This window comes from Maricaulis sp. B-26 (assembly GCF_056857855.1).
The window spans coordinates 111,807-158,904 of sequence record NZ_JBSXNX010000018.1 but is presented as its reverse complement, the minus strand read 5'-3'; the positions used below and the strand labels follow the sequence as shown (position 1 = coordinate 158,904).

The 47,098-nt window shown below is 64.7% G+C and carries 44 protein-coding genes and 1 tRNA gene; 19 read left to right on the top strand and 26 right to left on the bottom strand.

Annotated elements, in window-relative coordinates; translation table 11 throughout:
* Positions 1 to 315 precede the first annotated feature (315 nt).
* Positions 316 to 403 (bottom strand) — tRNA-Ser (locus AC13HB_RS05775).
* Positions 404 to 535: 132 nt separating this feature from the next.
* Here AC13HB_RS05775 and AC13HB_RS05770 point away from each other — a divergent pair.
* From AC13HB_RS05770 to mazG, 7 genes are all read left to right on the top strand, one after another.
* A complete protein-coding gene (locus tag AC13HB_RS05770; RefSeq protein ID WP_482948784.1) occupies positions 536 to 1,561 on the top strand; it encodes a septal ring lytic transglycosylase RlpA family protein in 1,026 nt (341 codons plus the stop codon).
* A gap of 119 nt (positions 1,562 to 1,680) precedes the next feature.
* On the top strand, positions 1,681 to 2,826 hold the full coding sequence (locus AC13HB_RS05765) for a D-alanyl-D-alanine carboxypeptidase family protein (RefSeq protein ID WP_482948783.1): 1,146 nt from the start codon (positions 1,681 to 1,683) through the stop codon (positions 2,824 to 2,826).
* Positions 2,827 to 2,830: 4 nt separating this feature from the next.
* Positions 2,831 to 3,463: a dTMP kinase gene (gene tmk, locus AC13HB_RS05760; RefSeq protein WP_482948782.1), complete on the top strand. Its 633-nt coding sequence runs from the start codon at positions 2,831 to 2,833 to the stop codon at positions 3,461 to 3,463.
* Positions 3,460 to 4,509 (top strand): DNA polymerase III subunit delta', encoded by a 1,050-nt coding sequence (locus AC13HB_RS05755; RefSeq protein WP_482948781.1) that lies wholly within the window; start codon positions 3,460 to 3,462, stop codon positions 4,507 to 4,509. Before tmk ends, AC13HB_RS05755 begins: the two co-directional genes overlap by 4 nt.
* A gap of 14 nt (positions 4,510 to 4,523) precedes the next feature.
* Positions 4,524 to 5,306, top strand: coding sequence for a TatD family hydrolase (locus tag AC13HB_RS05750; protein ID WP_482948780.1), 783 nt, complete (start codon positions 4,524 to 4,526; stop codon positions 5,304 to 5,306).
* Positions 5,303 to 6,154, top strand: a complete 852-nt coding sequence (locus AC13HB_RS05745) for an MBL fold metallo-hydrolase (protein ID WP_482948779.1) — start codon at positions 5,303 to 5,305, stop codon at positions 6,152 to 6,154. The genes AC13HB_RS05750 and AC13HB_RS05745 overlap by 4 nt, the downstream gene beginning before the upstream one ends.
* 501 nt (positions 6,155 to 6,655) lie before the next feature.
* Complete coding sequence (mazG, locus tag AC13HB_RS05740; protein WP_482948778.1) at positions 6,656 to 7,480, top strand: nucleoside triphosphate pyrophosphohydrolase; 825 nt, start codon at positions 6,656 to 6,658, stop codon at positions 7,478 to 7,480.
* Here mazG and hflX read toward each other — a convergent pair.
* From hflX to dusB, 10 genes are all read right to left on the bottom strand, one after another.
* Positions 7,477 to 8,829, bottom strand: coding sequence for a GTPase HflX (gene hflX / locus AC13HB_RS05735; RefSeq protein ID WP_482948777.1), 1,353 nt, complete (start codon positions 8,827 to 8,829; stop codon positions 7,477 to 7,479). The genes mazG and hflX overlap by 4 nt on opposite strands.
* A complete protein-coding gene (gene hfq / locus AC13HB_RS05730; protein ID WP_482948776.1) occupies positions 8,826 to 9,098 on the bottom strand; it encodes an RNA chaperone Hfq in 273 nt (90 codons plus the stop codon). The genes hflX and hfq overlap by 4 nt, the downstream gene beginning before the upstream one ends.
* Positions 9,099 to 9,204: 106 nt before the next feature.
* Positions 9,205 to 10,053: a D-amino-acid transaminase gene (locus AC13HB_RS05725; RefSeq protein ID WP_482948775.1), complete on the bottom strand. Its 849-nt coding sequence runs from the start codon at positions 10,051 to 10,053 to the stop codon at positions 9,205 to 9,207.
* Positions 10,054 to 10,055: 2 nt separating this feature from the next.
* Positions 10,056 to 11,453, bottom strand: coding sequence for a TrkH family potassium uptake protein (locus AC13HB_RS05720; protein ID WP_482948774.1), 1,398 nt, complete (start codon positions 11,451 to 11,453; stop codon positions 10,056 to 10,058).
* A gap of 2 nt (positions 11,454 to 11,455) precedes the next feature.
* Entirely contained in the window at positions 11,456 to 12,829 is a 1,374-nt protein-coding gene (gene trkA / locus AC13HB_RS05715; RefSeq protein ID WP_482948773.1) for a Trk system potassium transporter TrkA, read from the bottom strand.
* 21 nt (positions 12,830 to 12,850) lie between these two features.
* Positions 12,851 to 14,239, bottom strand: coding sequence for a nitrogen assimilation response regulator NtrX (ntrX, locus tag AC13HB_RS05710; RefSeq protein WP_482948772.1), 1,389 nt, complete (start codon positions 14,237 to 14,239; stop codon positions 12,851 to 12,853).
* Between the two features lie 3 nt (positions 14,240 to 14,242).
* Entirely contained in the window at positions 14,243 to 16,456 is a 2,214-nt protein-coding gene (locus AC13HB_RS05705) for a sensor histidine kinase NtrY-like (RefSeq protein ID WP_482948771.1), read from the bottom strand.
* A gap of 79 nt (positions 16,457 to 16,535) precedes the next feature.
* On the bottom strand, positions 16,536 to 17,795 hold the full coding sequence (locus AC13HB_RS05700; protein ID WP_482948770.1) for a sigma-54-dependent transcriptional regulator: 1,260 nt from the start codon (positions 17,793 to 17,795) through the stop codon (positions 16,536 to 16,538).
* A 2-nt stretch (positions 17,796 to 17,797) separates the two neighbouring features.
* Entirely contained in the window at positions 17,798 to 18,844 is a 1,047-nt protein-coding gene (locus AC13HB_RS05695; protein WP_482948769.1) for a two-component system sensor histidine kinase NtrB, read from the bottom strand.
* The gene (gene dusB / locus AC13HB_RS05690; protein ID WP_482948768.1) at positions 18,841 to 19,836 is read right to left on the bottom strand and encodes a tRNA dihydrouridine synthase DusB; all 996 of its coding nucleotides are present in this window, start codon (positions 19,834 to 19,836) and stop codon (positions 18,841 to 18,843) included. The genes AC13HB_RS05695 and dusB overlap by 4 nt, the downstream gene beginning before the upstream one ends.
* Before the next feature lie 84 nt (positions 19,837 to 19,920).
* Between dusB and AC13HB_RS05685 the strand changes: the two genes are divergently transcribed.
* Complete coding sequence (locus AC13HB_RS05685) at positions 19,921 to 21,072, top strand: bifunctional 2-C-methyl-D-erythritol 4-phosphate cytidylyltransferase/2-C-methyl-D-erythritol 2,4-cyclodiphosphate synthase (RefSeq protein WP_482948767.1); 1,152 nt, start codon at positions 19,921 to 19,923, stop codon at positions 21,070 to 21,072.
* A complete protein-coding gene (locus tag AC13HB_RS05680) occupies positions 21,069 to 21,569 on the top strand; it encodes a CinA family protein (RefSeq protein WP_482948766.1) in 501 nt (166 codons plus the stop codon). Before AC13HB_RS05685 ends, AC13HB_RS05680 begins: the two co-directional genes overlap by 4 nt.
* On the opposite strand, the gene AC13HB_RS05675 is transcribed toward AC13HB_RS05680, so the two are convergent.
* Together AC13HB_RS05675 and lipA are read right to left on the bottom strand one after the other, a co-directional pair.
* Positions 21,543 to 22,040, bottom strand: a complete 498-nt coding sequence (locus tag AC13HB_RS05675; protein ID WP_482948765.1) for a type II toxin-antitoxin system RatA family toxin — start codon at positions 22,038 to 22,040, stop codon at positions 21,543 to 21,545. The genes AC13HB_RS05680 and AC13HB_RS05675 overlap by 27 nt on opposite strands.
* Positions 22,041 to 22,065: 25 nt before the next feature.
* On the bottom strand, positions 22,066 to 23,064 hold the full coding sequence (lipA, locus tag AC13HB_RS05670; RefSeq protein WP_482948764.1) for a lipoyl synthase: 999 nt from the start codon (positions 23,062 to 23,064) through the stop codon (positions 22,066 to 22,068).
* A gap of 246 nt (positions 23,065 to 23,310) precedes the next feature.
* Between lipA and AC13HB_RS05665 the strand changes: the two genes are divergently transcribed.
* Positions 23,311 to 24,087: an SET domain-containing protein-lysine N-methyltransferase gene (locus AC13HB_RS05665; protein ID WP_482948763.1), complete on the top strand. Its 777-nt coding sequence runs from the start codon at positions 23,311 to 23,313 to the stop codon at positions 24,085 to 24,087.
* Between the two features lie 870 nt (positions 24,088 to 24,957).
* On the opposite strand, the gene AC13HB_RS05660 is transcribed toward AC13HB_RS05665, so the two are convergent.
* Genes AC13HB_RS05660 through xseA form a run of 3 tightly spaced genes read right to left on the bottom strand, consistent with a single transcriptional unit; the run spans position 24,958 to position 27,665 of the window.
* Positions 24,958 to 25,902 (bottom strand): M23 family metallopeptidase, encoded by a 945-nt coding sequence (locus AC13HB_RS05660; RefSeq protein WP_482948762.1) that lies wholly within the window; start codon positions 25,900 to 25,902, stop codon positions 24,958 to 24,960.
* Positions 25,899 to 26,129, bottom strand: coding sequence for a DUF2093 domain-containing protein (locus tag AC13HB_RS05655; RefSeq protein WP_482948761.1), 231 nt, complete (start codon positions 26,127 to 26,129; stop codon positions 25,899 to 25,901). Before AC13HB_RS05655 ends, AC13HB_RS05660 begins: the two co-directional genes overlap by 4 nt.
* A 60-nt stretch (positions 26,130 to 26,189) precedes the next feature.
* Entirely contained in the window at positions 26,190 to 27,665 is a 1,476-nt protein-coding gene (gene xseA / locus AC13HB_RS05650) for an exodeoxyribonuclease VII large subunit (protein WP_482948760.1), read from the bottom strand.
* 144 nt (positions 27,666 to 27,809) lie between these two features.
* Here xseA and purD point away from each other — a divergent pair, with 144 nt between their 5' ends.
* The 5 genes from purD (at position 27,810) to AC13HB_RS05625 (ending at position 32,915) form a co-directional block, all read left to right on the top strand.
* Positions 27,810 to 29,087, top strand: coding sequence for a phosphoribosylamine--glycine ligase (purD, locus tag AC13HB_RS05645; protein WP_482948759.1), 1,278 nt, complete (start codon positions 27,810 to 27,812; stop codon positions 29,085 to 29,087).
* Between the two features lie 104 nt (positions 29,088 to 29,191).
* Positions 29,192 to 30,490, top strand: a complete 1,299-nt coding sequence (locus AC13HB_RS05640) for a metal-dependent hydrolase family protein (RefSeq protein WP_482948758.1) — start codon at positions 29,192 to 29,194, stop codon at positions 30,488 to 30,490.
* Positions 30,487 to 31,551 (top strand): phosphotransferase, encoded by a 1,065-nt coding sequence (locus AC13HB_RS05635; protein WP_482948757.1) that lies wholly within the window; start codon positions 30,487 to 30,489, stop codon positions 31,549 to 31,551. Before AC13HB_RS05640 ends, AC13HB_RS05635 begins: the two co-directional genes overlap by 4 nt.
* A gap of 27 nt (positions 31,552 to 31,578) precedes the next feature.
* Positions 31,579 to 32,334, top strand: a complete 756-nt coding sequence (locus tag AC13HB_RS05630) for a TSUP family transporter (RefSeq protein WP_482948756.1) — start codon at positions 31,579 to 31,581, stop codon at positions 32,332 to 32,334.
* Positions 32,331 to 32,915 (top strand): GNAT family N-acetyltransferase, encoded by a 585-nt coding sequence (locus AC13HB_RS05625; RefSeq protein ID WP_482948755.1) that lies wholly within the window; start codon positions 32,331 to 32,333, stop codon positions 32,913 to 32,915. The genes AC13HB_RS05630 and AC13HB_RS05625 overlap by 4 nt, the downstream gene beginning before the upstream one ends.
* Here the strand turns inward: AC13HB_RS05625 and AC13HB_RS05620 are convergent.
* The gene (locus AC13HB_RS05620; RefSeq protein ID WP_482948754.1) at positions 32,912 to 33,355 is read right to left on the bottom strand and encodes a hypothetical protein; all 444 of its coding nucleotides are present in this window, start codon (positions 33,353 to 33,355) and stop codon (positions 32,912 to 32,914) included. The two genes, AC13HB_RS05625 and AC13HB_RS05620, sit on opposite strands and share 4 nt — an antisense overlap.
* Before the next feature lie 128 nt (positions 33,356 to 33,483).
* On the bottom strand, positions 33,484 to 33,984 hold the full coding sequence (tadA, locus tag AC13HB_RS05615) for a tRNA adenosine(34) deaminase TadA (RefSeq protein ID WP_482948753.1): 501 nt from the start codon (positions 33,982 to 33,984) through the stop codon (positions 33,484 to 33,486).
* Between the two features lie 14 nt (positions 33,985 to 33,998).
* On the opposite strand from tadA, the gene AC13HB_RS05610 reads away from it, so the two are divergent.
* Positions 33,999 to 35,042, top strand: a complete 1,044-nt coding sequence (locus AC13HB_RS05610) for a pseudouridine synthase (protein ID WP_482948752.1) — start codon at positions 33,999 to 34,001, stop codon at positions 35,040 to 35,042.
* Positions 35,043 to 35,046: 4 nt separating this feature from the next.
* Positions 35,047 to 35,607 (top strand): 16S rRNA (guanine(966)-N(2))-methyltransferase RsmD, encoded by a 561-nt coding sequence (rsmD, locus tag AC13HB_RS05605; RefSeq protein ID WP_482948751.1) that lies wholly within the window; start codon positions 35,047 to 35,049, stop codon positions 35,605 to 35,607.
* Between the two features lie 104 nt (positions 35,608 to 35,711).
* Here rsmD and mutL read toward each other — a convergent pair whose 3' ends face one another.
* From mutL to AC13HB_RS05575, 6 genes are all read right to left on the bottom strand, one after another.
* The gene (gene mutL / locus AC13HB_RS05600) at positions 35,712 to 37,625 is read right to left on the bottom strand and encodes a DNA mismatch repair endonuclease MutL (RefSeq protein ID WP_482948750.1); all 1,914 of its coding nucleotides are present in this window, start codon (positions 37,623 to 37,625) and stop codon (positions 35,712 to 35,714) included.
* Between the two features lie 56 nt (positions 37,626 to 37,681).
* The gene (locus AC13HB_RS05595; protein WP_482948749.1) at positions 37,682 to 38,224 is read right to left on the bottom strand and encodes a DUF3035 domain-containing protein; all 543 of its coding nucleotides are present in this window, start codon (positions 38,222 to 38,224) and stop codon (positions 37,682 to 37,684) included.
* 76 nt (positions 38,225 to 38,300) lie between these two features.
* Positions 38,301 to 38,912: a signal peptidase II gene (gene lspA, locus AC13HB_RS05590; protein WP_482948748.1), complete on the bottom strand. Its 612-nt coding sequence runs from the start codon at positions 38,910 to 38,912 to the stop codon at positions 38,301 to 38,303.
* Complete coding sequence (gene ileS / locus AC13HB_RS05585; RefSeq protein ID WP_482948747.1) at positions 38,905 to 41,874, bottom strand: isoleucine--tRNA ligase; 2,970 nt, start codon at positions 41,872 to 41,874, stop codon at positions 38,905 to 38,907. The genes lspA and ileS overlap by 8 nt, the downstream gene beginning before the upstream one ends.
* A gap of 181 nt (positions 41,875 to 42,055) precedes the next feature.
* On the bottom strand, positions 42,056 to 43,003 hold the full coding sequence (locus AC13HB_RS05580; RefSeq protein WP_482948746.1) for a bifunctional riboflavin kinase/FAD synthetase: 948 nt from the start codon (positions 43,001 to 43,003) through the stop codon (positions 42,056 to 42,058).
* Between the two features lie 6 nt (positions 43,004 to 43,009).
* Positions 43,010 to 43,456 carry a MaoC family dehydratase gene (locus AC13HB_RS05575; protein WP_482948745.1) on the bottom strand — a complete coding sequence of 149 codons (447 nt, stop codon included), beginning with the start codon at positions 43,454 to 43,456 and terminating at the stop codon, positions 43,010 to 43,012.
* Between the two features lie 121 nt (positions 43,457 to 43,577).
* On the opposite strand from AC13HB_RS05575, the gene AC13HB_RS05570 reads away from it, so the two are divergent.
* Together AC13HB_RS05570 and AC13HB_RS05565 are read left to right on the top strand one after the other, a co-directional pair.
* Entirely contained in the window at positions 43,578 to 43,964 is a 387-nt protein-coding gene (locus tag AC13HB_RS05570) for a response regulator (protein ID WP_482948744.1), read from the top strand.
* A gap of 51 nt (positions 43,965 to 44,015) precedes the next feature.
* Positions 44,016 to 44,714, top strand: coding sequence for a protein phosphatase CheZ (locus AC13HB_RS05565; protein ID WP_482948743.1), 699 nt, complete (start codon positions 44,016 to 44,018; stop codon positions 44,712 to 44,714).
* Here AC13HB_RS05565 and AC13HB_RS05560 read toward each other — a convergent pair.
* Together AC13HB_RS05560 and AC13HB_RS05555 are read right to left on the bottom strand one after the other, a co-directional pair.
* Positions 44,711 to 45,565: a TIGR01459 family HAD-type hydrolase gene (locus tag AC13HB_RS05560; RefSeq protein WP_482948742.1), complete on the bottom strand. Its 855-nt coding sequence runs from the start codon at positions 45,563 to 45,565 to the stop codon at positions 44,711 to 44,713. The genes AC13HB_RS05565 and AC13HB_RS05560 overlap by 4 nt on opposite strands.
* A 45-nt stretch (positions 45,566 to 45,610) precedes the next feature.
* Complete coding sequence (locus AC13HB_RS05555) at positions 45,611 to 46,819, bottom strand: EAL domain-containing protein (RefSeq protein ID WP_482948741.1); 1,209 nt, start codon at positions 46,817 to 46,819, stop codon at positions 45,611 to 45,613.
* Between the last annotated feature and the right edge of the window lie 279 nt (positions 46,820 to 47,098).

Here is a 47,098-nt window from a genome sequence, read left to right as displayed (position 1 = left end):
ACTTACAGCAACACTCCGGCATCAGCCGGCATCCTGCACCCCTCATACCGCCAGGCCGGAAGGTCGTGGCACTATCGGTGTTTCGTCCTCCCCCGCCGGGGGAGGTGTCCCGCAGGGACGGAGGGGGATGGTGCAGGATGAAACGCCGAATACCCCCATCGACCCGCGGCTTTGCCGCGGCCCACTTCCCCCGGCGGGGGAAGACGAAAGAGGCACTGGAAAGCGCGACTGCGCGCCGGCCCTTGTGGGCCGCCCCATCGGAGGCGTCCGCGAAGCGGACTGCCGTGAGATCAACCTGATCTTGGTTCAGGAAACTGGCGGAGGGGGAGGGATTCGAACCCCCGGAACCTCGCGGTTCAACGGTTTTCAAGACCGCCGCAATCGACCACTCTGCCACCCCTCCGGACGGGTTCAATTAGCGGGCAACCGGGCTCCATGGCAACTCCGCTCATGCAGCGGCGCGTTCACGATCATGCTTACCCTCCTTTCACCATTCCGGCATAGTGTCGAACGCTGGATGGATCGGGAGACGCATGTGCGGCTGACTTCGCTTATCGGATTGTGTGCCGGTTTCGCGCTGCTGGCGGGTTGTGCGTCCTCGCCGGACGGGTATCGCAGTTTCGACGCGTCTGCCGGCGGATCCTCACCCTATCAGGACAATTATTCCGGCCGGGGCAGCAGCTCAGGAGCGCCGGTGGATGCCGGCCGGTTCCTGGCGGCGTCGAGCGATCACCAGAAAGTGGGGCGTCCCTACCGGATCAGCGGCCGGACCTATCGGCCTGTCCGGGAAGACAATTACGATCGCACCGGCATCGCATCCTGGTACGGGCCGAACTTTCATGGCCGCTCGACCGCCAATGGCGAAACCTTCGACCAACACGCCATGACGGCGGCGCATACGACGTTGCCCATCCCCTCCATCGTCGAGGTCACCAATCTGGACAATGGCCGCAGCATTCTGGTGCGCGTCAATGATCGCGGCCCATTCGTGGACGACAGGATCATCGATCTGAGCCGGGCAGCGGCTACCGAACTCGATTATATCGGTGCCGGTCTGGCGCCGGTTCGCGTGCGTTATCTCGGCCCCGCCAGACCGAATGGCGCGCCACCGCCGCGGACGCATTACACGGGTTCGGTCCCGTCGCATGCGCGACCCCAGAGCCAGCCTGCGCCGGAGCCGGTACCCGAGCCGATCCCGCAGCCGGTCCTGCAGACAGTCGCGGCGGCCACGGCAGCTCCGGTGCAGATCGCCATGGCCGATCCGTTGCCCGCCCCGCAAGTGGCCCAACCGGCCTTGCCGCAAACGCCCGCCTACACGCCGCCGGCCGGTTCGGGCCTGACGCTCCAGATCGGTGCATTTTCCGACGCGTCGAACGCCCAGCGCTTCGCAGATCGCGTCGCCAGCGCCGGCGAGGTCTGGGTACAGGCCGGCGAGGGGGCTTCGGGCCCTGTCTACCGGGTCTATTTCGGTCAGTGGAGCGACCGAGGCGCGGCCCATGCCGCACGCGAGCAACTCGCCGATTGGGGTATTTACGACAGCCGGATCGTCGCGCTCAACTGAGACCGCGGCCCGCATCGCTGAGATGCAGGCCCGCTCGGCGCTGGACGCCATGCTCTTGCCGCGCTTTCATGGTGACCTCTTCGAACCGATCACCTGATTCTGGCCCGGGAGCCTTCGACGTGCGCGCAATTCTGGCAATTCTTCTCTTCGTGACGACAGCCGTTTCGGCCCCGTCTCTGGCCCAGTCCACCTATGAGACGGACGCCACTCACGCCGTCATCATGGATTACGAGACCGGCGAAATCCTGTTCGAGCGCAATGGCGACGAGCCGATGCCGCCGGCCTCCATGAGCAAGATGATGACCGTGCTCATGCTGGTCGAGGCGATCGAGGCTGGCTCGCTCTCGCTGGACGACGAGCTGCCGGTCTCCGAGCATGCCTGGCGCACCGGCGGTGCCGCCTCCGGCTCCTCGACCATGTTCCTGGAAGTGAACAGCCGCGTGCGAGTCGAGGATTTGCTGCACGGCATCATCGTCCAGTCGGGCAATGATGCCTGCATCGTCGTGGCCGAAGCGATCGCCGGCAGCGAGTCCGCCTTTGCCGACATGATGACCGACCGCGCGCACGAGCTTGGTCTCGAAAGCGCCAGCTTCGCCAATGCGACCGGCTGGCCCGATCCGGACCACGTGATTTCGGCTGCTGATCTCGCCCGGCTGGCGCGCATTCTCATCCAGGACCATCCGGATTTCTACGATGTCTGGGCCGAGCGCGAATTCACCTATAACGGCATCCGACAGTATAATCGCAATCCGCTGCTGGGCGTCTTCTCGGGCGCCGACGGGCTCAAGACCGGCCACACCGAAGCCAGCGGCTACGGTCTCGTCGGCTCGGCCGAGCGCGACGGCGAGCGCCGCATCATTGTCTTCAACGGGATGAACTCGAACACGGCCCGCGCCACGGAAGCCGAGCGCATGATGCGCGCCGCGCTGTCCGATTTCTCCGTCATCGATCTCTTCGAGGCCGGCGATACCGTCGAGCATGAGGCGACCGTCTTCCTCGGCGAGAGCGAGACGGTTTCACTGCGTGTGGAAGAGCCGGTCTCTGTCGGCATGCACCGCCGCGCCCGCCGCGACATGACGGTCAGCGTCAATTACGAAAGCCCGGTCCCGGCGCCGATCGCCGAGGGCGATGCAATCGCCATCCTTGTCGTCGAAGCACCCGGTATCGAGCCGCGCGAATACACACTCGTCGCTGCCGAGGATGTCGAGCAGAAGGGCCTGATGGGCCGCATCGGCGCCGCGCTTGCCCACATGATCCGGGGTTGAGCCGGTGCGCGGACGTTTCATCACGCTCGAGGGCGGAGAGGGGGCCGGCAAGACGACGCTTATCAAGGCGCTCGCAGCCTGGCTCGAATCCCAGGGGCGGGAAGTCGTCCTGACGCGTGAACCCGGCGGCACGCCCGGTGCGGAAAGCCTGCGTGAAATCCTGCTGACCGGGGCGACCGATCGCTGGTCGCCCATGACCGAAGCACTCCTGATGTATGCGGCTCGCGTCGATCACGTCGAACGACTGATCGAACCGGCGCTCGAACGCGGCGCCTGGGTCATCAGCGACCGCTTTGCGGACTCCACCTTGGCCTATCAGGGCGCCGGAGGCGGGATCGACACGGACCGTATCCGGGCCTTGCACAAGGCAGCACTGGGCGATTTCGGTCCGGATCTGACGCTGATCCTCGATCTCGATCCGAAAGTGGGCATCGAGCGCACCATCCAGCGCGGCGAGGACTCAACCCGGTTCGAACGCTTCGATGGCGGTTTCCACGCCAAGCTTCGCCAGTGTTTTCTCGATATCGCCGCCCGCGAGCCCGAGCGCTGCCTCGTCCTCGACGCGGCCGCCAGGCCTGACGAGGTCCGCAGCCGGGCCATCGATGGCATCGAGAGCCGGCTCGGCGTCAGCGCTTGAGTACCGATCCCGACATAGGCTCCGACGTCCAGCCCGGCTGCCTGGCCCCGCGGGAGCGCTATGACCTGTTCGGGCATGAGGCTGCGGAAACCGCCTTTGCCAATGCCTGGTCGAGCGGACGCCTGCATCATGCCTGGATGATCACCGGGCCGCGTGGCGTCGGCAAGGCGAGCTTCGCCTGGCGCGCCGCACGCCGTGTCCTGGGCGCCGAACCGGTCAGCGCTGACGGGGCAGGGGCGCTCGCGACGAGTCCCAATGATCCGGTGTGCAAGCTTCTCGAGGCCCAGGCCTGTCCCGATCTGCTGCTTCTGCGTCGGCCCTGGGACGACAAACGCAAACGCTGGCGGGCCGAGATCACGGTCGAGGAAGCGCGGCGTGCTCCCCACTTCTTCGAAATGAGCTCCGGCGGCGGGGGCTGGCGGGTCTGCATCGTCGATTGCGCGGACGACATGAACACCAATGCCGCCAACGCCTTGCTCAAGACGCTCGAGGAACCGCCCAAGCGCGGCGTGCTCTTCCTCGTGACCCACACACCCGGGCGCCTTCCGGCCACGATCCGCTCGCGTTGCCGGCGCCTCGATCTGAGGCCGCCCTCAGTGGCGGACACGGCGGCCTGGCTTCAGAAAAGCGGCGGGGTGACGACCGAAGCCGAGGCGATGGCGGCATCCGAACTCGCCCATGGCGCACCGGGCCGGGCACTCTCGCTCAGCGTTGCCGGCGGCGTCGGTCTTGCCCGCGATGTCGATACCATCGTGTCGAAAGGCGCGATCGCGAATGAAGCGGAAATGCGCCGCCTCGCAGAGCGCGTCTCGGCCAAGGGCAAGGAGGATCTGCGCAGTCTCTTCTATGAGGCGCTGGCCAATGCGATGCGCAAACAGGCCCGCAGTCTCGCTGGTCATGGCGGCGATAGCGAACCCTGGCTGAATGCCTGGCGAGACCTCAACCGCCTTGTCCGCGACAGCGATGCGCTTTATCTCGACGCCAAGCAAAGCGCCTTGGCTGCGCTCGGGCTCGCCCGGGACGCGGCGCGCAAGGCGAAAGCCTGACACCGGGACCCAGCATGCTGATCGACAGTCACGTCAATTTACATGGCGAGCAGTTCGCCGATGACCTCGATGCCGTGATCGAGCGCGCCCGCGAGGCCGGGATCGGCCGGATGATCACGATTTGCTGCCAACTCTCGGATTTCGAAGCCGTTTCCTCGATCGCTGAGCGATATGAAGATATCTGGTGCACGATCGGCGCGCACCCGCACCATGCCAAGGACCGGCCCGACATCACGGCTGAGGAACTCGTAGAAATCGCTCAGCATCCTAAAGTCGTCGGGATTGGCGAGACGGGCCTGGACTTTCACTACGGCTACAGCCCGCGCGCGGACCAGTTCGCCAGTCTGCTGGCTCATGTCGAGGCCGCCCGGCGGACCGATCTGCCACTCATCCTGCATACCCGCGAGGCCGACGATGCCATGGCCGACCTGCTGGAGGCGGAAATGGGAAAGGGGGCGTTCCGACCTTTGCTTCACTGCTATACCGGCGGCGCCGGTCTCGCCCGGCGTGCCGCCGCACTCGGCGCCTATTTCGCCGCATCCGGGATCGTCACCTTCAGGAAGGCCGAGGATGTCCGCGCGGTCTTCCGCGATACCGTTCCGGACGATCGCGTCATCGTCGAGACGGACTGCCCGTATCTCGCGCCGGTTCCGCATCGAGGCAAGCGCTGTGAGCCGGCCTTCCTGCCTGACGTGGCTCGCGGTCTGGCCGCTGTGAAGGGGTGGAGTGAGGCGGAGTGCGCCGAGAAGACGACGGACGCCTTCTTCCGACTGTTCGACCGCGTGCCGCGCCCATGACCCGTATCGTCCGCCTCACGCTTCTGGGCACCGGCTCCTCCGGAGGCGTTCCGCGCGCCAATGGCGATTGGGGGCTGTGCGATCCTTCCAATCCGAAAAATCGCCGCCGCCGCTGTTCGGCGCTCGTCGAGGGCGCTTCAAGCCTGGCGGAGCTCGAAGCCGGCGAAGCCGTCACGCGTGTCGTGATCGATACATCGCCGGATTTCCGCGAGCAGATGCTGTCCGCCGCCGTCCGGCGGATCGACGGCGTAGTGATGACTCACGACCATGCCGACCAGACGCATGGCATCGACGATCTGCGCGCATTTGCCTATCTGCAGCGCCAGCGTATCCCGGTGTGGATGGACGCGCCGACCGAAGCCAGTCTGACCACCCGTTTCGGCTATACGTTCGAAACGCCGCCCAACTCAGGCTATCCGCCGATCCTCGACAAACGTCCCATGAGCGCGTGCGGAACACCGGTCTCTATCGATGGGCCGGGCGGTGTGATCGAGTTGATTCCGTTCGACCAGGAGCACGGTCGAATCCGCGCGCTCGGTTTCAGGATCGGCAATCTTGCGTACTCGGCCGACATCAACGCGCTGCCTGATGACAGCGCCACGATCCTGGACGGTATCGGGTGCTGGGTGGTCGACGCCTTGCGTCATGAACCGCATCCGACGCATTTCAATCTCTCCGACGCACTGGACGCTCTCGAACGCGTTTCGGCGGGTATGGGCGTGCTGACCAACCTCCACAACACGCTCGACCATACCGAGCTGAGTCGTGATCTCCCGGATCATGTCGTTGCCGGCCATGACGGCTTCCGCATCCTCGATCTCGAAGGGTCGATCGAGCTCGACGCCTGATATCCCAGCGATGCTGCAGCTATCTCAGAGCCCGCCCGAATTTCTCATAATATTCATTATGCGCTCTATTGATGTCCCTCAGACACATCCGAGCGTGCGGGCCCTATTCTGTGAGAACCGACATTTCGGTCGCTATTTCCGCCGCTTGATGAAGGCGGTTTAACATCTGCCCGAATTGAAATCCTGGTTCGCGCGGTATGGGAAGTCGCTTCTCTCTTCCTGCTTGAAGTATCCGTCGGGGACGAAAATGCCTTGAAGCGATTTTACTTGCGACGGCGCGGCTCGCTGGTGACGAACTGTCTCTTGTCTCGTACTCGGGCCTGGTCTTGACCATGGCAAAGAGACATCTCGTTGGAAAAGCCGCAATTGCGCTGGCAGTTGGCGGCCCTAAGTTCGTCAGAGCCATAATCGTCACGACTGCCCTCGCCATAGGCAGGGCGTTTATGATCGGCTATGCCAAGCATTCGCCCGAATCGACCTGTCAGCCCTTACGGATCAACCATGCCCGCACCCGACGCCGCCCTGCCGCCTATGGAACGCCTTATCGCCATCATGGCGAAGCTGAGAGACCCCGATGGCGGCTGCCCCTGGGATCTGGAGCAGGACTTCAAGTCGATCGCGCCCTATACGATCGAGGAAGCCTACGAAGTCGCGGATGCGATCGAGCGGAACCATTTCGCCGAGCTGAAAGACGAGCTCGGTGACTTGCTCCTCCAGGTCGTCTTCCACGCGCGCATGGCCGAGGAAGGCTCGCTCTTTGACTTCAACGATATCGTCGAGGCCATCAACGACAAGATGATCCGCCGGCATCCGCACGTCTTCGGCGACGCGGAGACGCGCGATACCGAGACGCAGACCATCGAATGGGAGGCCATCAAGGCCGAGGAACGCGCCGCGCGCGACAAGGGCGAAAGCGTGCTCGACGACGTACCGATCGCCCTTCCCGCTCTCAAACGGGCCCAGAAGCTCCAGAAGCGGGCCGCAACGGTCGGCTTCGACTGGCCGGAAGCATCGCGTGTGCTGGATAAGGTCGATGAGGAACTCGCAGAAGTACGCGAGGCCATGGTGGGCGGGAATGCAAATGAAATCGCTGAGGAGATCGGGGATTTGATGTTCGTTTGCACGAACTTGGGCAGAAAACTTGATGTGGATGTCGATGCCGCAACACGCAGCGCCAATGCCAAGTTCGAGCGCCGCTTCCGCCATATCGAGACGCGCCTCGCCGATGAGGGCCGCGCGATGAGCATGACCACCCTCGAGGAGATGGAATCGCTCTGGGATGAAGCCAAGGGGATCGAAAAGGACGGAAAGACCGTCAGCGCCTAGAACTCGTCATCGTCCTGCATCTCGCCAATCCCTTGCGGGACTGCGATATCAGGGAATTGCGAGCGGAAACGGCCCGCTTCTGCCGGCGCCAGCCGAACCTGGATCCGGCTTGAGCCGGTTTCCGGATCAATTTCGGAATCAAGTATCTCGCCATTCTCGTGCAACCAGGCGAGCGCCCGCGCCTGGTGCGGCGCAATGGTGACGTGCAGCACTTCCTGATCGGCGGTCAGCGCCGTCTCGACCGCCTCGACCAGAATGTCGATGCCCGTCCCCGTGACGGCGGACATGGGGATCTTGACGCGGCGCCCCGCCTTCAGATTGGCGATGTCGGCCCGAAAGGCGAGGTCTTCTACCGCCTCGACATCGAGGCGGTCGGCCTTGTTCCAGGCCTCGATCATGGTCTGTTCATGCTGCGGCCCGGCCTCGATGGCGTCCAGCACACCCTCGACATCCTTGATCCGCCCCTCGTGGTCGGGATCAGACGCATCGATCACGTGTACGAGAAGATCGGCCTCCCTGACCTCTTCGAGAGTCGCCCGGAAGGCGGCGATGAGTTCGGTGGGCAAATCCGTGATGAACCCCACCGTATCGGAGAGCAGGAGCCGCGTCCCGCTGGGCAGGTCCAGCGCTCGAACGGTCGGGTCCAGCGTGGCGAATGGCATGTCCTGGGCGAACACCCCTGCCCCGGTCAATTTGTTGAAAAGCGTGGATTTTCCGGCGTTCGTATAGCCGACCAGCGCCACGGTCGGAAACGGGACATCCTGGCGCTTTGCGCGATGCAGGCTGCGTGTTCGCCGGACCTCGTCGAGCTGACGGCGAAGTTTCGCCATTTTCTCGTTGAGCAGCCGGCGGTCGGTCTCGATCTGGGTTTCGCCAGGTCCGGCGAGAAAGCCCCGGCCACCACGCTGGCGCTCCAGGTGGGTCCATGTCCGAACAAGGCGCGACCGCTCGTAAGCGAGGCGGGCAAGCTCGACCTGGAGATCGCCTTCCTTGGTACGCGCGCGCTGGCCGAAGATTTCCAGGATCAGCCCGGTCCGGTCGACGACCTTCACTTTCCAGGCATTCTCGAGATTGCGCTGCTGGATGGGCGACAGCGCGGCGTCGATCACCGCGACATCGGCGTCGGCCGTTTCAATACGTTGTTTGAGTTCGTCCAGTTTGCCCCGGCCGAAATAGCGCCCGGCATCAATCTTTCGAACAGGTACGATAAAAGCCTCGGCCACGACGAGGTCGAGCGCTTCTGCGAGGCCGTTCGCTTCTTCAAGGCGCGCATCGGCGCGCGCCATGGCCATGCGATCGGCCGGATGTATGACAATGGCGCGCGATACCGGCGCCTCGCGCTCGATCAATCCGCAGCGCTCTCTTCGGTTTCGTCCTCGTCCGCCTTGTCCGTCTCGAACAACTGCACCGGCGCAGCCGGCATGATCGTCGAGATGGCGTGCTTGTAGACGAGCTGAGACAGCCCGTCCCGGCGAAGCAGGACACAGAAGTTATCGAACCAGGTGACAACGCCCTGAAGCTTGACGCCATTGACGAGGAAAATCGTCAATGGGGTTTTCGTCTTGCGCACAGAGTTCAGGAAGACATCCTGCAGGTTTTGTTTCTTATCGTGCGACATGGTGGCTCCACAAAGGTCGCTTTCGTCAGCGATTCTTGCCCTACCGTATACAGTCCTTGTGCTACGCTGCAACCGTCTCATTTCTCTGGCAAAGACGGAATGCAGCCTAGGCCTTTGCTAGATATGCCTCACGAAGCGCGATCGCCATCGAGCCGGGGGCTCCATTCGCGATTGTCTTGTCGTCGATAGCGACGACCGGCGTGACGAAAGTGGTGGCCGAGGTCATGAAGCATTCGCGAGCCTTCAGCGCCTCCTCGACAGTAAAGGTGCGTTCCTCGACCGGATAGTCGAGCGCCGCCGCACAGGCCAGTACGGTCGCTCGCGTGATGCCGTGGAGAATGTCATGGGTCGCCGGGTGGGTGACGAGAATACCGTCAGCCGTGACGATCCAGGCATTGGTCGAACTGCCTTCCGTCACCCGCCCGTCTGCATCGACCTGCCACGCCTCGAAGGCACCCGCCTCCCTCGCTGCCTGTTTCGCGAGAACGTTGGGAAGCAGGTTCACGGTCTTGATATCGCAGCGCGCCCAGCGCTGGTCGGGCACCGTAATCACCTTCGCGCCGGCGGAGGCCCGCCTCGCCGCAGCATCGAAATCGACCCGCTTGGTCGTCAGGACAAGTGTGGGCTGTATGCCGGTTGGAGGAAAAGCATGGTCGCGCCGGGCCTGCCCGCGAGACACCTGAAGATAGATCAGACCCGATCGAACTCGATTTCGTCTCAGCAATTCCCGCATCACCAGGCGCAGCGCGGCTTCCGATTTCGGTATCGAGATCCGCAGCTCTCCCAACGAACGCTGGAGGCGCGCGAAATGCCCGTCGGCATCGAGCAAGCGGCCATCCCGGACACTCCAGACTTCATACACGGCGTCGCCGAACTGGAAGCCGCGGTCCTCGATATGAACGGCCGCATGGGCATGGGGAACGAAGCGACCATTGACATAAGCAAATCGTGACACGGCTATTTCCTGATGAAGATGGCCCAGATGGCGCCGAGCGCCGCGAGAACCTCCAGCCGCCCCAGAATCATGGCGGCAATAAGGAAGGTCTTGCCTCCAGCGGTTATATCGCGCCAGCCGCCCTCGACCTGATCATAGAGCGGACCGGTATTGGAAAGCGCCGATGCGGTCGCGAGAAAACTGTTTTCGAAAGGCACATCGCTAACCGCCAGCAGTATCCCGCCTATTCCCAGGCAGGCGGCAAAGCCGAGGACGTAGGCCCAGATTCCGATCAGCGATCCGTCCCTCGCCGGCCGGTCGCGAAAACGCACGGGCACGACGCTCGACGGATCCGACAGCACGGCGAGTTCCGATCCCATCCGCTGCCAGAGAAGGAGGATGCGGGAGACTTTGATCCCGCCCGTGGTCGAAGCCGCCGCGCCCCCGATCAGGGCCGCGAATACTGCGCCGAGAATGACCGGAGAGGGATCCCCGGACGCGCTGTAGCCCGCCGTGGTTACGATAAAGAGCGCATCGAGCGCATGCGTGATGATGTGGTTCTGATCGGCAAGGGCATAGAGAAGCGTGAGGCCGGCGATCAGAGCTGCAATCCCGGCGATGTCCGGATCTCGGAAGGCCATGCGATCGCGCAGTGCGTCCCAGAACAGGGAGATATTCATCGCTCCGACGAGACAGCCGATCGCCACCCACATGGTCGAAACCGGGCCGATCGTTGAAACCAGACTGCCTTCATAGGGCGTATATCCGCTCGTCGAGATCGAACCGAGCGCGAGGACGGTGGCATCGAAAAGATCGTTTCCGGAAAACAGAAGCCCGAGCCAGATAAAGGCGGTGAGGACCGCATAGACGATTCCGACGCGACGTGCGGCTTGCGGAAGGTGTGAGAAAACGCTGCGCGGACGGATCGTGAGGATCGACGAACGCCGGATCACGGGAATTTCCCGGTCCAGTGCCGCGAAGACACCGATCGCGAGGAGCAAGGTCGCATACCCGCCGAGCCAGGCCAGAAGTGCCCGCCAGAAGATCAGCGACCGCGGCAGATCGCCTTCCGGCAACAAGGTCGCACCGGTCGTCGTTACCGCCGAATAGGCCTCGAAGAGAGAGTCCAGCGGATCGAAATATCCCGTCAGCCAGAAGGGCAGTGCCGCAACAGCCGGCGTCGTGACCCAGGCGAGAAAGGCAAGGCCCAGCGCATCAAGGGCGCTCGCGCCGGTTTTGAAGCCATTGGTCGCCGCCAAAACAAGGCCACCCGGCACAAGGGCCATCCCGGCCGTCATGGCGAAGAAGGGGGCGAGATGCGGCTCGCCGACCGCCGCAGCCGTGATCGCGGCGATCATGGCCACGAAGGCGACCAGCACCCAGAGTGCGCCGAGCGGACGAAGCAGTGCCGCGAGCGACATGGCTAGAAATACTCGAGGCTGACGCGGAACAGGTGTTCGACCTTCGGGATGAGCGCCGTATTGCAGAACAGCAGTATCCGGTCATTTTCCCGGATTTTCCCCTCATCGCAGGGTAAGATGACCTTGTTGCCACGTACGATAGCGCCCAGAGCGACGCCATCCGGCAATTCGAGCTCGTCCAGCGGTTTGCCGACCAATGGCGACGTGGAAAGTGCGATTCCCTCAAGGGCCTCGGCCTGCCCGCCCCCCAGGCTCTGGAGACCTGTGATGCGACCGCGCCGAATATGCTGGAGGATGGTCGAAACCGTCGTCGCGCGCGGATCGATCAGAACGTCGATACCGAGCGGTTCGCGGAGATCTTCGAAGGCCTTCTCATTGATCAGGCTGAGAGCACGCTCGGCCCCTTCCCGCTTGGCCATCACAGCCGACAGCATGTTCACCTTGTCGTCATTGGTGACGCAAACCACCAGCTCCGCCTTGGAAACGCCGGCTTCGTGCATGATTCTCGAACTCAGCCCGTCGCCATGCAAAACGACGGTCTTCTTGAGGCGTTCGGCCGCGGCTTCGGCCTTGCCCTTGTCGGCTTCTATAAGTCGGACCTTCACGCCGCCGGCGCGCTCGAGGGCCCGCGCGACATAAACACCGATATTGCCCGCACCCACGACCACCACCCGGCGAATGGCTTCGGTGGTCCGGCCGAAAATATCCAGAATACGGCGGACCTGCGCACTCTCCGTAACGACATACACGTCATCGCCCGGAAGAAGCGGGTCGTTGGCCTTGGGGATGAAAAGCGTCTGCTCGCGCTGAACCCCGACGACTGCGAGACGCAGATCGGGGAAGAGCTCCATGACCTGCTCTGTCGTCGAACCGGCCACGGGGGAGCTCTCCTCCAGCCGCAGACCGAGGAGCTGTACGCGGCCGCCCGAGAAGACGGCTGTATTGAACGCGCCCGGCGTCTCCACGCGCTGCAGGATGGCACGACCGACTTCCAGTTCCGGCGAGATGACCACATCCACGGGCAGATTGCCGGTGTTGAACAGGTCCGCCCAGGCCGGATCCAGGTAGTTCTGGGCGCGAACACGAGCGATCCGCATCGGCGTCGCAAAGAGCGAATGTGCCACCTGGCAGGCAATCATGTTGGTTTCGTCGGAATGCGTGACCGCTACGAGGAGGTCTGCCTCCTTCGCCCCCGCACGCTCGAGCACGTCCGGATGCGAGCCGTGGCCCACGACTCCGCGGACGTCCAGATCCGTCACGACACGGTCCACAAGCTCGGTCGACCAGTCGACCACGGTCACCGCATTGCCCTCACGGGCCAAGGCTCGTGCGATGCCCACTCCGACCTGGCCGGCTCCGCAAACGATCGCTTTCATGATGTTTCCACCTGACTGGCGCTAGGCAACGCTGTCGCGCTGCGAATTGCCCACGCCGAGAGATTTGAGCTTCCGGTGCAGGGCCGAGCGCTCCATGCCGATAAAGGCCGCCGTGCGGGAGATGTTTCCCCCGAAACGATCGATCTGTGCCTTGAGATATTCACGCTCGAAATTCTCCCGCGCTTCACGCAGAGACAAGGCGATCATGCGCTCGGCGTCAAACCCGACATCCTGGTTTTCCCGGGTCACGACTTCGGACGGCAGCGATTCCAGTGTGATCGGCTCGCTTTGAGAACCGGTCGAGAGGATGAGCAGACGCTCGATATTGTTCCGGAGCTGGCGAACATTGCCCGGCCAGCCATGTGCCTGCAGCGCGGCCATGACGTCATCTGCAAACTCGCGCGGTGGCAAGCCCGCCGACGCTGTCAGTCGGGTCACGAAATGGGTGACCAGTTCCGGAATATCTTCGCGCCGCTCGGCAAGCGGCGGCACGGTCACCGGTACGACGGCGAGGCGATGGTAGAGGTCCTCGCGGAAACGCCCTTCTGCAATGCGTCCATGCAGGTCCTGGGCGGTGCTGGAAATCACCCTCACATTGACCTGGACATCCTCGGCACCCCCGACGCGTCGGAAGCGTTGCTCGACGAGGAGGCGAAGCAGTTTGCTTTGGGTATCCGAAGGCATGTCGGCGATTTCGTCGAGATAGAGCGTGCCGCCATGGGCGCGCTCGAGAAGACCGACATGCTTGACCGATCCATCCTCATTTTCCCGGCCGAACAATTCCTCGTCCACCATTTCCGGTGCCATACCCGGCGCGCTCACCGCAACGAAGTCACCGACCGCGCGCGGAGATTTTTCATGGATCAGGCGTGCCACCAATTCCTTGCCGGCACCTGACGGTCCGGTGATCAGGACGCGGCTGTTTGTCGGCGCAACGCGCTCGATCAGCTGCCGGACCTGGGCGATCCCGCTCGACTCGCCGATCAGCGTGTTCTGCGCATCCGTGCGAGCCCGCAGCTGCGCATTCTCGCTCCGCAGACGACTGGTCTCCAGCGCGCGGGCAACGGTTAGCAGAAGTTTGTCGCTCTTGAATGGCTTCTCGATGAAATCGTAGGCGCCCTTGCGGATCGCGGCGACCGCAGTCTCGATCGTGCCATGCCCGGAGATCACGATCACAGGGAGATCGGGATCGAGAGCCCGGAACTCGTCGAGTAGCTCGATCCCGTCCAGCCGACTGCCCTGCAGCCAGACGTCGAGAACGACCAGGGAAGGCTTGCGGGCCCGTATCTCCCGCAGCGCGCCATCGGCATCGGCCGCCTCGCGCGTTTCGTACCCGTCATCCTCGAGCAAACCGCCAATCAGCTCGCGGATATCCGCCTCATCATCGACGATCAGGATGTCACGTGCCATGACTTACGCCTCCTCTTGGGTCTGGAGCACGGTTTCGGATTCGTCCGCCAGCGGGAAGACAAGGCGGACAACCGCCCCCTGCCCGCTTGGCGGAACGTCAAGCTCCAGACGCCCCTTGTGGTCTTCCATTACGCGCCTGACGATCGCGAGACCGAGACCGGTCCCCTTCTCGCGGGTCGTCATGTAGGGCTCGGTCAAACGCTCGCGGTTGGCCGTCGGCCAACCCAGCCCGTTATCGCTTACCTCGATCACCGCAAATCCGTTGTCTTCGGACAATGAGACGGTGATCGCGCCCGGCGCACCGTCCTTGTCCATCCGGGCGCTCACACTCTCTGCGGCATTCTTCAGAATGTTCGCCAGGGCCTGGCTCGAAAGCCGCGCATCACACAGCGCATGAACAGCTGCATCGGGCTGGTCGAAACGAACATCGATCTCGGACGACGCCACGCGCTGGGCGAACACGGCCGATTTCACCAGATCGCGCATCTCGACCCGCTCGACCTTCGGCTGCGGCATGCGCGCAAAGGAAGAAAACTCGTCGACCATACGGCCGATATCATTGACCTGTCGGACGATCGTCTCGGTGCAGCGGTCGAAGGTCTCGATATCGCTGGTGATGTCCTTGCGGTACTTTCGCCGGATGCGTTCGGCCGACAGCTGGATCGGAGTGAGCGGGTTCTTGATCTCGTGGGCGATCCGGCGCGCGACTTCCCGCCAGGCGGCGTTGCGTTGGGCGGTCACGAGACGGGTCACATCGTCGAAGGTGATGACCAGACCCGCCTCCTCGTCCATAGAGGCGCGGACGGTCAAATGCCGGATCTGTTCGTCGTCGGTGCGAAGATCCAGCTGGGCTTCCGCCACGGCGCCCGGACGGCGGCGCGCTTCCTTGACGATATCCGAAAGCTCCGGTGTTACCTCGTCGATGTTGACGCCGATCAGGTCCTGCGTACCGGGCGACAGCATGCCGATTGCGGAGCGGTTGATGAGCGTGACATTGTCCTGCCCATCGAGACCGATGACGCCCGCGCGGACACCGGCGAGAATGGCCTCGATAAAAGCCCGGCGCTTCTCGGATTCCGCGTGCGACTCGATCAACTCTCGCCGCTGGCTGCGCAATTGCCGGGTCATCCGGTTGAACGCCCGGCCCAGCGCGGCGATTTCGTCGTCCTCACGGCCCATCTGGACCCGGGCATCCAGATCGCCGCGGCGGACTCGTTCGGCGGCTCCGACGAGACGCGATATCGGCGTTACGACGCGGGTCGCTGCCGTCAATGCCAGCCAGATGGCTCCGATCAGGATCAGCGCGGCCACCTCAAGATAGAGGACGAAGAATGTGGTGCGGATCTCGCCTTCCTGCTGCGTCACGCGCCGCAGCGAAATTCGCGCATCTTCCATGCTCCGGAAGAGATCCATGTCGAATTCCTGCGACACATAGAGGAAGGCGTCTTCATAAGCATCGAGCCGGTAGAGAACCCCCATTACATCGGTCCCCACCGGCGTAAACTCCGGAGTGGTGACGACAGGATTCCCATCCGCGGCCAACTCGTAAAGCCGCGGAGATGGCGGCGTGTAGGATTCGTTTTCCCGGAACTGAGTGCGGGCGAGCAGGGTACCTCGGCCATCGACGATATAGGCCGCGTTGAAGCCCCTCTCTGCCGCCTGCGCGCTAAGATACTGCACGTAGCGGATGCGGCTTGAAGTGAAGGCTTCGACCGCACCCTCGCTAGACAGGTCCGATGCCATCGCAACGATTCTCGCGGAGGCTCGGTTCGCTTCTCGCACGTAAATATCGTAGGCGCCCTCGGAAACGCCATCGACCAGGGTTCCGATACGTTCGCCGAACCAGTAATCGACGCCGCGGTTGAGGACGGCTCCGAGGAAAAGCGCTGAGATGACCGCCGGCGCTGCCGCCGCAATCGAAAATAGCGCCACGAATCTGAGGTGAAGGCGCGGCGTCGGCTCGCCGAAGCGTCGCGCCTTGAGGCGCCGGAAGAAACGAACCCCGACGACGGCCGCCAGGCCCATGATCAGGACAGCATTGCCGACCAATATTCCAAGCGCTGTCCGGTCGCCGGGCTGCAGATAGCCTCCCTCGCCCAGAAAGCCGAGTGCCGTTAAGGTCAACAGAGCGAGGGATACGAAGAAACCGATGCCGAACAGCCCAGCGGACCGCGGCGAAATATTGCGGATCAGCGTCTTCGTCGAACTCTGTGGCAAACCCCACCTCGAACCTTGCAACGCAGCAACATTACCTGTGAGTTGCACAAAATCAACAAGAGTGTTTCTCCAGCAACAGTCAGCTATCGCCCTCACCCAGCTCGTTAAGCCTGCGAGCCAGCGTGTTCCGGTTTAAGCCAAGCAATTCCGCGGCTTTGGACCGATTGCCCCCGCAGCGGTCGAGGGCTTGCCGGAACAGAGCCCGGTCTACGGCATCCATGGCCAGCTGGCGCGCATCCGGTGCGGACAGGGCCGAAGCCGCAATTGCGTTGGCATGCAAGTCCAACTCGTCCCGCAACTCGGTAGACTCCGTCCGGAAGGCGTCGATGACATCGGGCAGATTGGCGACATTGCCTCGCGTGCCCAGCGCCAGGCGAGAAAGCACAGAGCGGAGTTCGACCACATTGCCGGTCCAGGGCGAGTTGGCCAAATAGTCTTCGGCCTCGCTGGACAGACGGACCGCATCCTGTTTGTCGCGGCGCGCAAACTGCGTGAGAAAAGCTGCGCAAAGCACCGGAATATCGCTGCGCCTTTCCCGCAAGGGCGGCACGGAAATGATGCATTCGCTCAATCGGGATACGAGCCGCGCGTCGAGCGGTGCGTCTGGAGCCTGGGACGCCGTCGCGATGACCCGGCCTGATCCGGCGTCCAGGGCATCGCGGGCCGCACGCTGCTGTTGAGCACTCCATTCCTCCAGTCTCAGCCAGACCACCTGACCGGCGGCCTGCGTGGAGCCGAAAATCTCCGCGACCGAGTTGGAGGGCGTTACGACAGAGGCATCGTCCGATGCGATTCCACGCGCTCGCAATAGGGCTTCGGCGGCCTGCCGCTTACCCACACCCGGCTCGCCGGTGATCATGACATGGGCCTGGCTCGTCGCTGCCCTCGCGATCGCCTTGAAGGCTGACTGCATGGCAGCCGATTGACCGATAAACCCGGTCGGTTCCTCGACGGTCCGGCTGCGATGTCCACCCGCGGCCTCGCCCAGCGCCGCGGCGACCGTATCTAGCATGTCATCGAGATCGAACGGTTTGGGCAGATATTCGTAAACCCCGCCCTTCGCAGCCCCGATGGCCGTACTCGCCGTCGCCTGCGCGCTCATCACGATAACCGGCATACTCGGGCGCAGCCGATGAACCAGACCCAGATTTTCAAGGAAATTCCGGCCGTCCAGAAGGACATCCGCGAGCAGGAGGTCGCCCTCGCCATTGCGAATCCAGCCAAGCGCGGTTTCAGTCGAAGCCGTCGCACGCACCTGATATCCTGCCGTACCCAATGCGCGAGACAGGATCAGTTTGAGGCTCTCATCGTCTTCCAGAAGCAGGATACGGGCACTCAAATTCAGTTCTCCCTGGCCACGGGCAGTCGCAAATTGAATCGGGTGTCGCCAGGCACGCTCTCATAGTCCAGCTGGCCGCCATGCAGGGCGGCGATACGGGCCGAAAAGGCGAGACCGAGCCCTTCGCCCGCAGGCTTGGTCGTCACGAACGGCGTGAATATACCGGGTCCGAGCGTGTCGGGGATACCGGGGCCGTTATCGCGTACGACGAGGACGAGCGGTGCCGGATCTGCGCCGGTCCGGCTACGCGGCCCCGCATCGAACCGCGTCTCCACGCGGATGACCGGGTGCTCGACGCCCGAAACCGCATCCACGGCATTCTGAAGCAGATTGAGTACGGCCTGAAGAAGCAGGTCGCGATCACCGGAAAATTCCGGGAGAGACGGGTCGAAATCTTCCGCCACGCGACGCTCGACCGCCGGATTTGCTCGCCCCAGGCTGGCGACCGCATCCACTGCGATCCGGTTCAGACTGAGGCGCGAGGTATCGCCCATACGGATATCGCCGACGCGGCTCCAGTGGTCTGCGAGACGCGTAATCCGGTCGACATCCTCGACGATCATGGCCGCTAGCTGGCGCGCGGCATCAGGATCGCCCTCGCGGCGGATAAGCTGGGCGGCGCCCCTTACGCTGGCCAAGGGATTCTTGAGTTCGTGCGCCAGCATGCGGCCGAAACCGAGCGCCGGCGCCTCCGATGCCCGCGATCCCAGCTCGGTATGAGGCAGGACAGACACGACAAGTTCAGGCACCTCATCGGTCCAACGCACATGCACGTCCTGCAGTCGGGACGTCCCGAGCCCTCTCCCGAGCGCGACAACGGTGCGCTGGCTGGACCGAGCCTGGTCGACGATCTCCATCAACTGGCCGCAACTACGCGAATGCTCCGCGAACCGTCCCCTGCGAAGATGGCGCGCGGAAAGGCCCAGCCACTCCTCCGCCTGCGTGTTTGCCCAGAGAAAGCCGCCATCACGATCGAAGGCCAGCAATGGAAGCGCGGCCTGTTCGGCGGCCCGCTCAGCCGGCGAGCTGGCTGAGGCCTTCTGCGTCATGCGACCGCCCGGTCCTCGGGCACACGCAGACGATCGATCATGCGATGAATGTCCGCAGGCGCTTCGCTCCGGCAGAGCACGCCCTTAGCGGCCCGGCACCAGTCGGGATCGCGCCCGGCGCACTCGAGATCGACGAAGCTGGCGAAATGCTTGCGCATCATACGGATGCCCAATCCCTCGCCGTAAAGGTCCAGGGCGTCGCCGAATTGTTCTCCGAGGGCGTCGATCTTGTCGCTCCAGGCGGTCTCCGGCGCCTGGCCCAGCAATTCAGCCCCGATCTCTCCGACCAGCCAGGGTCGGCCTTGTGCGGCGCGACCGATCATGACGGCGTCGGCGCCCGATTGCGCGAGCGCTTCACGCGCTTCGGCTGCGGATGTGATGTCGCCATTGACCGTGAGCGGCAAACGGCTGGCCTTGCGCACCGCCCTGACCGCGGCCCAGTCAGCCTCGCCCTTGTAGAATTGCTGCCGGGTCCGGCCGTGCACCGTCAGCGCCTGCACGCCGGCACTTTCCGCCCGGCGGGCCAATTCCGGCGCATTGATGCTGTCATGGTCCCAGCCGAGCCGCATTTTCAGCGTGACGGGAACATCGACGCTGGCCACCACTGCATCGATGAGGGTCATGGCATGGTCCAGATCGCGCATCAGGGCGGAGCCTGACAGGCCTTTCGTGACCTGGCGGGCCGGACAGCCCATATTGATATCGACGATCTCGGCACCGGCATCGACCGCGATCCTGGCCCCCTCGCCCATCCAGCGAGCCTCGCGGCCGGCCAGCTGGATCACGCAGGGAGACAGCGAGGCATCGAGCGCAGCCTTGCGCACCATGTCGACGCGGCCCCGGGCCAGGGCGTCGCTGGCGACCATTTCCGAGACGACCATGCCCGCCCCGAAGCGCTGGGCCTGGCGGCGAAAGGGCAGGTCCGTTACCCCGGACATCGGCGCGAGTATGGCCGGAATCGTGATGTCGTGGGAGCCGATGGAAAAGCGCATGCGTCTGGACAAATCCGTGAAGAGCGTCGTAAGCCCAACAAGCTAGCGGGCTTGCTGCGCTGCGGCAATGGATGAGAACCTCATATGAAAATCGGTGCTGTCATCGTGGCCGCGGGCCGGGGCGAGCGGGCGGGCGGCGGTCTTCCCAAACAGTATCGCGCCCTGCTCGGCCGGAGCGTGCTTGCCCGGACGCTGGACCGGTTCGTGGCGCATCCCGCAATCGACAGCCTCGTCGTCGTCACCAATCCGGCTGATGCCGCCCATTTCGGTGAAGTATTGCAGGAAATGGGATGCGATATCCCGGCAGTGGACGGCGGCGCGACCCGTACGGCTTCCGTGCGAGCCGGTCTCGATCACATGCGCGCCCGGGCCGTGGATGCCGTTCTGATCCACGACGCCGCGCGCCCCTTCGTCAGTGCGGAGTTGATCGACCGGATCATTGCCGCGCTGCAGCACGCCCCCGCTGTCATTCCTGCACTCCCGGTGGCTGACGCGCTGATGAAACTGGACGCGGACCAGCGTGTCACCGAGCCTGTCGACCGGACCGGCATGGCCGCCGCGCAGACGCCGCAGGCCTTTCACCTGACGCCGCTCCTGACCGCATACACTCAGTTGGGTGAGCGCGCCCTGCCCGACGACGCCGCGGTGATCATGGCCGCGGGCGGTCAGGTGGAGACGGTTCCGGGCGATGCATCCAACTTCAAACTGACCCGTCCGGAGGATTTCCGGCGCGCCGAGGAGATGCTGATGAGCCAGGCTGTCACGGTTACCGGGCATGGTTTCGACGTGCACCGGCTGGAACCGGCCGAGGCGATGTGGCTGTGCGGCATCGAGATTCGGGCCGGGCTCGGCCTGGTGGGCCATTCGGACGCCGATGCCGCCTTGCATGCCGTGACGGATGCCGTTCTCGGCGCGGCCGGAGCCGGCGATATCGGCGAGCATTTCCCGCCCTCAGACCCGCAATGGCGCGGGGCGGCTTCGGATCGATTCCTGGATCATGCGATCTCGCTGCTTAAGAAAGCGGGCGGAGAGCTCGTCCATGCCGACCTCACCATCATCGCGGAACGCCCCAGGATCGGTCCTCACAAGGCCGCCATGCGGACGCGACTTGCCGAGATCACCGGACTCGATGAAAGCCGCGTCAACATCAAGGCGACCACGACCGAGCGCCTCGGCTTTACCGGCCGGGGTGAAGGCCTGGCCGCGCAGGCGACCGTAACCGCGAGACTGGCATGATCTTCCCCGACTCTCTTCTCGAACAGGCCGAAACCCTTCTCGACCGGGCCCGCACGGCCGGTGTCATGATCGCCACTGCAGAGAGCTGCACGGGCGGTCTGGTGAGTGGTGTCCTGACTGAAATCCCTGGTTCGTCCGATGTCGTGGACCGCGGCTTCGTGACCTATTCCAACGAGGCGAAGACCGAGATGCTCGGCATTCCGGCGCGGGTGATCGAGGCGAATGGCGCGGTGTCCCAGGAAGTCGCCCGGCGCATGGCCGAGGAAGCCCTGCTCCGTTCCAACGCGGATCTTGCCGTGGCAATCACGGGCGTGGCCGGTCCTGGCGGCTCGGAGCACAAGCCGGCCGGGCTCGTCCATTTCGCGCTGGCCCGTCGCAACGGACCCACGCAGACCGATGTTCACCGCTTCGGCGGTCGCGGCCGCGACGCAGTCCGGCTTGCCAGTGTGGCGACCGCGCTCGACTTGCTCTCAGAGGGCGTCGATTTCTTCGGATAGATCCAGAGAAGGATCGCCTGCCGGCTCGTAGCGGCGGTTCGCTTCGGCGGAGAAACGCTCGACCAGCATGTGGGCGGCCCGGCCGCGATTGGTCTCCAGCAGCATTTGCAGGATCGCGTTCTTGAAAGCCGCGCGGATCGAAAATTCGACCAGGGTCGACCCGTCCGAGAGGGCGTGGAACCGCCAGGCGTTTTCCAGAACGCGAAACGGGCCGGCGACGAAGCTGACATCGATCGTTCGTGCTGCGGCATCGGCCAGCACACGCGAGGTGAAGCGTTCGGCGACGAATTTGTAGCGGACCCGTGCTTCCGCCGTCAGATCGGTCAGCGGACCGTCATGGCTCTCGCGAAGAATGCGCATCGCCGTGATCTGACTGATGAAATCCGGATAAGTCCGCACATCCATGACCAGCTCGAACAGATCGTCCGGAGCATGAAAGAGGCGCAGGCGTTCCCTTGTCTCGACGGTCACGGCTCCACTCCCCCTCGGCCGGATGTCAGCCGCGTGCCAGCATGGCGTCTCGGGCCGCTCGCAGCTTGGCGAAATCGTCTCCGGCATGGTGGCTGGACCGGGTCAGCGGCGTGGCGGAGACCATGAGGAAGCCCTTGGCGCGGGCGATGGTCTCATAGGCCTTGAACTCGTCCGGCGTCACGAAACGGTCGATCGCCGCGTGCTTGCGGGTCGGCTGGAGATACTGGCCGATGGTCAGGAAGTCGATGCCCGCGGACCGCATATCGTCCATGACCTGCATGACTTCTTCCTTGGTCTCGCCAAGGCCGACCATGATGCCGGACTTGGTGAATTGCGAGGGATCGCGATCCTTCACGCGCTCGAGCAGACGCAGGGAGTGGTAATAGCGGGCGCCGGGGCGGATGGAGAGATAAAGCCGCGGCACGGTTTCCAGATTGTGGTTGAACACGTCCGCCTTGGCGTCGATGACGCGCTCGGCAGCGCCCGGCTTGCGCAGGAAGTCCGGCGTCAGGATCTCGATCGTCGTGGAGGGCGTCGACGTCCGGATCGCCTCGATCACATCGACGAAATGCTGCGCCCCGCCATCGTCGAGATCGTCCCGGTCGACCGAGGTGATGACGACGTGCTTCAGCCCCATTTCGGCCACGGCATCGGCGACACGGCGCGGCTCGCCGCTATCGACGGCTTGCGGCAGCCCGGTCTTCACATTGCAGAAGGAACAGGCCCGCGTGCAGGTATCGCCGAGGATCATGAAAGTGGCATGCTTCTGATCCCAGCACTCCCCGATATTCGGGCAGCCGGCCTCCTCGCAGACAGTGACGAGGCCGCCTTCCTTCACGATTTTCTGGGTTTCGTTGAAGGTCTTGCCCAGAGGCGCCTTGACCCGGATCCAGTCAGGCTTGCGCAGAACGGGCGAGTCCGGACGCTTCTGCTTTTCCGGGTGGCGCGCGGCACGTGCTTCGGAGGCGGCCTGCGAGCTCGAAGCCGGACGGGGCGAGGACGTATTGTCGATCAGATTGGCCATGGGCGGGACATAAGCCCTGAACGCGCATGCATCAAGCAAGAGGCGCGGTTGGCAGGTTTGCGCCGGACGCAGAGCCCGGACCTGGGTCGGCATATGTATAATCCGCCTTAACCCTGCCTCCGCCCCATGCTCAATCTTCGCTTGCGCAGCATGAACGACTCACTAGCATCAAGGCCATACTTGCATGCGCGGGCACAGAGCCGGGTCCCGCGGATTGTGTGTCGACCGGCAAGGTGAGTGCGTACCGTGAGCGATCAAGGGACAGAGGCGCGTGAACGTGCGCCCAGCGGGGATCAGATAGCGGCAGCTGCGCTGCGCTACGAAACCGGAGAACGCTATCATATCGGCTTCTTCATCGATCCGGACGGAAAGCGCACCTATGACCGGCTCAGGCTCTCTCGCACGCCTGGCGGCTATACCGGCGAACTGATCCGCCTGGCCGGTCGCAGCGCGACCCCGGTTCGTTATCAGGTCCATACCCTCAATGGCGAGACTGGCAACGGCCTCGATCTGGAAATTGCCCCGGTCGATGGCGGACCGTCGGAGCGTTTGCGGGTAAGCCTTCATGACGATCTCGCAGCCGGAGGCGCCGCTTTCGAAGGCACGCTGGAAGGTGTGGGCGACGCTCACCCCCTGCCCCGCCTCGCCTACGTGCTCGAGGACGCCCCCGCGGTCAGGCTCGAACCGAGCCCGACTCATGGCTGGGGCGTGGCCAGCATCGCACCGGTCGAGGAAGGCATGGTGGTCGCCAAAGTGCATGGCCCCTTCAGCGACACGCAGACGCCCTACTCCTTCCGCACTTCGGGCGTGCGGCATATCGAGCCGACCGGCTACGGGCATTTCGTGAACCATGCCTGCGAGCCGAGCTGCAAGATCGTCTACGACGCAGACACCCGCCCCTGCCTCGTCGCCGTCCGCGACCTGGCCGCAGGCGAGGAAATCACCTTCGACTACACGGCCACCGAAGGCGACCTCGCCAACGCCTTCACCTGTCTCTGCGCGGCCAATACCCACAAGGTCTGAAGAGAAGAATTATTCGATCTCACGGCAGTCCGCTTCGCGGACGCCTCCGATGGGGCGGCCCACAAGGGCCGGCGCGCAGTCGCGCTTGCGGGACCGGGGGTCCCGGTTCGGCGCCTCTTTCGTCTTCCCCCTCTCGCGGGGGTAGTGGGCCGGCGCGAAGCGGCGGGTCGAAGGGGGCACTCGGCGCCTCATCCTGCACCATCCCCCTCCGTCCCTGCGGGACACCTCCCCCGGTGGGGGAGGACGAAGCACCGATAGCGCCACGGCGTTGCCGCCTGGCGGTATGAGGGGTGCAGGATGCCGGCTGATGCCGGTGCGTATGTGTAAGTGTGAGTGACATCAGGGACATCCTGCACACGGAGATTTACCGGAGCCCTTACGGGCTCCCTCTCGAAACCGGTCTGGACAGACAGTCAGCGCTTTTGCTGCCTCTCCGAACCGATGGCCACCACCGGGCCCTGCTTTGGTCAGTCAGCAGGGACGGGCAGGCTCCGTACTCCCCACACCCCCGGCGAACCAGGCCGGGCCTCGAGCGGTGCGAGAACGGGGGTGAGTATGAGGCAGGTTTGGAGGGTGGGGATAAGTTCGATTCAAAACGCGCCAGACTTGTCATCCCGGACACATGCCCGGCCCTGAGCCGGGCGGAGATCCGGGACCCATAATCCAGGTGCTGGCCGGAAGAAGACGCGGCGTGGATAGAGAGTCCGCTTCGGGGAGAATTTCGCGTTTATGGGGGCCGGCGCTGCAGCCCGACTGCGCGGGCTCTCCGGCCGGGAAGACAATGGGAGGCCCGTCCGACCGCGCAGAAGCGCCCCGCGCAGGCGGGGGAGGAATACAGGACATGACAAGGATGCCGGAAAACTCCGGTCCCTACCCCTCGCTGCGGAAGCGGCCCAGGTCCAGTTCCAGCATCATGGCCGGGTCGACGTAGAAATCGTCATTGATCTTCACGCGCCAGTCGAGATGCGGACCGGTCGCCCGGCCGCCGGCACCGATTTCGCCGATCAGCTCGCCCTGCTCGACCAAATCGCCCTCGCTGACATGAACCGCGCTCATGTGAAGGAAGAGGCTGACCAGGCCCTGGCCGTGATCGAGGAAGACCAGGCCGCCCTCGTAATACATGTCGTCCTCGGCGAGGATGATGCGGCCGCCGGCGGGCGCCACGACGGGCGTGCCGGTATCGTTGGCCCAGTCCAGACCCCAGTGAGGATTACCCTCATGCCCGTTATTGTAGACGCGGGCGGAGCCGTAGACCCCGGTCGTGATGCCTTCGGACGGGCGAATGAACCCGTCGAGGAAACCCTGCCCCTCCCAGCGCGTCGCCAGGGCTGCCCGCTTCTGGGCATATTCGCGCTGCCGGCGCGGCAGCGTGCTTTCGTCCGGCGTCACGGTCGCCTGCGGCACACCGTTCACATGCTGGAGCACGTATTCGCGCTGTTCGATGGAGACGTCTTGCGTGATCTGGCCGGCACCGCCATCCGCACCCTCGTAATCGATCTCGAGCGACAGCGTTTCCGGGGCGTCCCGCGGAATGCCGAGAACCGCGACGCCGTCGGCATCGGCCGTGGTTTCCATCTCCCCGAAGCGGACTCGGGCACCGGGCATGAAATCGCAGATCAGAAGCGCGCCTTCGCGCATCTCGCCGATGCAGAAGCTCGAGGGAGAGGCCGCCATCAGCATGGCCCGTTCCGCGTCCGACGAGACCGTCTCACCGGCATCGGGAGACTGGGACGCGATCAGATCGCCGATCGGATCGGTGGCCGGAACATCGCCGACCGCCTGGGCCAGGAGCATGGCTGCGAGCGGTGCGATCATTGGCCCGGCTCCGCGTGCAGCTCCTTCCAGCGTGCCCCCGCGACCAGAACATCGCGATAGGCCTCCTGCTCATCGACATTCCAGTAGCGCAGATCGGCGAGCGGAATCTCGTCGCCTGTCACAGCACAACGCACGAAGGCCCCCGCCTTGAGGATGATGAAATCGGCATCGCCATACTCGAGGATGGCTTCGCCCTGGAATTCTTTGTCGAAGCTGAAATCAGTCATGGAGCCCGTCTATCATGCGATCCAGCCTGAGGGGAGTGGGTAAAGGAAGTCCCCGGGCTCTCAAAAGAGCGTGCCCTGTCCTTCCGGCGGCGATTTCGGCTTTGCCTTGCGTTTGCGCGGCGGTCTGGCCGGGACAGACGGCGCATTGACGACTGCGGGGGGCGAATCAGTTTCGGCGCCCGCCTTACCGTCGCCGTCGATCACCGCCTTGCGTCGCGTATCGGCGAATTCGAGCTCCACGCCCGCTCCCGAAGCGAGCGAAGCGCCGGCCCGGACCAGCGCCCCGTCGGCATCGCGTACCAGCACGAAACCGCGATTGAGCACGGATTTGTGGCTCAGCGAGGCGAGGCGCGCCGCCCATCCGTCCAGCGACCGCCGGCGGTCCTGCGCAATGCGCTGCATTGCCGGACTGAGCCGCGCGCTGCGATCCGCGACCCGCTCGCGGCGCTGGCGGATATCGCGGTTCAGCGCAGCCGGTTTGAGCCCGGCCTGGAGAACGAGGAGTCTGGACCGCTTTTCAGCCGTCGTGCCCAACAGAGCCGGATCGAGCCGGTCGGAAATCATGTCGAAGCGCTGGCGCTTCAGGTCGAGCAAGGCCGCCGGGCGCGGCAGGCCGCGTGCGGCCGAGCGCAGCTCGGTGCGGCGACGTTCGATCAGGCGCGAGAGCGACGATACCAGCCGGCCGGAAAAGGCCTCGATATCGGCTTTCAGCTCGGCGCGGACGGGCACCGCCATTTCCGCAGCGCCGGTCGGCGTTGGCGCGCGGCGGTCGGCCGCATAGTCGATCAGGGTCGTGTCGGTCTCGTGGCCCACGGCGGAAATAAGCGGGATCTCGCTCTCGGCCGCCGCCCGCACGACGATTTCCTCGTTGAACCCCCAGAGATCCTCGATCGAGCCCCCGCCGCGCGCGACGATCAGCACGTCGGGGCGCGGTATGGGACCGTCCGCAGGCAGGGCGTTGAAACCGCGAATGGCGTCGGCGACCTGCTGTGCCGCGCCATCGCCCTGGACCAAGACCGGCCAGAGCAGGACATGTCGCGGAAAGCGGTCGCCGAGACGATGGAGGATATCCCGGATCACCGCACCGGTGGGCGAGGTCACGACGCCGATCGTGCGCGGCAGAAAGGGAATGGCCTTCTTGCGTTCCGGTGCGAACAGCCCTTCCGCGGCGAGCGCTTTCTTGCGCTCTTCCAACAGCGCCATGAGCGCGCCGGCACCGGCGGGTTCCATCGTGTCGACGATGAGCTGGTATTGCGAGCGGCCCGGATAAGTCGACATCCGGCCCTCGATGATCACTTCCAGCCCTTCTTCGGGCCGGAAACGGAAACGCGCCGCCGTCCCCTTCCAGGCGATCGAGGCGATCACGGCGCGCTCGTCCTTGATGTCGAAATAGACATGGCCCGACTTGGCGACCACGACACGTCCCAGTTCACCGCGCACGCGGACATGGCCGAAAGCGTCCTCGACCGTCCGCTTCAGCGAGCCGGCCAGTTCGGAGACCGTGAATTCGTGGATGTTTCCCGAGGGATCGCTCATACGGACTCTGGTAGGATGGAATGCGGGTGATCGCAACGGCATGGCGGCACGCAACACCACAAATCGGCCGGGCGCGACAGTTGGCGGACTCGCGCCGCGTCGGGCTTTGGGTTAGCTAGGTCGCAACTTGACCAAGAGGTTCGCATGAAAGTTCTGGTGATCGGTTCGGGCGGGCGTGAACACGCCCTGGTTTGGAAGATTGCACAGAGCCCGCTGACGACGGCCCTGCTGGCCGCCCCGGGCAGCGCGGCCATCTCGGAGCTGGCAAGCTGTCACGACATTCCGGTCTCCGACCTGGACGGCCTCGTCGATCTCGCAAAGCGCGAATCGGTCGATCTCGTGGTGGTGGGTCCGGAGAACCCGCTCTGCGATGGCCTTGCCGACCGCCTCGGCGAAGCCGGCATCGCCACGTTCGGCCCCTCCAGGGGCGCCGCCATGCTGGAAACCTCCAAGGCGTTCGCCAAGGATTTCTACGCCCGCCACAATGTCCCGACGGCCCGCTACGGGACGTTCACCGACGCGGCTGAGGCGAAGGCCTTCCTCGATACGCTGGATCCCCCCTACGTGCTCAAGGCCGACGGTCTGGCGGCCGGCAAGGGCGTCGTCATCGTGCAAGACCGCACCGAGGCGGAATCCGAGATCGAGGCCTTCCTGTCCGGCAAGTTCGGCGAAGCCTCGAAAACGCTGGTGATCGAGGAATTCATGGCGGGCGAGGAAGTTTCCATCTTCGCCCTGTGCGACGGCGAAACCGTCCTCTTCTGCGGCGCGGCCCAGGACCACAAGCGGGTCGGCGAAGGCGATACCGGACCGAATACGGGCGGGATGGGCGCCTATTCGCCCGCGCCGATCGCCACGCCCTCTCTCATCGACACCGCGATGAAGACCATCATCGAACCGGTCGCGAGGGGCCTTGCCGCTGAAGGCACGCCCTTCAAGGGTGTGCTGTTCGCCGGGCTGATGGTCACCGAAGACGGTCCGAAGACGGTGGAGTTCAACATCCGTTTCGGCGATCCGGAATGCCAGGTCCTGATGATGCGCATCGAGAACGATATCCTGCCCTATCTGTGCGCCGTCGCAGAGGGCACGCTGGACGAGATGATGCCGGTCGACTGGTCGCCGGAACCGGCCATCACCGTCGTCATGGCAGCCGAGGGCTATCCGGGCAGCTACGAGAAAGGCTCCGTCATCAAGGGCATCGACAAGGCCAATCTGATGGAAGGCGTCAACGTCTTCGAGGCCGGAACGGGCCGCAATGCCGACGGCGAGATCACCGCTCAGGGCGGCCGCGTGCTGAACGTCACCGCCTCCGGCGAGACGCTGCACTATGCCGTGGAGCGCGCCTATGCCGCCGTGGACCAGATCGACTGGCCGCAGGGCTTCTGCCGCCGCGATATCGCCTGGCGCGCGCTCAAGACGCATTGAGCGCGGGAGGCGTAACACAACACGTGGCCTGCCCGGTTTGACTTCCCCGGACTTGTCGGCATCCTGCTGCCCGCATACCGAAAAACCGAAACGGGGAGCCCATCATGATCCGCACCGCCCTGGCCGCGTTGACCGCGGTCGCAATGAGCAGCGTGTCGTCGCTTGCACAGACTGACGAGCCCGCACCGCTGACCGTTGTCCATGCCGGTCACCTGATCGCAATTCCCGGCGAAGACCCGCTGACCGAACAATCGATCCTGATCCGCGGCGAGCGGATCGAGGCGATCGAGGCCGGTTATGTGTCGCCCGAGGGCGCTACCATCGTCGACCTTTCGGACGACTGGGTGATGCCGGGCTTCATCGACAGCCATGTCCACCTGCTGTCCGAGCTCGGGCCGGGCCGCCGCTTCAACATCTTCACCGAGAATTCCGCCGACCTGGCCTTCGACGGTGCGATGCATGCCCGCCGGACCCTGCTGGCCGGCTTTACCACCGCCCAGGATGTCGGCGGCGATTTCGCGGCCATCACGGCGCTGCGCGATGCGATCGAGGATGGTGACGTCATCGGCCCGCGCCTGCGCGTCTCCGGCACGTCGGTCACCCCGACGGGCGGTCATGGCGATATCAACGGCTTCGCCCTCGACGTCATGCACCGGTTTTCCAGCCCGACCGCCTGCGACGGTCCGGACGACTGCCGGCGCGCCGTGCGCGAACTGGTCCGCGGCGGTGCCGATGTGATCAAGATCACCGCGACGGGCGGCGTGCTGTCCGACACGGCAGCCGGGGTCGAGCGCCAATTCTTCGACGACGAGCTGGAATCCATCGTCGAGGCCGCGCACATGATGGGCCGCCGCGTCACCGCGCATGCCCATGGCGTGACCGGGATCAACGCCTTCCTCCAAGCCGGCGGCGACTCCATCGAGCACGGCACCTATCTGGACAATGACAGTATCCGGCTGATGCGCCGCAACGACGCCTACCTCGTACCGACCGTCCTGGCCGGCGTGACGGTTGCGGAACTCGCCGAGACGGCCGACTTCATGACCGACAATCAGCGCGCCAAGTCCCGCGCCGTCGGTCCGCAAATGCTGGACATGGTCCGCCGCGCCCATGAGGGTGGCGTCACCATCGCCTTCGGCACCGATAGCGGCGTCTCGCGTCATGGCGACAATGCGCGCGAGTTCGAGCTTTATGTCGAAGCCGGCATGACGCCGATGGAGGCCATCGTGACCGCGACGATCAACGCCTCGCACCATGTCCGCATGGAGGAAGAGATCGGCACGATCGAGGCCGGCAAGTTCGCCGATATCGTGGCCGTGGACGGCAATCCGCTGGAGAATATCTCCGAATTGCGGGATATCGATTTCGTCATGCAGGGTGGACAGGTGCATCTGAGCGAATGAGCGAGATCGACGACAGCTTCTCCGGCACCAAGCCGGTCGTGGACGCGCTGGCCTTCGACGAGGCCGCGCTCGCCACATGGATGAGCGAGCATGTGAGCGGGTATGAAGGCCCGCTGACCGTGCACCAGTTCAAGGGCGGACAATCCAACCCGACCTACAAGCTGGACACGCCGGGCAAGTCCTACGTGCTGCGGCGCAAGCCCCCGGGCAAGCTTCTGCCCTCGGCCCATGCGGTGGACCGGGAATTCCGCGTCATGAGCGCACTGGGAGAGGCCGGTTTCCCGGCCCCGGTCATGCACGGTCTGTGCATGGACCGGGAGGTCATCGGCACGGAGTTCTACATCATGGACTTCGTGGAGGGCCGGATCTTCTGGGATCCGCTCCTGCCCGATCTCGACAAGGCGGAGCGCGCGGCGATCTACGACGCCTCCAACGCCACGCTCGCCCATCTGCACTCGATCGATCACGAGTCCGCCGGGCTGGGCGATTACGGCAAGCCGGGGAATTACTTCCAGCGCCAGATCGGCCGCTGGTCGAAACAGTACCGGGCCGCCGAAACCTCGACCGTCGCGTCCATGGACAAGCTGATCGACTGGCTGCCAGAGGCTGCGCCGGAGCAGGAGCGCACCAGCGTGGTGCACGGGGATTACCGGCTCGACAACATGATCTTCCATCCGACGGAACCGCGCGTGATTGCGGTTCTGGACTGGGAGTTGTCGACGCTGGGCGACCCGCTGGCGGACTTCACCTACCAGCTGATGGGCTGGGTCATGCCGCCGGAGATTCGCAATGGCATGCTGGGCGTGGACCTGCCGGCGCTGGGTATTCCTACCGTGGAGGAATACACGGCATCCTATTGCGAGCGGACCGGGCGGGACGGCATTCCCGAGCTCGATTTCTATTTTGCCTACAACATCTTCCGTCTCACCTCGATCATCCAGGGCGTGTACGCGCGGGCGCTTCAGGGCAATGCCTCCAACGCGCGGGCGATGGAGATGGGTGCCGCCGTCGAACCCATGGCAGACGCGGCCTGGGATTTCGCGAAGAAGGCGGGCGCCTGATAAGGCGCCCGTTTGCGGCCCTGCACCATGACCGGCATCTTCGCCCCCATCATCCTCCTCGTCAGCGTGCTGGGCACGGCCTTCATCTCGGGCGTGTTCGGCATGGCGGGCGGGCTCATCCTGATGGGCGTGCTGGCGGTCATCCTGCCGGTTTCTGCCGCGATGGTCGTGCACGGTGTGGTGCAGAGCATCTCCAACGGATGGCGGGCCATTCTCCTCATCCGCTGGATCGACTGGCGGCTGCTTGCGATCTTCCTCGCCGGATCGGCGGTGGCGGCCCTGGGCCTCCTCTTCGCCGCCTTCGAACTGTCCAAGCCCTGGCTCTTCGTCATTCTCGGCCTGGTGCCCGGCGTGATCTGGGTGCCGCGTTCCATCGTCCATTTCGATGCGGCCAGACCGTCTCATGCGGTGCTCTGCGGTTTCCTCGTTACCGGACTGAACACGGTGGCCGGCGTATCCGGACCGCTGCTCGACGTCTTCTTCGCCGATACGCGCAAGGACCGGCGGACCATCGTGGCGACCAAGGCGGCGACGCAGGTGGTCAGCCACGGCGTGAAGATCGCCTATTACATCCTGCCCGCCCTGGGCGCCGGCGCCCTGCCGAACGCCTACTGGCTGATCGCCGCCGCGCCGCTGGCCATTATCGGCACGACCCTCGGCGCTCGGGTTCTGGCGGCGATGAGCGACGTCCAGTTCCGCGCCTGGACGAAATGGATCGTCAGCGGGATCGGACTCATCTACATCGGACGGGGCCTTACCCTGCTGCTGACGGGACACGCATGAAGATCGAACCGCTCACCCTGGAAAACGGCATCGTCCGGCTGGAACCCCTGACCGAGGCCCATCGCGAAGCGCTGCGGCCGCTCGCGAACGAGACCGAGCTCTGGGCGTTGACCTCGCTGCGGGCCGACGGGGCACATTTCGACAACTGGTTCGACCTGATGCTGGCGGGTCAGGCCGCCGGCACGCAGATCTCCCATGCCGTTCGCCGGACCGGCGACGGACAGGTCGTCGGCCACAGCGCCTATCTGACCATCACGCCGGCTCACGAGCGGCTGGAGATCGGCTGGACCTGGTATGGCAAGGATGCGCGCGGAACGGCCATCAACCCCGCCTGCAAGCATCTCCTGCTCGGCCGCGCCTTCGCCGGCGGCGCCCAGCGCGTGGAGCTGAAGACGCATCACCGCAATCTGCGCTCCCAGCGGGCCATGGAGAAAATGGGCGCCACGCGCGAGGGCGTGCTGCGCCGTCACCTGAAATGCTGGAATGGCGAGTGGCGCGATACCGTCTGGTATTCGGTTCTGAAAGAGGAATGGCCGCAGATCGAGCCGCGCCTCCGCGCACGGTTCGCACCGACAGCCTAGCCGTTAAAGCAGGTTTCGCCCGTACCGATCAGCCGGCCGCCGCGGATCTCGAACTCGGTCCGGCCATTGCCCTCGACGACCATATCCGCCGGCAGACCCGGCATCAGATATTTCGTCTCGGCCGGCGCTGCGCGGAGGGATGCGCGGATCACCAGCCGGCCCGTAGCCGGTGCTGCGGGCGTCGGCCGGACGATGGAACCGGGACGATCCATGACCCGCACCGTGCGTGTCGTTTCAAGCTCGAGATCGGAACCGATCACGGAAATCTCGCCATCCTCGATGAAGATGTCCTGATCGGTCCATTCGCCCGATGCGTCGACGATCGTGACATCGCGCAGCAGGACGGGATCGCTGGCACAGACAAGCGTGGCGGCCTGGACGGTGGCACCGGATGTGGCGAGCGCCGAAGCGAGAACGAATTTGATCAGGATACGGCGCATGGCCCGACTCCGAGGTTGAGCTTCCTCTTCGTCCGCACACGGCCCAATCTCAAGCCAAGATTTTGTGACAACTACGGAATATCACGAAACCGTCACACTCAGACCGGGATCAAACAGGCCGGGATCAATCAGGCCGGTTTCGCCTTGCGCCGCGCCTTGAAGAACGCCTTGAGAAGTCCCGCGGCCTCATCGCCCATTACGCCGGACACGACGTCCGGCCGCCAGTGACAGGTCGGCTGTTCGAAATAGCGAGGACCATGCGCGATAGCCCCGCCCTTGGCGTCGCTGGCACCATAGACCAGCCGCCCGATCCGGGCATGACTGATCGCGCCGGCGCACATGGCGCAGGGCTCCAGCGTGACATAGAGCTCCAGTCCGGTGAGACGGTAATTGCCGCGTTTTTCGGCGGCCCGGCGCAGGGCGAGGATTTCTGCATGGGCCGTCGGATCATGCGTCGCTATCGGGCGGTTATGCGCTTCGGCGACGATCTCGTCCGTGGCCGGATCGACGACGATCGCCCCGATCGGTGCCTCGCCAGCTTCAGCTGCGGCTTGCGCGAGGCGTAGCGCCGCCTCCATAAACCGTGTATCGCGCGTGTTATCCATTCCCGGCGGGTTAGAGCGCCGCATCGAAAGGGTCAAGCTTGACCGAGACAGCCGACAAGTCCGCTCCCGATTCCGAGCGTATCGCCAAATTCCTCGCCCGCGCCGGCGTGGCTTCGCGCCGCGAGATCGAGCGCATGATCGAGGATGGCCGCATCAAGGTGGACGGCAAGACGCTCGACACGCCCGCGTTCAAGGTGACGGGACAGGAAAAGATCGAGGTCGACGGCAAACGGGTCGAACCGCCCGCAGCCACCAAGCTCTGGCGCTATCACAAGCCGACGGGTCTCGTGACCACGCACTCCGACCCGGAAGGCCGCGAAACCGTGTTCGAGAAACTGCCGAAGGATATCGGCCGCGTGATCTCGATCGGCCGCCTCGACCTGACCTCGGAGGGCCTGCTCCTCCTGACCAATGACGGGGCGCTTGCCCGCGCCCTGGAACTGCCCTCGACCGGCTGGACCCGCCGCTATCGCGCGCGCGCCTTCGGCACGATCGACGAGGCCGCGCTCAACAAGCTGCGCGCCGGTGTCACGGTGGAAGGGATCAAGTACGGTCCGATGGAAGTCGAGGTCGAGCGCGAGACCGGCTCGAATATCTGGCTCGAGGTCGGCATCAAGGAAGGCAAGAACCGCGAGGTCCGCAAGGCCCTCGACTCGGTCGGACTCAAAGTCAATCGCCTGATCCGGACGGCCTACGGCCCCTTCCAGCTTGGTCAACTGGCCAGGGGCGAGGTCAAGGCCGTGCCCTCGCGCGTGCTGCACGATCAGTGCGGCCATCTCATGGACGCGGCCAGCGCACCGGTCGGACAGGCCCGTGCCAAGCCGAAGCCCAATCGCCCGGGTCAGAAACCGGGCCGCAAGCCCGGACACAAACCCGGCCAGAAACCGGGCCAGCGTGCCTTGGGCGGCCCCGGCCAGCCCGGACGGCCCAGGCGCGAAGTCGACGACAGCCTGATCGAGGACGCCCGCAAGGGCCGGCCCGTGGACGCCAAATCCACTCGCGCCCGCCGCAAGCCCGACGGCACACCGACCGCACGCCCGGCCCCGCGCCGCGGCGGCGGCAAGCCGCGCGGCCGGAGCTGAACCGATGCGCATCGTCGGCGGCAAGCACAAGGGCCGCGCCATCGTGGCGCCGAAGGGACGCTCGACGCGCCCCACGACCGACCGGACCCGCGAAAACCTCTTCAACGTGCTCGAACATGCCGACTGGGCGCCGGCCATCGAGGACGCCCGGGTGATCGATCTCTATGCCGGATCCGGCGCGCTGGGCCTTGAAGCCATGTCGCGCGGCGCCGCCTTCTGCCTCTTCGTCGAGATGGCCGCCGAGGCGCGCGGGGCGATCCGCGACAATATCGATACGCTCCAGCTCTTCGGTCACACGCGCCTCCACCGCCGCGACGCGACCGCACTGGGCGAGAAGCCCGCCAATCTCGGCGCGCCCTTCGATCTCGTCTTCCTCGACCCGCCCTATGGCAAGGGACTGGGAGAAAAGACGCTGACGCGGCTGATCGAGGGCGGCTGGGTCAGCGACGATGCCGTCGCCGTATTCGAGGTGGGCGTGGATGAAGACCCGGAAACGCCCGGCTGGGAACGCCGGGTGGTGAAGGAGTACGGGGCAGCGAAAGTGCTGTTTCTGGAGCGGGAATGAGGGACATGTACCTTCGGTACGTGTCCCAATGCGGCCTCTTCCCGTCAGCAGTCGCCTAGCTCGGTTCTACCCGGGACACGTACCGAAGGTACATGTCCCTATCTTCACCGCCGCCCGAACAGGCGCTCGATATCGCTCAGCTTCAGCTCGACATAGGTCGGCCGGCCGTGATTGCACTGGCCCGAGTGGGGCGTGGCTTCCATTTCGCGCAGGAGAGCGTTCATCTCTTCGCCGGTGAGGCGGCGGCCGGAGCGGACGGAGCCGTGGCAGGCCATGGTGCCGACCACGTCTTCCAGCTTTTCCTTCAGCGAGAGCGCCTGGTCGTATTCGGCGAGATCGTCGGCGAGGTCGCGGATCAGACCCTGCACGTCCAGCTTTTTCAGGAGGGAGGGCGTTTCGCGCACGGCGATGGCACCCTGGCCGAAGGCCTCGATAACAAGGCCGAGCTCTTCCAGCTCTTCGCTGCGCTCGAGCAGGCGGCGCGCCTCGGCCTCGTCGAGATCGACGATTTCCGGCACGAGGAGCTGCTGACGCTGCACGCCGGTCTCGGCGATCATCGTCTTCATGCGCTCATAGACGAGGCGCTCATGAGCGGCGTGCTGGTCGACGATGACGATGCCGTCCTGCGTCTGGGCGACGACATAGGTCTCGTGCAATTGCGCGCGGGCGACGCCGAGCGGCCAGTCCGGCGGCGGAGCGGCCGGCGCGTCGGATTGAGGCGGCATGCCCTCCTGCGGCGCTTCCCCGAAACCCGGCTGGCCGAAAGACCGATCCGGCTCGACGCGCGCCGACATACCCGGGTCGAAAACGCGGTCCTGGACCGGTTCGGCAGGACGGCCCCAGCCGGCCACATGATGGGCAGCGGATTGATAGGGCCGGGCCGGCGGCGCCTGATAGCTGCCGCCATAATCGCCACCCTGCCCTTCAGGCCGGGCGCGTCCGAGGGCGAAGCCGGAGACGGTGGTCGAGGCGCGGTGACCGGCGGCGGCCAGGGCATGGCGCAATGAGCCGACGATCAGGCCGCGCACCAGACCGGCATCGCGGAAGCGCACTTCCGCCTTGGCCGGGTGGACGTTGACGTCCACCTGGTCCGTCGGCAGGTCGACATTGAGCGCCACGACCGGGTGACGGTCGCGCGCCAGAAAGTCCTGATAGGCCCCGCGCACGGCGCCGCCGAGGAGCTTGTCGCGGACCGGCCGGCCATTGACGAAAAGATATTGATGCTGGGCCGAGCCGCGCGAGAAGGTCGGCAGGCTGGCAAATCCGGTGACGCGGATGCCTTCGCGCTCCTGATCGACTTCCAGCGCATTATCGCCGAAATCCGTGCCCAGCATCGCGGCCATCCGGGCCTTGCGGGCTTCGCTGCCTTCGCCCCGTTCGGCAGCGACGGAGAAACGCTTGCGGCCGTCCAGGGTCAGGAAGAAACCGACATCCGGGCGCGACATGGCCAGCCGCTTCACGACATCGGTGATGCCGGTGTTTTCCGAACGCTCGGATTTGAGGAATTTCAGGCGGGCCGGCGTGGCGTAGAAGAGATCCCGCACCTCGATCCGCGTGCCCGGACGTCCCAGCGGGGCTGCCGGCGCGGTGCCGCGCGTCTGGCCGCCCTCGACCAGAATGGCATAGGCATCGCCCGCGCCTTTCGCCTGGCTGGTGATGGAAAGACGGGCGATCGAGCCGATCGAGGGCAGCGCCTCGCCGCGAAAGCCCATGGTCGCGATATTGAGAAGATCGTCCTGCCCGTTCTCGGCAACCGGCAGTTTCGAGGTGGCGTGGCGTTCGATGCAGAGCGCCAGCTCGTCCTCGCTCATGCCCTTGCCGTCATCCTCGACGACGAGACGGACGAGACCGCCGCCTTCCGCCGAAATGTCGATCCGCCTCGCCCCCGCATCGAGCGCATTCTCGGCCAGTTCCTTGATGACGGAGGCCGGACGCTCGACCACTTCACCCGCGGCGATGCGGTTGACGGTCTCCGGAGGCAGTCGCCGGATAACGGGCTGGCTGAGGGTCAAAGACATAGGGCCAGCCTCCTGGCTGGCCCTGAGTCGGTCAAGTGCGACGTGCCGAACCGGGGCTAGAGACCCGGCAGTTTCGGCAGCAGGCGGCGATCGCGTTCGATCTCGACCTGGCCACCGCCGGTCACGTTGTGGATGCGCTCCTGACGATCGGCTTCTTCCTCGGCGTCCAGCGGGGTCGCATCGACCGGCGGCTGGTACTCGCCGTCGCGCCAGAACAGGATCTGGTCGGCAAAGCCGCGCGACTTGCGCACCACGCCGGCGGTCTCGCCGTCGATGATGGAGCGGATGAAGGGATCGGCCGAACCGCCGCCGGCCTGGGCGACCAGAAGGGCTTCGGCGTCCGAGCCTTCGAACTGGCTGGTCGAACCGAGCAGCGCGGCACGCGCCTGCTGGTCCGGATAGATTTCGTCCGGACGGGGTTCACCCGGGCGCGGCGGCCGCAGGTTATACTCCGGCGGAACCGTCAGCGGCGCGATGGTCACGGTGCGGAACTCGTCCGGCGTGACTTTTTGCGCGCCGAAGCCGCGCTCGATGCTGGAGCACCCGGCAAGGGCGATGGAAGCCGCTGAGGCGGCCAGAAATGCGGTACGCATACGCATGGTGGCGAAGCTCCGTTAAGTCCGTGGCCAAGTTGTAGCGAAGAGCGGCGCTCAGCTCCACCCCGCTTACCAGCCTTTATTTCTTCCGCAGCGCCGATTTCGGCGGATGACGGTCGTTGAGCACAATATCCAACAGGATGGCCGCGACGCCAAGATTGATTCCGACATCGGCCACATTGAACACATAGGGGAACCAGACGTCGGAGAAGTTCAGGAAGTCGACCACGGCACCGAACAGGCTCCGGTCGATGGCATTGCCGACTGCCCCGCCGATGATCATGCCGAAGGCGACACCCTGCAGCCGGCGCTCGGCCTTCAGCGGACCCCGGCCAAAGAGTCCTGCCACCAGAGCCGCGGCAACAAGCAGGGAAAAGGCGACCAGGACGAAGCGCCCCAGCGGACCGTCCGCCCCGAACAGGCCGAAACTCACCCCCTTGTTCCACACCATGGTGAGGTCGAAGACCGGGGTGAGCTCGATATGCCCGCAGGTATTCACCATGCCGAGCCGCTCGGCCGCGTCGGCGCGCTGGTAATCCAGGCATCCCGGCGGGGAGAAGTTCAGCACATTGAGCACGAGCCATTTGGTGATCTGGTCGAGCACCAGGATGGCGCCGGCCAGAATCAGGCCCGTCCGGGCGGCCGGCGACGCCGCAAAGCGCCGCCGGATGTCACCCAGAAGATCAGCCATTCACGCTGTCCCAGTAGGCCACCGCATCCGCATCGCGCGGCGTGAGGTCCGGATAGCGCGGATCGGCGCCGATCTCGGTGGAGTATTTCCACGAGCGGGCGCACTTCTGCCCCTCCGCCTTGCCCGGCACCACGGCGACATCCGCCACGTCCTCGATATGGAAGACGTCCGTCTCGGACTTGCCGTCGACCAGATAGGCCTGGCTGGTGATGGCGATCTCGGCGAGGAACTCGTCCACATCGCCGCCGGCTTCCGCCTCCATGGCCCGGCGATAGGCCGGATCGGTGATGAAGACGCGCGGCGCCGCCTCGAGGCTCGAGCCGATGCGCTTTTCGCGCCGCTCGACTTCCAGTGCACCGGTCACCACGCGGCGAAGCCGGCGGATGACCTGCCAGTTCTCCGCCAGGGCGCCGTCATGCCAGTCAGACGGCGTCTTCGGGAAGGTGCGCAAATGCACACTGTCGTCCTCGGACGGGAAGCGCGACAGCCAGGCCTCTTCCATGGTGAAGGGCATGATCGGCGCCAGCCAGGCCGTCAGGCGCATGAAGATCTCGTGCATCACCGTACGGGCCGCGCGGCGGCGGTCCGAGTCGGGCCGGTCGCAATAGAGGCTGTCCTTGCGGACATCGAGATAGAAGGCCGACAGGTCGACCACGCAGAAATTGAACAGCGCCGAATAGACCCGCTTGAAATCGTAGGCCTCATAGCCCTTGCGGACGACGGCATCGAGTTCGTGCAGGCGGTGCAGCACCCAGCGCTCGAGCGACGGCATGCGGTCCACCGGCAGCGCTTCGCGCGCCTCGAAACCGTCCAGCGCGCCGAGCAGGTAGCGCACCGTATTGCGCATCTTGCGATAGGCATCGACGCTGGTCTGGAGGATTTCCTCCGAGATGCGAAGATCGTCCGTGAAGTCCTGGGCGGAGACCCAGAGGCGCATGATCTCGATGCCGTACTTCTTGGCGATCTCGTTGGGGGCCAGCGTATTGCCCAGCGATTTGGACATTTTCCGCCCGTCGCCGGCCATGACGAAGCCGTGCGTCAGCACCCCGTCATAGGGCGCTCGGCCGCGCGTGCCGCAGCTTTCCAGCAAGGAGGACTGGAACCAGCCGCGGTGCTGGTCGGAGCCTTCCAGATAGAGATCGGCCGGCCATTTCTGATCGGCACGCTCTTCCAGCGAGAAGGCGTGGGTCGATCCGCTGTCGAACCAGACGTCGAGAATGTCGGTGACCTTTTCCCAGTCGTCGGCGGAATACTCGCTGCCGAGGAAGTCCGCGGCATCGCGCTCGAACCAGGCATCGGCGCCGTCTTCGGCGACGGCCTTGATGATGCGCTCATTGACCCTGGGGTCGTTGAGAACGCGGCCCGTGCCCTTCTCTGTGAACATGGTCAGCGGCACGCCCCAGGCGCGCTGGCGCGAGACCAGCCAGTCCGGGCGCTGCTCGACCATGGAGCGGATACGGTTCTCGGACTGTTTCGGCGTCCACTCGGTTTCCGAGATTGCCTGCAAGGCCTTCTCGCGCAGCGTTCCGCCCGACTTCATCGGCCGGTCGATGGCGACGAACCATTGCGGCGTGTTGCGGAAGATGACCGGGGCCTTGGACCGCCAGGAGTGCGGATAGGAGTGCTCCAGCCGCCCGCGGGCGATCAGCTTGCCGCACTCGACCAGCCTGTCCATCACGGCCTTGTTGGCCGGGCCGTCCTGGCCCTGCTTCTTGCCGTCCAGACGCAGGATGTGCAGCCCGGCGAAAACCGGGATGTGATCGAAATAGGCGCCGTCCCGTCCGACCATTTGCGGCACCGGCTGATCGCGGTCATGCCATTCTGGATATTCCATCCAGGCGGCATAGTCCTCGGCACCATGGCTGGGTGCGGTATGCACGAAGCCCGTACCCGCCTCGTCGGTGACGTGGTCGCCGGCCAGAAGCGGCACGGGATAGTCCCAGAACTTGTCCAGCTCCGCGAAGGGGTGGGAACAGACGAAACCAGTCGGGTCGACGGTCTGGAGGCGGTCGGCGGACGCGATCTTCGCCGCCTTGGCCGTCTCGTCCCACAAGGCATCGGCCACGACGAGCGTGTCGCCGGGCATGACCCAGGGTTCGAAGTCCGTCTCCTCGACCGCTATGACCTTGTAGAGGCCGTAGGAAATCTCCGGCGAATAGCAGATCGCGCGATTGCCCGGGATGGTCCAGGGCGTAGTCGTCCAGATCACGACCTGGGCCCCGACGCAGCTTTCCGGAATGGCGCTGCCATCCTTGCGCAGCCCGCGGATCGGGAAGCGGACATGGATGGTGGTGGACACCTTGTCCTGGTATTCGACCTCGGCTTCGGCGAGGGCGGTCTGTTCGACCGGCGACCACATGACCGGCGCCGATCCGCAATAGACCAGGCCCTGCTCCACGAATTTCAGGAATTCGCGCACGATGGCGGCTTCCGCGTCGTAGGACATGGTCAGATAGGGATCGTCCCACTCGCCCATGACGCCGAGACGCTGGAATTCCGTGCTCTGCACGCCCACCCATTCGGCGGCGTAATTGCGGCACTCGGTGCGGAATTCCTTCTTGGCGATATCGTCCTTGTTGCGCCCCTTGGCACGGAAATTCTGTTCGACCTTCCACTCGATCGGCAGGCCGTGGCAATCCCAGCCCGGACGGTAGGGTGCGTCGAAACCCAGCATCTGATGGGAGCGGACGACGATATCCTTGAGAATCTTGTTCTGGCCAGTGCCGATATGGATGTGCCCGTTGGCGTAGGGCGGGCCGTCATGCAGCACCCAGCGCTCGCGTCCCTTGGACTGTTCGCGGAGCTGTTTGTAGAGGTCCAGCCTGGCCCAGCGCTCGAGCCATTCAGGCTCGCGCTTGGGCAGGCCGGCGCGCATCGGGAAGTCGGTCGTCGGAAGAAAGAGGGTCTGGCGATAGTCGCGCGAGCCGGTCTCGGTACCGGTCTTGGCAGGCGTGTCCGTCATCGGATCGGGTCCTTGCGGTCTGGGTCGTCGAAAAGTTCAAGGCAGGACATGTCCCGGAACCGCCTGGATGATTATCCCTGGCGGCCCGGGCCGGTAATTCGCACCGGACGATGCGCGGAAATCAAGGCCGCGTGGCGTATGAACTCGTGGGAACGGACCATGTACAGGCGTGTATCAGAGGCTATGAGTCCGGTCCAGAGAGGCGGCTCAGCACGCGGCGCGCGGTCTCCGCATCGGCATCGATCTGCGCCTTGAGGGCGTCGAGCCCGTCGAACTTTCGCTCCGGCCGGAGGTGATCATGGAAGGCGACTTCCATTTCGCGGCCATAGAGATCGCCCTCGAAATCGAACAGGTGAACCTCGAGCAGCTCGGTCTCGCCGTCGACGGTCGGACGCTTGCCGAAATTGGCGACACCCGGTCGTGCCGGGGCCTCCCCGTCCAGACCGACCATAACCGCATAAACGCCGTAGGGCGGGCGGGCATAATCGCCCAGGGTCAGATTGGCGGTCGGAAACCCGATCGTGCGCCCGCGCCGGGCTCCGTGCCCGACCGGCCCCTCGACCGACCAGGGCGCGCCGAGGAGCTCCGCAGCGGCCCCCATATCGCCATCATGGATGGCCTTGCGAATGCGCGTCGAGGATACCTTGTCCGCCCCGTTCCCCTGCAGCTCGGCAAAGCGCGTGGCAATGCCGCGCTCGGCGCACAGGCGCTCCAGGTCGCCGGTCGAACCGGCGCGTCCATTGCCGAAGCGGAAATCCGCACCGGTCACCACGCCGCGCACGCCAAGCCCGCGGTCGAGAACGTCGGCCACGAATTCCTCCGGCGTCATGCGCGAGAGCGTGGCATCGAAAGGAATGACATGAAGCTGCGACACGCCGAGCGCTTCCAGCGTGGCGTTGCGGCGGCGCGCGCTCATCAGACGGAAGGCCGGGGCTCCGGGCGCGAAGAAGCGACGCGGATGCGGATCGAAAAGCGCCACGCCGAGCGGCGCACCGACCTCCTCCGCCAGCGCGCCGGCAAGGCCCACCACATGGCGGTGCCCCGCATGGACACCGTCGAAATTGCCCAGCGCGATCACGGCGCCACGCGCCGTGTCGGGAATGCCGTTGTAACCGCGCAGGATCTGCATGCCGGATCAGCCGTCCGTCGACTTGCGGCGGCGCTTGCGGACCATGACTTCGGCTTCCGCCTCCATCGCTACCTCGCCGCCGATCGTGCAGAGGCAGTCCATGATCGCCTTGCGCGATTTCAGATCGACCGATTTCACGGTCACGCGGGTCGTGACCTCGTCACCGATGCGGGTCGGGCGGAAGAAGCGCAGATTGAGACCGAGAAAGATCGCGCCCGGTCCCGGAAGCTGATTGCCCAGCACGCCGGAAATGAAGGAGGCGACGAGCGCGCCATGGGCGATACGGCCCCGAAAGGGGGTCGCCCGGGCGAAATCCTCGTCCATATGGACGGGGTTATAGTCCCCGGAAACCTTGGCAAACAGCTCCAGGTCTTCTTCCGTTACGACCCTAACCGCTTCCGCGGATTGGCCAATTTCCAGATCATCAATAGCGATGGCGCGCACTTCCGACATGAGCGACTCCTTCCTTGTATGCGCTTTAACCGATTTTTATCCGCGAATGTCTAGGGTCCTCACTGAAGACAGCGAAACAAGCTGTCCTTGTGTAAACGCGCCGAGTGGATGGAGACTACGCATGGCTGTCGAAATGACTATGCCGATCCTGGTTGTGGACGATTACAAGACCATGATCCGCATCATTCGCAACCTGCTCAAGCAGATTGGCTTCGAAAACGTGGATGAAGCTGCCGACGGGCAGGAAGCCTACGCGAAAATGCAAGAGAACAAGTATGGTCTGGTCATCTCTGACTGGAACATGGAGCCGATGACGGGCTACGAACTTCTTCAGAAGGTTCGCGGCGATGAAAGCATGAAGGGCACACCCTTCATCATGGTCACGGCCGAATCCAAGACCGAAAACGTGGTCGCCGCGAAAAAAGCCGGTGTAAACAATTACATCGTGAAGCCCTTCAACGCCGGCACGCTAAAATCGAAGATGGCGGCTGTTCTCGGCGACTTCTAGGTCCCGAACCGCTCACTTCGTTTTTTGAGTTTTGGAAGGAAGGAGGGCCCCATGCCCGCCGCCAATGTTGCCGCGCAGGTTCGCAGCTCCCTCGCCCACCTCAAGGCGAGCGATCTGGAAGATGCGCAGATCATGGAAGTCCTGAAGCTGGCGCACCAGCTGACCGACACGATGAAGCTGTTCTTCAGCTCTCTCGATCAGTCGATCTGTCAGGAATTCAACTATATCGCGGACTACATCTCGAAGACCCGCGACGAGATCGCCGCCCTGCGGCCGAACGACATCAAGACGGAACGTATTCCCTCTGCCGGTGCCGAGCTCGAAGCCGTGGTCGGTGATACCGAACGCGCGACCGAGACCATCATGAGCGAAGCGGAAGCGGTTCTGTGCGAGGAAGCCACGGACTATGACGAGTACCGGGCCAATATCGAGGCGCGGATGATGACCATCATCGAGGCGTGCAGCTTCCAGGACCTGTCCGGACAGCGCGTGTCGAAAGTGGTGAACAGCCTGCGTCACGTCGAAAGCCGCGTTGCCCGCTTCGCCGAAGTGATGGGCGTGCGCGATGCCGACACGTTCGAGACCGAGGAGGAGAAGGCCGAGCGCGAACGCGCCGAGAAGAACCTTCTCAATGGTCCTGCGATCGGCGGTCCGGAGACCAGTCAGGACGATATCGATGCCCTGTTCGCCGAAGGCGGCGAAGAGGCGTCCGATCTCGACCAGTCCTCGATCGACTCGCTGTTCGACTAGCGGTCGGACCAGACCAGTTTCGCCGCATACCAGCGGGCCGAAACACCGTATTGCACAAGGGCACGGGCGACAGCTTCGGAATCGGGGCTGTCGCCCTCCATGTGTCCGAACAGGATTCCGCCTGCCACGAAAAAGGCATCGACGCCGATGCGATTGGCCCCGGCCAGATCCGTCTCCGGGCCGTCGCCGATCGCCAGGATCCGCTTCGTCTCCGGAACATGACCGGCATGTTCGAGCGCCACGCGCGCCAGGTCGTAGATCGGCCTGTGGGGTTTGCCTGCGACGACGGATTTCCCGCCCATCGCCTCGTAATGTCGCGCGATCGCGCCGGCGCAGAAGATCAGCCGGTCGCCCGCCTGCACGACGATATCCGGATTGGCGCAGACCAGGTCGAGCCCGCGCGCCTGCGCCTCCCGGAGAACCGCTTCATAGTCTTCGGGGCGGCCATTCCAGTAATCGTCGGGTCCGGTACAGGCGATGAAATCGGCCTGACCGACATCGGTAAACTCGATCTCGAGCCCGTCATAGAGCCCGCCATCCTCTTCCGGTCCGATCCGCAAAGCCCGGCCCGGCGTCCGGGCGAGCAGTTCGGCATGGATCGCATCGCCCGAGGTCACCATCGTGTCCACCGCATCGTCCGGCAGGCCCATCTTCCTCAGCATGGAGGCGAGGCTGGCGCTGCGGCGGGGGGAATTGGAAACCAGGCAGACCGCACCGCCCGACCGGCGGAATTCGCGCAGCGCCTCGACGGCTTCGGGCAAAAGCGCCCGGCCATCGCGAATGACGCCCCATACATCACAGTAGAGGGCGTCGTAACGGTCGCGTAATTGTCCGAGTGTCGCGGCTTTCATCATGCCGCGCTTGAAGCAGGGCCGGCGGCCCGGGTCAATCGGCCATCAGCTGGCCAGACGCACCACATTGCTCTCGGTCGCCGTGTCCAGCACGTCGTCGCGTACCGGGCGCGGCTCGCCGAACAAGTGACCCTGGCCGTAGGCGACGTCCAGTTCCAGCACTTCGACCACGGTGGATTCGTCCTCGACCTTGTCGACGATGAGCTCGATGCCATGGCGGGCGAACAGACCGGCCATGTCCTCGGTGGCGATGGCCCCCGGCTCGTAGCCGGCGATCGGCTCGTAATTCTCGATCGCGTCAAGCAGGCGGCGGCCGCCCAGCTTCGCAAAGCGGACCCCGGCGCGCTCCATCTCGCTCAGATCCAGGTCCACATGATGGATCTGGTCGATGGAGAAGCGGAAGCCGAAATCGGCCATGCGGGCCATGTTGCGGGCCGCGACGGCATCGCGTTCCTCGAAGGCGCGCTGCGAGATCTCGAAGATCAGCGAACCGGCGAGGTCCTTGTTCTCGCGCACGAAGTCGAGGAATTCCGGGAAGAAGGTCTCGTCGGAAAGTGCGTGCAGGGAAATATTGCAGAAAATCCCCACGCGGCGGTCCTGACCGGTCAGGCGGCGTACGATCTGCACGCAGCGGAACAGAAGGAGCTTGTCGACTTCCGGCATCAGGCCGGCCTGCTCGGCAGCGGCGATGAAAGCGGTCGGCGTGAGCACGCGGCCCGTCGTGTCGCGCAGGCGGGTATAGCTCTCGTAATAGGCGATGCGCCGCTGCGGCAGCGTCACGATGGGCTGCAGGTAGAGATCGACGCGATTATTCTTCAGCGCCTCGCGGACCGTATCGATATCCGCATTGATCTGGGACCCCGAGCCGCTGCCCGTGGTGTAGGACGAGGCATCGCCGGCATTGTGGATCATGTCTTCCAGCACGCGCATCTCATGGGCGAGCGCATTGTCGCGCTCGATCGCCTCGGCGCGCAGCTCGTCGGCAATCTGGTCGAGCCGCGCCTGGGCGGCCTCGAATTCCTCGGCCAGCTCCAGATTGGCAGCCTTGAGATTGTGTATCTCCGCCTCGAAATAGCGGCGTTCCTGGCCGCGGGCGGCGGAGAGATGCGCCATGCCGGCGACGACGAAGACGATCGCGCCCATCATCCAGGCGGACAGCGACGGCATCAGACCGAAATACTCGAACCCGATCGCGGCAACGGCGGCGACCATGAGGTAGGTCAGGAGAATGAGAATGTCGGACGCGCGGGGCATGTCGGACCTCGGCTGTGGCGTTTGAGCAAGCAAGCCGGTGCCAGGGACAACCGAATCGCTACGCGGGCTTGAAGGTTAAGCTGTGTCGCACGCGGTTGTCGTTTAGTTAACGAAGGTAAACCAGTTTGAATAAAATTGACGTAACCCGTTGAATCCCAATAGCGCTCATAAAATAAAGCGGGGCGCAGGAATGCGGGTGGTAGTCGTCGGGACGTGCACGTCGACTGCTACTACAACGACTACCACGCGGCGCTCAGACAGCGGTTCGGGCCTGTGGTT

Excerpts from the sequence above, each read along its gene's own strand:
- AC13HB_RS05750 (WP_482948780.1), top strand. The coding sequence starts at position 4,524 with ATGCTGATCGACAGTCACGTCAATTTACATGGCGAGCAGTTCGCCGAT.
- AC13HB_RS05635 (WP_482948757.1), top strand. The coding sequence starts at position 30,487 with ATGAGCGAGATCGACGACAGCTTCTCCGGCACCAAGCCGGTCGTGGAC.
- mutL (WP_482948750.1), bottom strand. The coding sequence starts at position 37,625 with ATGTCTTTGACCCTCAGCCAGCCCGTTATCCGGCGACTGCCTCCGGAG.
- dusB (WP_482948768.1), bottom strand. The coding sequence starts at position 19,836 with ATGCGCTTTTCCATCGGCTCCCACGACATCACGATTCCGGCCATACTC.
- AC13HB_RS05565 (WP_482948743.1), top strand. The coding sequence starts at position 44,016 with ATGCCCGCCGCCAATGTTGCCGCGCAGGTTCGCAGCTCCCTCGCCCAC.
- xseA (WP_482948760.1), bottom strand. The coding sequence starts at position 27,665 with ATGAGCGATCCCTCGGGAAACATCCACGAATTCACGGTCTCCGAACTG.
- rsmD (WP_482948751.1), top strand. The coding sequence starts at position 35,047 with ATGCGCATCGTCGGCGGCAAGCACAAGGGCCGCGCCATCGTGGCGCCG.
- AC13HB_RS05630 (WP_482948756.1), top strand. The coding sequence starts at position 31,579 with ATGACCGGCATCTTCGCCCCCATCATCCTCCTCGTCAGCGTGCTGGGC.
- lipA (WP_482948764.1), bottom strand. The coding sequence starts at position 23,064 with ATGGCCAATCTGATCGACAATACGTCCTCGCCCCGTCCGGCTTCGAGC.
- AC13HB_RS05660 (WP_482948762.1), bottom strand. The coding sequence starts at position 25,902 with ATGATCGCACCGCTCGCAGCCATGCTCCTGGCCCAGGCGGTCGGCGAT.
- AC13HB_RS05695 (WP_482948769.1), bottom strand. The coding sequence starts at position 18,844 with ATGACGCAGAAGGCCTCAGCCAGCTCGCCGGCTGAGCGGGCCGCCGAA.
- lspA (WP_482948748.1), bottom strand. The coding sequence starts at position 38,912 with ATGGCTGATCTTCTGGGTGACATCCGGCGGCGCTTTGCGGCGTCGCCG.
- mazG (WP_482948778.1), top strand. The coding sequence starts at position 6,656 with ATGCCCGCACCCGACGCCGCCCTGCCGCCTATGGAACGCCTTATCGCC.
- AC13HB_RS05625 (WP_482948755.1), top strand. The coding sequence starts at position 32,331 with ATGAAGATCGAACCGCTCACCCTGGAAAACGGCATCGTCCGGCTGGAA.
- AC13HB_RS05580 (WP_482948746.1), bottom strand. The coding sequence starts at position 43,003 with ATGCAGATCCTGCGCGGTTACAACGGCATTCCCGACACGGCGCGTGGC.
- AC13HB_RS05595 (WP_482948749.1), bottom strand. The coding sequence starts at position 38,224 with ATGCGTATGCGTACCGCATTTCTGGCCGCCTCAGCGGCTTCCATCGCC.
- AC13HB_RS05640 (WP_482948758.1), top strand. The coding sequence starts at position 29,192 with ATGATCCGCACCGCCCTGGCCGCGTTGACCGCGGTCGCAATGAGCAGC.
- AC13HB_RS05685 (WP_482948767.1), top strand. The coding sequence starts at position 19,921 with ATGAAAATCGGTGCTGTCATCGTGGCCGCGGGCCGGGGCGAGCGGGCG.
- AC13HB_RS05575 (WP_482948745.1), bottom strand. The coding sequence starts at position 43,456 with ATGTCGGAAGTGCGCGCCATCGCTATTGATGATCTGGAAATTGGCCAA.
- AC13HB_RS05620 (WP_482948754.1), bottom strand. The coding sequence starts at position 33,355 with ATGCGCCGTATCCTGATCAAATTCGTTCTCGCTTCGGCGCTCGCCACA.
- purD (WP_482948759.1), top strand. The coding sequence starts at position 27,810 with ATGAAAGTTCTGGTGATCGGTTCGGGCGGGCGTGAACACGCCCTGGTT.
- tadA (WP_482948753.1), bottom strand. The coding sequence starts at position 33,984 with ATGCGGCGCTCTAACCCGCCGGGAATGGATAACACGCGCGATACACGG.
- AC13HB_RS05655 (WP_482948761.1), bottom strand. The coding sequence starts at position 26,129 with ATGACTGATTTCAGCTTCGACAAAGAATTCCAGGGCGAAGCCATCCTC.
- AC13HB_RS05560 (WP_482948742.1), bottom strand. The coding sequence starts at position 45,565 with ATGAAAGCCGCGACACTCGGACAATTACGCGACCGTTACGACGCCCTC.
- ileS (WP_482948747.1), bottom strand. The coding sequence starts at position 41,874 with ATGACGGACACGCCTGCCAAGACCGGTACCGAGACCGGCTCGCGCGAC.
- ntrX (WP_482948772.1), bottom strand. The coding sequence starts at position 14,239 with ATGGCACGTGACATCCTGATCGTCGATGATGAGGCGGATATCCGCGAG.
- AC13HB_RS05570 (WP_482948744.1), top strand. The coding sequence starts at position 43,578 with ATGGCTGTCGAAATGACTATGCCGATCCTGGTTGTGGACGATTACAAG.
- trkA (WP_482948773.1), bottom strand. The coding sequence starts at position 12,829 with ATGAAAGCGATCGTTTGCGGAGCCGGCCAGGTCGGAGTGGGCATCGCA.
- AC13HB_RS05680 (WP_482948766.1), top strand. The coding sequence starts at position 21,069 with ATGATCTTCCCCGACTCTCTTCTCGAACAGGCCGAAACCCTTCTCGAC.
- AC13HB_RS05720 (WP_482948774.1), bottom strand. The coding sequence starts at position 11,453 with ATGTCGCTCGCGGCACTGCTTCGTCCGCTCGGCGCACTCTGGGTGCTG.
- hfq (WP_482948776.1), bottom strand. The coding sequence starts at position 9,098 with ATGTCGCACGATAAGAAACAAAACCTGCAGGATGTCTTCCTGAACTCT.
- AC13HB_RS05555 (WP_482948741.1), bottom strand. The coding sequence starts at position 46,819 with ATGCCCCGCGCGTCCGACATTCTCATTCTCCTGACCTACCTCATGGTC.
- AC13HB_RS05745 (WP_482948779.1), top strand. The coding sequence starts at position 5,303 with ATGACCCGTATCGTCCGCCTCACGCTTCTGGGCACCGGCTCCTCCGGA.